The sequence below is a fragment of the Myxococcus sp. AB036A genome, from assembly GCF_006547355.1.
GTDB classification, from domain to species: Bacteria; Myxococcota; Myxococcia; order Myxococcales; family Myxococcaceae; genus Myxococcus; species Myxococcus virescens.
Map to the genome: position 1 here is coordinate 1 of NZ_VHLC01000010.1, position 57,671 is coordinate 57,671.

42 protein-coding genes (1 of these 42 running past the window's edge) are annotated in these 57,671 nt (G+C 69.7%); 12 read left to right on the forward strand and 30 right to left on the reverse strand.

The annotated features are described in order from the left end of the window. From FL344_RS06315 to FL344_RS06365, 11 genes are all read right to left on the reverse strand, one after another. Positions 1-592, reverse strand: a 592-nt coding sequence (locus tag FL344_RS06315; protein WP_194863014.1) for a glycosyltransferase family 39 protein, incomplete at its 3' end; no start/stop codon positions are given. Between the two features lie 57 nt (positions 593-649). Further along, complete coding sequence (locus FL344_RS06320) at positions 650-1,948, reverse strand: UDP-glucose/GDP-mannose dehydrogenase family protein (protein WP_141617888.1); 1,299 nt, start codon at positions 1,946-1,948, stop codon at positions 650-652. Positions 1,949-1,971: 23 nt separating this feature from the next. Continuing rightward, positions 1,972-3,039, reverse strand: a complete 1,068-nt coding sequence (locus tag FL344_RS06325) for a glycosyltransferase (RefSeq protein WP_141617949.1) — start codon at positions 3,037-3,039, stop codon at positions 1,972-1,974. Positions 3,040-3,058: 19 nt separating this feature from the next. After that, a complete protein-coding gene (locus tag FL344_RS06330; RefSeq protein WP_141617889.1) occupies positions 3,059-4,174 on the reverse strand; it encodes a glycosyltransferase in 1,116 nt (371 codons plus the stop codon). Beyond that, the gene (locus tag FL344_RS06335) at positions 4,171-5,310 is read right to left on the reverse strand and encodes a glycosyltransferase (protein ID WP_141617890.1); all 1,140 of its coding nucleotides are present in this window, start codon (positions 5,308-5,310) and stop codon (positions 4,171-4,173) included. Before FL344_RS06335 ends, FL344_RS06330 begins: the two co-directional genes overlap by 4 nt. 20 nt (positions 5,311-5,330) lie before the next feature. Continuing rightward, the gene (locus FL344_RS06340; RefSeq protein WP_368667417.1) at positions 5,331-6,476 is read right to left on the reverse strand and encodes a glycosyltransferase family 4 protein; all 1,146 of its coding nucleotides are present in this window, start codon (positions 6,474-6,476) and stop codon (positions 5,331-5,333) included. Further along, on the reverse strand, positions 6,457-7,557 hold the full coding sequence (locus tag FL344_RS06345; RefSeq protein ID WP_141617891.1) for an NAD-dependent epimerase/dehydratase family protein: 1,101 nt from the start codon (positions 7,555-7,557) through the stop codon (positions 6,457-6,459). Before FL344_RS06345 ends, FL344_RS06340 begins: the two co-directional genes overlap by 20 nt. Further along, positions 7,554-8,723, reverse strand: coding sequence for an NAD-dependent epimerase/dehydratase family protein (locus tag FL344_RS06350; RefSeq protein ID WP_305021747.1), 1,170 nt, complete (start codon positions 8,721-8,723; stop codon positions 7,554-7,556). The genes FL344_RS06345 and FL344_RS06350 overlap by 4 nt, the downstream gene beginning before the upstream one ends. A gap of 157 nt (positions 8,724-8,880) precedes the next feature. After that, positions 8,881-10,674: an ABC transporter ATP-binding protein gene (locus FL344_RS06355; protein ID WP_141590180.1), complete on the reverse strand. Its 1,794-nt coding sequence runs from the start codon at positions 10,672-10,674 to the stop codon at positions 8,881-8,883. A gap of 95 nt (positions 10,675-10,769) precedes the next feature. Next, on the reverse strand, positions 10,770-11,768 hold the full coding sequence (locus FL344_RS06360) for a Gfo/Idh/MocA family protein (RefSeq protein WP_228564823.1): 999 nt from the start codon (positions 11,766-11,768) through the stop codon (positions 10,770-10,772). Continuing rightward, on the reverse strand, positions 11,765-12,733 hold the full coding sequence (locus tag FL344_RS06365; protein WP_141590179.1) for a zinc-binding dehydrogenase: 969 nt from the start codon (positions 12,731-12,733) through the stop codon (positions 11,765-11,767). Before FL344_RS06365 ends, FL344_RS06360 begins: the two co-directional genes overlap by 4 nt. 328 nt (positions 12,734-13,061) lie before the next feature. Here FL344_RS06365 and FL344_RS06370 point away from each other — a divergent pair, with 328 nt between their 5' ends. Both FL344_RS06370 and FL344_RS06375 read left to right on the forward strand, forming a co-directional pair. Beyond that, on the forward strand, positions 13,062-13,526 hold the full coding sequence (locus FL344_RS06370; protein ID WP_228564839.1) for a dual specificity protein phosphatase family protein: 465 nt from the start codon (positions 13,062-13,064) through the stop codon (positions 13,524-13,526). 24 nt (positions 13,527-13,550) lie between these two features. Then, positions 13,551-15,293, forward strand: a complete 1,743-nt coding sequence (locus FL344_RS06375) for a hypothetical protein (protein WP_194863015.1) — start codon at positions 13,551-13,553, stop codon at positions 15,291-15,293. Positions 15,294-15,299: 6 nt separating this feature from the next. On the opposite strand, the gene FL344_RS06380 is transcribed toward FL344_RS06375, so the two are convergent. Both FL344_RS06380 and FL344_RS06385 read right to left on the reverse strand, forming a co-directional pair. Further along, positions 15,300-16,187, reverse strand: a complete 888-nt coding sequence (locus FL344_RS06380; RefSeq protein ID WP_141617893.1) for a beta-xylosidase — start codon at positions 16,185-16,187, stop codon at positions 15,300-15,302. Further along, positions 16,184-16,921, reverse strand: coding sequence for a TIGR04290 family methyltransferase (locus FL344_RS06385; RefSeq protein ID WP_141617894.1), 738 nt, complete (start codon positions 16,919-16,921; stop codon positions 16,184-16,186). The genes FL344_RS06380 and FL344_RS06385 overlap by 4 nt, the downstream gene beginning before the upstream one ends. 126 nt (positions 16,922-17,047) lie before the next feature. Between FL344_RS06385 and FL344_RS06390 the strand changes: the two genes are divergently transcribed. After that, a complete protein-coding gene (locus tag FL344_RS06390) occupies positions 17,048-19,015 on the forward strand; it encodes an APC family permease (protein WP_141617895.1) in 1,968 nt (655 codons plus the stop codon). Between the two features lie 104 nt (positions 19,016-19,119). On the opposite strand, the gene FL344_RS06395 is transcribed toward FL344_RS06390, so the two are convergent. Further along, positions 19,120-19,752 carry a GNAT family N-acetyltransferase gene (locus FL344_RS06395; RefSeq protein WP_141617896.1) on the reverse strand — a complete coding sequence of 211 codons (633 nt, stop codon included), beginning with the start codon at positions 19,750-19,752 and terminating at the stop codon, positions 19,120-19,122. A 147-nt stretch (positions 19,753-19,899) separates the two neighbouring features. After that, positions 19,900-22,500, reverse strand: coding sequence for a right-handed parallel beta-helix repeat-containing protein (locus tag FL344_RS06400; protein ID WP_228564824.1), 2,601 nt, complete (start codon positions 22,498-22,500; stop codon positions 19,900-19,902). A 520-nt stretch (positions 22,501-23,020) separates the two neighbouring features. Here FL344_RS06400 and FL344_RS06405 point away from each other — a divergent pair. From FL344_RS06405 to FL344_RS06415, 3 genes are all read left to right on the forward strand, one after another. Beyond that, positions 23,021-24,469 carry a right-handed parallel beta-helix repeat-containing protein gene (locus tag FL344_RS06405; protein ID WP_228564825.1) on the forward strand — a complete coding sequence of 483 codons (1,449 nt, stop codon included), beginning with the start codon at positions 23,021-23,023 and terminating at the stop codon, positions 24,467-24,469. Positions 24,470-24,916: 447 nt separating this feature from the next. Beyond that, the gene (locus tag FL344_RS06410) at positions 24,917-26,800 is read left to right on the forward strand and encodes a glycosyl hydrolase family 18 protein (RefSeq protein ID WP_141617899.1); all 1,884 of its coding nucleotides are present in this window, start codon (positions 24,917-24,919) and stop codon (positions 26,798-26,800) included. Between the two features lie 629 nt (positions 26,801-27,429). Then, positions 27,430-27,924 (forward strand): hypothetical protein, encoded by a 495-nt coding sequence (locus FL344_RS06415; RefSeq protein WP_141617900.1) that lies wholly within the window; start codon positions 27,430-27,432, stop codon positions 27,922-27,924. Positions 27,925-27,975: 51 nt separating this feature from the next. On the opposite strand, the gene FL344_RS06420 is transcribed toward FL344_RS06415, so the two are convergent. The 5 genes from FL344_RS06420 to FL344_RS06440 all read right to left on the reverse strand — a co-directional run bounded on the left by FL344_RS06420 (position 27,976) and on the right by FL344_RS06440 (position 32,905). Then, on the reverse strand, positions 27,976-28,524 hold the full coding sequence (locus tag FL344_RS06420) for an SMI1/KNR4 family protein (protein ID WP_141617901.1): 549 nt from the start codon (positions 28,522-28,524) through the stop codon (positions 27,976-27,978). A gap of 43 nt (positions 28,525-28,567) precedes the next feature. Further along, entirely contained in the window at positions 28,568-29,179 is a 612-nt protein-coding gene (locus FL344_RS06425) for a hypothetical protein (protein ID WP_141617902.1), read from the reverse strand. 143 nt (positions 29,180-29,322) lie between these two features. Further along, positions 29,323-30,744, reverse strand: coding sequence for a pitrilysin family protein (locus FL344_RS06430; protein ID WP_141617903.1), 1,422 nt, complete (start codon positions 30,742-30,744; stop codon positions 29,323-29,325). 12 nt (positions 30,745-30,756) lie between these two features. Further along, a complete protein-coding gene (locus FL344_RS06435; protein WP_141590165.1) occupies positions 30,757-32,193 on the reverse strand; it encodes a pitrilysin family protein in 1,437 nt (478 codons plus the stop codon). Between the two features lie 127 nt (positions 32,194-32,320). Further along, entirely contained in the window at positions 32,321-32,905 is a 585-nt protein-coding gene (locus FL344_RS06440) for a hypothetical protein (RefSeq protein ID WP_228564827.1), read from the reverse strand. Between the two features lie 317 nt (positions 32,906-33,222). Here FL344_RS06440 and FL344_RS06445 point away from each other — a divergent pair, with 317 nt between their 5' ends. Both FL344_RS06445 and FL344_RS06450 read left to right on the forward strand, forming a co-directional pair. Beyond that, on the forward strand, positions 33,223-33,441 hold the full coding sequence (locus tag FL344_RS06445; protein WP_002639318.1) for a hypothetical protein: 219 nt from the start codon (positions 33,223-33,225) through the stop codon (positions 33,439-33,441). Beyond that, positions 33,438-34,331, forward strand: a complete 894-nt coding sequence (locus FL344_RS06450; RefSeq protein WP_141617904.1) for a hypothetical protein — start codon at positions 33,438-33,440, stop codon at positions 34,329-34,331. Before FL344_RS06445 ends, FL344_RS06450 begins: the two co-directional genes overlap by 4 nt. 16 nt (positions 34,332-34,347) lie before the next feature. Here FL344_RS06450 and FL344_RS06455 read toward each other — a convergent pair whose 3' ends face one another. Further along, on the reverse strand, positions 34,348-36,762 hold the full coding sequence (locus FL344_RS06455; RefSeq protein WP_141617905.1) for a DNA polymerase domain-containing protein: 2,415 nt from the start codon (positions 36,760-36,762) through the stop codon (positions 34,348-34,350). 138 nt (positions 36,763-36,900) lie between these two features. On the opposite strand from FL344_RS06455, the gene FL344_RS06460 reads away from it, so the two are divergent. Next, a complete protein-coding gene (locus tag FL344_RS06460; protein WP_141590188.1) occupies positions 36,901-37,545 on the forward strand; it encodes a YafY family protein in 645 nt (214 codons plus the stop codon). Between the two features lie 138 nt (positions 37,546-37,683). Here the strand turns inward: FL344_RS06460 and FL344_RS06465 are convergent, their stop codons facing one another. The 4 genes from FL344_RS06465 to FL344_RS06480 form a co-directional block, all read right to left on the reverse strand. After that, positions 37,684-37,866: a hypothetical protein gene (locus FL344_RS06465; RefSeq protein ID WP_011551729.1), complete on the reverse strand. Its 183-nt coding sequence runs from the start codon at positions 37,864-37,866 to the stop codon at positions 37,684-37,686. A gap of 75 nt (positions 37,867-37,941) precedes the next feature. Then, the gene (locus FL344_RS06470; RefSeq protein ID WP_011551728.1) at positions 37,942-38,148 is read right to left on the reverse strand and encodes a cold-shock protein; all 207 of its coding nucleotides are present in this window, start codon (positions 38,146-38,148) and stop codon (positions 37,942-37,944) included. Positions 38,149-38,500: 352 nt separating this feature from the next. Then, entirely contained in the window at positions 38,501-39,145 is a 645-nt protein-coding gene (locus tag FL344_RS06475; protein WP_090484184.1) for a hypothetical protein, read from the reverse strand. Positions 39,146-39,313: 168 nt separating this feature from the next. Beyond that, positions 39,314-40,696 carry a metallopeptidase TldD-related protein gene (locus FL344_RS06480; RefSeq protein WP_228564828.1) on the reverse strand — a complete coding sequence of 461 codons (1,383 nt, stop codon included), beginning with the start codon at positions 40,694-40,696 and terminating at the stop codon, positions 39,314-39,316. 257 nt (positions 40,697-40,953) lie between these two features. Here FL344_RS06480 and FL344_RS06485 point away from each other — a divergent pair, with 257 nt between their 5' ends. After that, complete coding sequence (locus FL344_RS06485) at positions 40,954-42,231, forward strand: TldD/PmbA family protein (protein WP_228564829.1); 1,278 nt, start codon at positions 40,954-40,956, stop codon at positions 42,229-42,231. A gap of 22 nt (positions 42,232-42,253) precedes the next feature. Here FL344_RS06485 and FL344_RS06490 read toward each other — a convergent pair whose 3' ends face one another. The 5 genes from FL344_RS06490 to FL344_RS06510 all read right to left on the reverse strand — a co-directional run bounded on the left by FL344_RS06490 (position 42,254) and on the right by FL344_RS06510 (position 47,521). Then, positions 42,254-43,351 (reverse strand): hypothetical protein, encoded by a 1,098-nt coding sequence (locus tag FL344_RS06490; RefSeq protein WP_141617908.1) that lies wholly within the window; start codon positions 43,349-43,351, stop codon positions 42,254-42,256. Between the two features lie 17 nt (positions 43,352-43,368). Next, complete coding sequence (locus tag FL344_RS06495) at positions 43,369-45,252, reverse strand: hypothetical protein (RefSeq protein ID WP_228564830.1); 1,884 nt, start codon at positions 45,250-45,252, stop codon at positions 43,369-43,371. Positions 45,253-45,357: 105 nt separating this feature from the next. Beyond that, a complete protein-coding gene (locus FL344_RS06500) occupies positions 45,358-46,332 on the reverse strand; it encodes a c-type cytochrome (RefSeq protein WP_141617910.1) in 975 nt (324 codons plus the stop codon). 14 nt (positions 46,333-46,346) lie between these two features. After that, positions 46,347-47,345 carry an aromatic ring-hydroxylating dioxygenase subunit alpha gene (locus tag FL344_RS06505; RefSeq protein WP_141617911.1) on the reverse strand — a complete coding sequence of 333 codons (999 nt, stop codon included), beginning with the start codon at positions 47,343-47,345 and terminating at the stop codon, positions 46,347-46,349. Between the two features lie 5 nt (positions 47,346-47,350). Continuing rightward, the gene (locus tag FL344_RS06510) at positions 47,351-47,521 is read right to left on the reverse strand and encodes a Xan family putative trans-acting RiPP leader peptide (RefSeq protein WP_141590155.1); all 171 of its coding nucleotides are present in this window, start codon (positions 47,519-47,521) and stop codon (positions 47,351-47,353) included. A 141-nt stretch (positions 47,522-47,662) separates the two neighbouring features. Between FL344_RS06510 and FL344_RS06515 the strand changes: the two genes are divergently transcribed. Further along, positions 47,663-49,618, forward strand: coding sequence for a hypothetical protein (locus tag FL344_RS06515; protein WP_228564831.1), 1,956 nt, complete (start codon positions 47,663-47,665; stop codon positions 49,616-49,618). Positions 49,619-49,646: 28 nt separating this feature from the next. Then, a protein-coding gene (locus FL344_RS06520; protein ID WP_141617913.1) for a non-ribosomal peptide synthetase crosses the window boundary here: on the forward strand, positions 49,647-57,671 show its 5' end (the start). It continues 8,772 nt past the right edge of the window; the window shows 8,025 of its 16,797 coding nt (coding positions 1-8,025); it begins with the start codon at positions 49,647-49,649; its stop codon lies off the right edge, out of view.

A 57,671-nucleotide genomic window follows, 5' to 3' on the forward strand; every position in this document is an offset into this window, starting at 1 on the left:
CCCCTGCCGCCAGCCCCCACCGCCAGGAGCCCTGGCGCGTGGCGTGGAACAGGAGCGCCACCGCGACGGCGTTGCAGCCCGTCAGGGTGCAATCCGTCACATCGCCGAAGATGCGCCCCTGGACGAGCTGCCAACCAAAGGGCATGGCGAGGAAGCCCGCCGCGCCCAGCACGGCCCAGAAGCGCCCGGCGGGCCTGCGCGCGATGAGGTAGATGGACACCGCCGCGGCCAGGTGCCCCAGGAGCGAGGCCAGCCGCAACGCCAGCGGCGTCACGCCCACCACGTGCATCATCAGCGCGCCGAACCAGAAGGGCCCCGTGGGCTTGTGCATCCACACGTGCGCGGCCCACCAGTGGCGCGGGTCCGCGGGGAAGACCGGGTCCTTGTAGATGTGCGGCGTGAAGAAGGTGTCGTGCGTGCCGCGCGCGGCGGCCTGGTGCATCGCCTCGTCCCAGATGTAGATGGCCGGATGCGCCAGGTGGGGCGCCAGTTGGGCCAATCCCCAGACGACGAGCGCCCCGATGAGCAGTCCATCGAGACGCTTTTGAAAGACATCGGGGGGCGCGGCGACAGTCGGGGCGTCGGTGCTCATCGGGGCGATGCGTGGGGATAGCACCCCAAGCCCGCCAGAGCCACCGGGGGCCGTGCGTCAGCCGCGCCCGATGCCGATGTAGGTGAAGCCCTCGCTCCGGGCGAGCCGAGGGTCGAGCACGTTGCGTCCGTCGAAGATGATGGGGCGGCGCATCAGTGTCCGGAGCCGCTTGAGGTCCGGGCGGCGAAACTCGTTCCATTCCGTGACGAGGAAGATGCCATCCGCGCCCTCGGCGGCCTCGTAGCAGGTGGGCGCGTACGCCACCCGGTCACCGAAGTACTGCCGGGCCACGGAGCTGGCCACCGGGTCATGGCATTGCACGCGCGCGCCCTTGCCAAGCAACCCTTCGATGAGCTCCACGGAGGGCGCCTCCCGCATGTCATCCGTCTTCGGCTTGAAGGCCAGGCCCCACACGGCGAAGGTGTGGTCAGCGAGGCTGCCGTAGAGCTTCAACGCCTTGCCGAGCAGACAGCGCTTCTGCCGGGTGTTGGTGGACTCCACGGCCCGCAGCAGGTCCAGCTCCAGGCCCACTTCACGCGCGGTGGACATCAACGCCCGCACGTCCTTGGGGAAGCAACTGCCGCCATAGCCGATGCCCGGATAGAGGAACGCATAGCCGATGCGGCGGTCCGCGCCCATGCCCTTGCGCACCAGGTCCACGTTGGCGCCCACGCGCTCGCACAGCAGGGCCATGTCATTCATGAACGAGATGCGTGTGGCCAGCATGGCGTTGGCCGCGTACTTGGTGAGCTCCGCGGAGTGGGGGTCCATGAAGAGGATGGGGTTCTCCGTCCGCACGAAGGGGGCATAGAGGTCGCCCATCAGCTTCCGGGCCCGCTCGGACGTGGTGCCGATGACGACCCGGTCCGGCTTGAGGAAGTCGTCCAGCGCGGCGCCTTCCTTGAGGAACTCCGGGTTGGACACGACGTCGAAGGCCACGTCGGTGGTGCGCGCCACCGCGGACCGCACCCGGTCCGACGTCCCGACGGGAACGGTGCTCTTGTTCACGATGACGGTGTAGTGGCGCAAGGACCGGCCAATCTGTTCCGCGGCGACGAGCACATGCTGGAGGTCGGCGTCTCCCCGCTCCGACTGGGGCGTGCCCACCGCGATGAACACCACCTGGGCCGGCGACACCGCCTCCGGCAGGTGTTCGGTGAAGCGGAGGCGCTGTGCGGCGACGTTGCGCCGGACCAGCTCCTCCAGCCCTGGCTCGTAGAGCGGAATCTCCCCGCGCCGCAGCGCCTCCACCTTCCGCGCGTCCAGGTCCACGCAGGTGACGTCATGCCCTGACTCCGCGAAGCAGGTCCCCGCTACGAGCCCCACATACCCCGTTCCGATGATGGCGATCCGCATGGTGCTGTCTCTCCCAGGCTTCGCTAGCCCCCTCGCTCCGCCTCCAGGACGTAGTCCTCCAACGTTCGCGCCCGGTGCTCCGCGGTGTGCTCCGCCAGCACGCGCCGCCGCGCTCGCTGCCCCATGGCCTGTCGTTCCCGCTCGGGGACTTCCCGGAGGTAGCGCAAGGTCTCCGCGCCGGAGCGCGCAACGAAGAGCTCCCTCCCCGGCTCGAAGAAGGTCTCCAGGCCCGCCCAGTCGTCACTGATGATGGGCACGCCGCAGGCGGCGGCCTCGAAGAGGCGCACGCTGGGCGAATGGCCCGCACGCACCATGTCCGCGCGCGTGACGTTCAGGGTGTAGCGCTGGGCGTTGTAGAAGGCCGGGTGCTCGGGGGGCGCCAGGTGCTCCACGCGCGTGACGTTCGCCGGCCAGCGGAGGCCTTCGGGATACTGGGGACCCGCCACGGCGAAGCGCCCCTCGGGCCACGCCCGCGCGGCGTCCAGCATCAGCCGCTCCAGCACCGGCTGGCGGTCCTCGCTGTAGGTCCCCAGGTAGCCCAGCTCCCAGCGCGGCTCGCACGGCGCCGGGACGTGCAGCTCTGGGTCACAACTGCAGTAGAGCGGCCGCGCGGCGGGGGAACCCAGCTCCCGTTCGATGCGCTCCAGCGTGGGGCCGCCCGTGAAGGACAGGTAGAGCCGGTAGCCCGGCACCAGCTCCGGCCGCAGGTACTCACAGGCGCCTCGCGCCAGCCGCGCGAGCGTCACCGGCGTGTCGATGTCATAGAAGGCAGGGACGCCCCGCGCGGTCCGCTGTACCCACGCGCCTGCCTCCACGCCCTGCGGGACGTAGGAGCCCACCATGACCAGGTCCGCCTCACGCACGTGTGTCGTGAAGCGCTCGGCCAGGTCGTCCAGGCTGGCGTACAGCTCGGTGCGTCCGTGCGGCGGGTTCGGCAGGTCCCGGTTGGCGGCATACCAAGGGACGTCCCGTTCGAGGAACCACACGTCGTGCCCGCGCCGCACCAGCCCGCGCACCAGCCCACGATAGGTGGTCGCATGGCCGTTGCCCCAGCTGGAGGTGATGGACAGCCCGAGGATGACGACCTTCATTCGCACGCCCTCCCCCTCCTCATGCGACGCACTCCCGCGTCGTGGTGGCGGACCCGGTCCGAAGCCCCAGGGCCGCCTCCACCTGGGAGACGCGATGCAGGTACGTGTGTCCGGCCAGCACGCGCCGGAGCGCGGCCTGGCCGATGCGCCGGGCCTCCGCGTCCGTCAGCCGGCGGACGTGCTCGGCCACCTCCTCCCCGGAGCAGGCCACGAGCACCTCGCGTCCTGGCTCCAGGAAGAGCTCCACGCCCAAAAAGGCATCGGTAATGAGGCATGCCCCCGCGCCGGCCGCCTCGAAGACCCGCGTGGCGGGAGAGAAGCCGAAGCGCGCCATGCTGTCGCGGTGGATGTTGAGCACCGCGCGCGCCGAGCAGTTCAGCGCATTGTGTTCGTGCGTGTAGACGTGGCCCAGGCGCGTCACGTTGGAGGGCAAGGGGCGCGCCTCCCAGCCGCTGCCACCCAGCAGGAAGCGCGCGCCGGGCAAGTGCTCCGCGGCCTTCAGGAAGAAGGCCTCCACGCGGGCTTCGCGGTCCGGCAGCCGGTTGCCCAGGAAGGCCAGGTCCCCCGTGAAGCGGGCCTCCATCGGCGCCGGGTGGTGCGTGGAGGGGTCCAGCGCGTTGTAGATGGGGACGCACTGGCGCGCGCCCAGCGCCCGGTAGGCGGACACCACCGGCTCGCCCCCGCCGTAGGTGAAGACGTGGTCATACCGGGGCACGAGCGCGCGAAACGAGTCATCCGGATGATGCTCCAGCCGCTCCAGCGTGGCGGGCGCGTCCACGTCCCAGAACACGACCTGGGTGCCCGGGCGCTTCAGGTCGAGCACACGGGCCTCCAGCAGCGCATCGAACACGCCCACGCCGCTGGCCTTCACCACCACGTCCGCGTGGCGCGCCTCCTCCAGGCACCGCTCCACGTCGGCCGTTCCCTGCTCGGTGTAGACGACCACGCGCGCCCAGTCCGGGTCCGCCATGTCGCGGTGCTGCTGCCGCCCGAAGGCATCCGGTTCGTAGAAGGTCACCCGGTGCCCTCGCGAATGCAGCGCGCGGATGAGGCCGCGGTAGTAGGTCGCCGCGCCGTTCCAGTAGGCCGAGACGAGGCTGGAACCGAAGAATGCGATGCGAAGTCCCCTGCTCATGCGGTGACCCTCCCCCGTGACAACGCCCCCGCCTGCGTGGCCTGGGGCACCAGTGACGCGTGGATGCGCAGCAATTCGTCCACCCGGTGCGCACACGTGTGGCGGGCCAGCACCGTGCGGCGCCCCTGCTCGGCGAGCGCACGGCGCAGGTCCGCGTCCGCCAGCAGCGCTCGCAGGTGGTCGCGCATCCGCGCGCCGGTGTCCGCGACCAGGTAGTCGCTCCCCGGTGTGAAGAGGCCTTCCAAGTCGCGCCACGGCGCGCTCACCAGTGGAATGCCACAGGCGAGCGCCTCGAACGGACGGATGGTGGGGATGCCCGGCAGGGACGTGGCGTAGGGCCGCCGGGGAACGTGGACCGTCACGCGCGCCCTGGCGAAGGCCTCGGGCACCCGGTGGTTGGTCAGCCACCCCGCGTAGGTGATGCCCGCACGCGCCAGCGCCGCTCGCGCCGCGTCCGGGTAACGCACCCCGTGCACCCGCGCCTTCAAGCCCAGCGTTTGTGCCGGACCGAGCAGGAACTCATGCAGCTCCGCGGTGCGCTCCTCATCACCCCAGTTGCCAATCCAGACGACGTCGTCTTCCGGCGACACCTCGGGCCGTGGGTGGAACACACGCGTGTCCGCGGCCTCGTGCCACGTCCACGCGCGCCGAGCCCAGCCCTGCTCCAGGTAGAGCCGCTGGAGGACGCCGCCAAAGGCGAGCACGCCGTCATAGTGGGCCAGCTCGTAGCGGGCCATCTCCTCCCGAGCGCTCACGCCCCGGTGGTGCGTGTCATGGAAGAACAGGCGAAAGGCGTCGCTCACCTGGCGACGCTCGCCCAGGCGGCGCACCAACGCTGGCGGGTTCCACTCGTGGACGAGGACGAGCTGTGCCCCTTCCAGGGCCCGGTCCAGGTCCAGCGTCGCCAGGTCGTATCGCTCGGGCCGCACATGCGGGTAGACGCGTCGTACTTCCTCCAGCATCGCCGGCCCCTCTGGCTCCCGCAGGAGGTTGCGCAGGCTCCAGGCGTCCTCGGGCTCGAAGACGCGGACGTCGTGGCCGCGCAGGGCCAGCTCCGTCACCACGCCGCGCAGGAAGTGCGCATTGCCGTGGTTCCAGTCCGACAGAAGCGAGTGGCAGAAGAAGACGATGCGCATGCGCGGTGCCCCTTCCATCCTCAAGGCGCGCCCAGCGCGAGCCCGGCGGGGTGACGGACCGGCCACGCCCGGAGCGTCGCGTAGAGCCGCAGGTAGTCCTCCGCCATGCGGCGTGGGTTCCAGGTCAGCGCGCGGGCACGCGCTTTCGCGGCCATGCGCTCCCGATGGGCCCCATCCTCGAGGAGTCCTCGCAGCGCGCGGGTCAACCCATCCAGGTCCTCCGGGTGAACGAACACCGCCGCGTCCCTCCACACCTCTCGGAGGCTGGGAATGTCGCCCAGCACCAGGGCACAGCCGGAGAGCGCGGCTTCCAGCGCGGACAGGCCAAAGGGCTCGTAGCGCACCGGCATGGCGTAGATGGCGGCGCGAGCCATCCAGGCCGCGAGTGCTTCCGGCGAGAGGGGGCCCAGCGGCTCGGTGTTCCGTGCCCGCGCCACCTTCCCGCTCCCCGGATGTCGCAGCTCGCCCGCCACGCGCACGGGGCAGCCCAGCCGGGGCGCCACCGCCTCCAGCGCCGACAGGTTCTTGGCCTCGTCCCACAAGCGGCCCGCCGCGAGGACGAACAGCTCCTTGGGCGCCGCGGTGAAGGAGTCGGCCCGGCGCGCGTTCGGGATGACGCAAGTGGGCGGCAACAACGGTCCATAGTGCCGTTCGAGCGCGCCGAGCATCGCCGCGCTGGGCGCCACCACGCGGTCCACGGCGCGCAGGCCGCGCTGGACCTCCCGCCGGTAGCGCGCATATCGCGGCGGCGCGGGCTCCCGAAGGACCGCCTCCCACCAGGACAGGACGCACGAGTGGGCCACCACCACCGAAGGTGCCCGCCAGGGCAGCGCGCCATGGGCATAGCCATTGAGATGGATGACGTCGGGCGCCAACACCTCCTCCAGCGCCAGCAGCCATTCCCCAGACGCGCGCACGTCCTTCCAGGGCGCGTCCATCCACTCCAGGCGATAGGTGCTCTCGTGGAGGCGCAGCCCCGGGACGGCCGCGGCTTCACCCGCCTGCGGCACCGTCACGGGCTCGCCCAGGGTCGCCAGCTCCACCTGGACGCCCGCGTCGGCGAAGGCCCGGCAGAGCTCCAGCGCGTAGGTCCACACGCCTCCCACCGTGTCGGTGGTCATCAACACACGGCGGACGGCGCGCCCTCTAGCCTGCGTAGACTTCACGCGCCCCTCCCTGCCACGACGCCACCGGCCGCTCATGCATCAGGGTCCGCAGCCAGTCGTGGAGCCGGTCCACGCCCTCGGGGATTCCCACCTGGGGCGCCCACCCCGTGGCGGCCTGGAACTTCCGGGTGTCGGAGACGTAGTAGCGCTGGTCCCCCGTCCGCCAATCCTCGAACTGGAGCGCGGGACGCAGGCCGGTGCGCTGCGAGATGAGGCCCAGCAGCTCCAGCAGGCTCACCGTCCGCGACGGGCCGCCGCCGATGTTGAAGGCCTGCCCCTTGAGCCGTCCGATGTGCTGCTGCGCCAGGCCGAGCGCGCGCACCAGGTCGCCCACGTCGAGGATGTCCCGCACCTGCTTGCCATCCCCGTAGAGCGTGAGGGGCTGGCCTTCGAGCATGCGCAAGAGGAAGTGCGCCACCCAGCCCTGGTCCTCGGTGCCGAACTGCCGGGGGCCGTAGATGCAGCTCATCCGGAACACCACCGTCCTCAGCCCGTAGGCCCGCGCATAGTCGAGCACGTACTGGTCCGCCGCGCCCTTGGAGCAGCCATAGGGGCTCTCGAAGTCCAGCGGGCAGGCCTCCCCCACGCCGTGGCCGCGCAGGCCCACGTCCCGAGGCTCGTAGCGGCTGGGCTTCTGGACGAGTTCCACGCCCGGCATGCCGCCGTAGACCTTGTTGGTGGAGGTGAAGACGAGCGAGGCGGGCCGCTCCATGGCACGCAGCGCCTCCAGCACGTTCAGGGTGCCGCCCGCGTTGACCTCGAAGTCGGTGACGGGCGTCTCCAGGCTGGTGGTGACCGCCACCTGGGCCGCGAAGTGGAAGACATGGCTGGCGCCGATGACGGCCTGCTTCACCGCATAGGCGTCCCGTACGTCCGCCGTCATCACCTCCAGCCGGGCGCCATGCCGGGCCTGGAGCCAACGCAGGTTGTGCACCACGCCGGGGCGCGTCAGGTTGTCGACAACGCGCACGGTCCGCCCCGCGGACAGGTAGTGGTCCGCCAGGTTGGAGCCGATGAAGCCGGCCCCGCCGAAGATGACCGTCCTGTCCTCTTCCACCTCCCAAGGTTCCGCCGCGCTCATACGGTCAGCCCTCGCGCCTCGAGTTCCGCGCGCGCCTCCGCCACGCGGTCCGTCGCCACCTGGTCTTCGAGCCACGACGACAGTTCCCTGAGCCCGTCGTGGAAGGAGACCTGGGGTGCGTAACCCAGCAGGTCACGCGCCAGGGAGATGTCCGCGAAGCAGTGACGGATGTCGCCCATGCGATATCGACCCGTCACCGCGGGGCGGAGGCCGGGGCGACCCATCACCTCCGCGAGCGCCAGGGCCACTTCCTTCACGGTGATGGACTGTCCACTGCCCACGTTGATGACATGCGACTCCGCCCCCCGCGCGTCGAGCGCCAGCGCGCAGGCGTTCGCTACGTCACGCACGTTGACGAAGTCCCGCTGCTGCAGGCCATCCTCGAAGACGAGTGGCGGACTTCCATTGAGCAACCGCGCGCCGAAGATGGCGAGCACGCCGGTATAGGGATTGGAGAGCGCCTGCCGGGGCCCGTAGACGTTGAAGAACCGCAGCGCCACGGTGGGGATGCCGTAGGCGCGGCCCAGGATGAGACACAGCCGCTCCTGGTCGAATTTCGACAGCGCATACACGGAGGAGAGCTCTGGCGGCTTGGACTCCGGCGTCGGCACGGGCGTGAGGGCTTCGCCTCCGGGGCCTTCCAGCTCCCACTTCCCATCCGCCAGTTGCTCCAGTGGCCTTTGCCCGCCGGGGATGCGCCGGCCATCTGGCGCGCGCGACAGTCCCTCCCCATAGACACTCATGCTGGAGGCCACGACCAGCCGTTCAATCGGACGCTCGATGAGCGCTTCCATCAACACGGAGGTGCCCAGGTTGTTCACCGCCGTGTAGTGGGCCACCTCGTACATGCTCTGGCCCACGCCCACCGCCGCGGCGAAGTGGTAGACGGCGTCAACGCCCGCCAGGGACTGTCGGACCACCTCCCCGTCACGCACGTCGCCCACCACCAACTCCACATCGGTGGACAGGTACTCCGGGCGTCGTCGCGCTTCACCGTGGACCTGGGGCACCAGCGCATCCAGGACCCTCACGCGGTGGCCGCGCGCCAGCAGCGCGTCCGCCAGATGTGAGCCAATGAAGCCCGCGCCGCCCGTGATGAGAATCTGTCTTTGCCTCATGTCGCCCCCCGGCGCACGCAGGCAGTCGATGTTCATCACCACCGCCATGCATTGATGAAGGTAGCCACCGCACCTGTTGGTGCTAGCCATCTGCTACCGACGTTCATCCCGGTCAGGCGCCTGCACGCGCCCCAGCATCATTCGGGCTGGCGCCCAGGGGAGCGGCCCCATCACGGCCGCACAAGGGCCGCCGAGGCGACGAGCCCTACGCGGCCACGGGCGTCAGGGGTGAAGGGGGCAATTCCGGGAGCAGGCCGCGCGTCTGCTTGCGCACCAGCGACGCGTAGTAGCCGTCACGGCGCATCAGCTCCGCATGCGAGCCCTCCTCGATGATGCGGCCATCCTTGAGCACCAGGATGCGGTCCGCGTTCACCACCGTGGAGAGCCGGTGCGCGATGGCGAAGGTGGTGCGGCCCTTCATCAGCTCACCCAGTGCGTCCTGCACCAATGCCTCGCTCTCCGCGTCGAGCGCGCTGGTGGGTTCGTCGAGGATGAGGATGGGCGGGTCTGTCAGGAGCGAGCGGGCAATGGCGATGCGCTGCCGCTCGCCCGCGGACAACCGGTTGCCGCGCTCCCCCACCAGGGTGTCGTAGCCCTGAGGAAGTCCCAGGATGAATTCATGTGCGTGGGCCGCGCGCGCGGCGGCCTCGATTTCCGCGTCCGTGGCCTGGGGTCGCCCATAGGCGATGTTCCCCCGCACGCTTTCATTGAAGAGCAGCGCGTCCTGGAGCACCACGCCGATGTTGCGCCGCAGCGACAACTGCTTGAGCGTCCGGATGTCGCTTCCGTCAACGCGCACGACGCCCTGGTCCGGGTCATAGAAGCGGCACAGCAGGCTCATCAGCGTCGTCTTGCCCGCGCCGCTGGGGCCCACCAGTGCCACCGTCTCCCCACGCCGGACGTCCAGGGAGATGCCGTTGATGAGCGGCCGGCCCGCGCCGGAGGGATAGGCGAAGTGGACGTCCTCGAATGTCACGTCACCGCGCATGTGCGTGATTTCGTGCGCGTCTGGCGCGTCGCCCAGCGAGTCCTGCGCGTCGAGGATGGAGAACACCTGGCGGATGGACACCGAGGCCGTCCGCAGCGTCTTGTACACGCCGCTGAGTCCCTGCACGGGGCCGAAGAGCCCACCGATGTAGCCCAGGAAGGCCACCAGGGTACCGACGGTGAGCTGCCCCTTCATCACCAGGAGGCCGCCCATGCAGATGGACGCCACACGCGCGACGAGCACCGTGGTGTTCTGCCCCGCCGTCACCGCCGAGTCGAACGCCACACCCCGGGTGACGACGGTATTGGCGTCACGCACGCCATGCAGGAAGCGCTGCTTCTCCCGCTCCTCCATGGCGAAGCTCTTCACGGTGATGATGCCGGAGAGCACCTCGTTGAAGCGGGCGTAGATTTGCGTCCACCGCTCCAGCAGCGACTCCTCGCGCCGGGCCTGCACGGGCGCGGCGCGCCGGGCGATGAGCACCGGCAGCGGCGCGAAGGCCAGAGCCAGCAATGCCAGCCGCCAGTCGAGCTGGAGCATGACGCCCACCGCGATGCACAGGTACACCGCCGCGGGGATGACGTTGAAGGTGAGCTCGGTGATGGCGCCCACGAAGCCCTGGAGCCCGCGGTCCATCCGCGTCATCAGCGCGCCCACGCCCTCCTGCCGGTGAAAGCTCAGCGGCAGCCGGTGCAGCCGCGACACGGTGGCCTCGTTGAGGGCGAAGTGCACCTGGATGCGGGTGCGCCAGGTGAGCCAGTTGGACGCGGCGCCCAGCCCTTCACGCGCGAGCCCCATGAGCACCAGCAACCCCACGCCCATCAGCACCGGCTTCGTGGCGTCCTCGCTGCCCAGTTGGTCGAAGATGCTCTTGAGGACCAGGGGCTCCAGGGCGCTCAGGCTCGCGGAGGTCAGGACGAGGAGCAGGATGAAGACAATGGTGCGACGGTAGGGCCGCAAGTAGCCCAGCGCTCGCCACATCGCGCCGCGTGAGACGGGAGGGGTCTGCATGGTCAGGCGAGGAACGGTGTTTCAGTCCCACACCTTCCGGCGTCCAGACAGAGCCCGATGCCTCCGCATCTCGGGAGACGGGCATGCAAACGCTCTCAGGCGTAGAGTCTGTCGAGCGTCTCCGCGACCTGGATGAGCTGCTCGTTCTCCGGCGTGAAGCGCTTTCCTTGGGCCAGGCGGGTGGCCCAGTCCACGGCGGCCCGTCCGCCCCAGCCATCTGGCGGGTCGGCGAGCCGCTCACGCCCGGTACCCCGGAAGGCATCCGCCGTGAAGTCGTAGAACGAGCCATTCACGTTGCGGAACGACACGCCCCCTTCCGTCCCATAGAACGACGCTTCAATCACCGCGTCGCAGCCCGCCGACAGCTTCCAGGAGCAGGCGAGCTGGACGGCGGTGCCTCCCTCCAACTCCAGCAGGGCGGCGGCGTAGTCTTCCACGCCCTCCTCCCGGCCACGCAGCGGCCGTCCCTGGGCGAAGCGCTGGCTGCTCACCCGGCGGACGGCGGGGAAGTCGAGCACCCATAGCGCCAGGTCCACCATGTGGATGCCCAGGTCCATGACGCAGCCGCCCCCGGCGAGCGCCGCGTCGTAGAACCACGGCTTGTCCGGGCCGTAGGCATTGTGGAAGACGAGGTTCACCGCATGCACGTGCCCCAGCGCGCCCGACTGGTGGTGCGCTCGGAGCCTGCGCAGCCCTTCCGCGTAGCGGTAGCTGAAGTCCACGCCGAGCAGCACGTCCGACCTCCGGGCCGCCTCCACCACACACCGGACTTCGTGGGCCGTGCGGCCCAGCGGCTTCTGGCAGAACACGGCCACGCCGCGCTCCAACGCCTGGATGGACTGCTCCGCGTGAACAGCGCTGGGCGTGGCGATGACCACGCCGTCGGGTGAGAGCGCGAGCAGCGCGTCCAGGGAGTCCACCCGCTCACACCCCGGCGCGAGCGCCCGCGCTGCCTCGGCGGCGGCCTCCGAAGGGTCCGCCACGCCGATGACGTCCACCTGGGCCTCTTTCACCAGGGCCTGCATCCGATGGCGTCCAATCCAGCCCACGCCGAGAAAGCCCAGCCGGGGGCGCCGCATCACGGGAGCGCTCATGGCGTGACCAGGGCCTTGAGGAAACCGTCCGGCCGGGAGCGCAGGGCGTCAAAGGCGCGGTCGAGTTCCTCCAAGCGGAACTGGTGGGTGAAGAGGGGAAAGGGGTCCAGCGCGCCGGAGGCGACGGCGTCCACGGCGAGCCGGATGCCCTCCACGTAGACGCGCGGGTCGCGTTCGTGCGCGTTGATGACATCCAGGCCGCGCCAGTTCCACAACTGCATGTTCACCTGCCGGGGCCCGTCCTGGTGGTAGCCCGCGATGACGAGCCGGCCCCGCTCCCGCGTGAGTTCGCCCGCGAGGTCGAGCGGCCACTGCGAGCCCACGGCCTCGATGACGCGGTCGCAGAAGGCACCGTCGGTGAGGGCCTTCACGCGGTCGATGATGCGGCCGTGGTCATCCATGGGGATGCACTCGGCGGCGCCATAGGCCCGCGCCAACTCCAGCGAGAAGGGACGCCGGGAGATGGCGAGGACCCGCGCGCCCGCGTTCGCCGCGAGCCGTGTCACCACCGCGCCCAGGAAGCCGATGCCGATGATGGCCACCGTCTGCCCCGCCTGGATGTCGCCGCGGCGGAAGATGTTCATGGCGCAGCCCAGCGGCTCTCCCGGAAAGGGCTTGCCCGCGAGCGAGGGTGGAAGCACCACGGCCGACGACGCCTCCACCACGTCGTACTCCGCGAAGGCCGCCGAGGAGAGCGTGGCCACCCGGTCTCCCACGCGAAGGTCCGTCACCCCGTCTCCCACGGCGTCCACCACGCCCCAGCCCTCGTGTCCTGGCGTCCCGGGCTTCATCGGATAGCGGAACCAGTCACGGCCCTCCCAGGTGGGCAGGTTGGAGCCGCACACGCCACAGCCCTCCAGCCGCACGCGTATGGCACCAGGGCCAGGCTCGGGCCGGGCGATGCGGTCCACCCGTGTCCCCCCAGGGCCCGTGACCACCGCGGCCCTCATCATTCCGTCCGACATCACGTCCTCCCGTCCCTGTCCCACTCCGCGTTCTGTGCCGCCAGCGAGGCCAGGACAACCCGCCCTTTCGGCGCAGGCGGGGCGGCCGTGGCCCCGCCAACGCCCGCTTCGTTCGAGCGCCGCCAGCCTGGACACCATGTGTCGGGGGCCCGACGCGCGGAAGGGCCGCTTGCCCGGCCGCGTCGGACGTCGTCGTGGGAGCGCGACACCTATCTTCCTTCTCGAAGGCGCAGGCGAAGAGGAGGCAGCCGTGCTGGGAAGGACACCGGAGTGGGAGCTCAACCTGGACGCCGTGACACCGTCGCTCGCCGTGGGCGGGCGCTATCCCATGGAGGCCGCGGCCTACCTCGCGGGACGGCTTGGCATCCGCTCCGTGGTGGATGTGCGGGTCGAGGACTGTGACGACGAGTGGGTGCTTCGCCAGCACGGCATCACCCTGCTCCACCTGCCCACGCAGGACATGCAGGCCATCCGGTTGCCCATGATTCACGACGGCGTGGCCTGGGTCCGCGCGCGGCTGGCGCGACGGGAGAAGGTGCTCATCCACTGCGAGCACGGCATCGGGCGCAGCGCGCTGCTGGCGCTGTGCGTCCTCGTGGAGGGTGGCCTGGCCCCCTTGGAGGCGCTGTCGCTCGCCAAGGACCGACGGAACCTCGTGTCACCGAGCCCCGAGCAGCTCACGGCCTTCATCGCGTACACACAAGCGCTGCGCGCATCACGCGAGGTGCCCTGGGAGGTGCCCGGGTTCGATGCGCTCGCGGCCATCGCCTACCGCCACCTGCGCCAGGGCTGAAGGATGCTCGTCTACGGGAGCGCCGTGAAGCACGCGTCACCCCGGGAGCTCCTGTCGGCGCTCCATGCGCGCCTGCGGCAGTGGGAGGTGATGGCGCCGGGGTTGGACCGACATGCCGCGCTGGTCTCCCTGTTCATCGACTCCGGCTCGCTGGCGCAGGGCGTCCTGGACCAAGACTTCGCGGAGCGGCGGCACGACGACCCCGGGCCGCTCGGCGCGGCGTGCGTCGCGCTGCCCTTCGTGCTCGCACAGGCGCTCCAGCGCTCCTGGGAGACAGGCTTCGCGTCCGTGCCTCCCGTCCCCGCGGCCCCATTCCTAGCGCTGGGCCGGTTGCCGCTGCCGGAGCGCGTTGGCCTTTCCGTGCCCGAAGGCTACGCCTACCACGCGCTCTATCCAGAGCAGTACCTGGAGGCCGCGAAGGCGCTGCATCCTCCAGCGCCGCCCCTGGTGGTGGGCATCCGAGGCATCGGCGCGAGTCTGGCGTGCGCGGTGGCCGCCGCGATGAAGGCGCCGCCACCCCTCACCGTCCGGCCCACGGGGCACCCGTACCAGCGCGTCTGCAGCCTGGGGCCCGGACTCGAGCGAGAGCTGCTGGCGCGCGCCGCGAACACGGACGTGGCCATCGTGGACGAAGGGCCCGGCCTGTCAGGGAGCTCCTTTGGCGCGGTGGCGGACTTCCTGGAGGACCACGGCGTTTCAGCGCGGAGGCTGTGCTTCTTCCCCAGCCACGCGGGCGCCCCCGGCCCCATGGCCAGCGAGCGGCACCGGACCCGCTGGGCCCAGGCGCGGCGGCACCTGACGGAGTTCGATGCGCTGTTCCTCCAGCCGGGAGACGCCCGGTGCCTCCTGGCCCGTTGGTGCGAGGACCTCACGGGCCGGGCGCACAGCCACCTGGAGGACCTGGGCGCGGGGACATGGCGGCGCCTGCTGTTTCCAGACGCCCGTGAATGGCCCCCGGTGCACGTCCAACAGGAGCGGCGCAAATACCGGGTCACCACGCCGCGCGGCGTGTTCCTCCTCAAGTTCGCGGGCCTCGGAGGTTTCGGTGAACACCGGATGCTGCGTGCCCGGCAGCTTGCCCAGGCGGGCTTCACCCCACCGGTGGAGGGGCTTCGGCACGGCTTCCTGGTGCAACGGTGGATGGAGGACGCACGGCCGCTGTCCCGGGTGCCGGAGTACGGGCGCCACGCGATGGAGGCCCAGGTGGGAGGCTACCTCGGCTTCCGGGCCCGGCACTTTCCCGTGGACGCGCTGGAGCGAGGCGCGTCCGTGGCCGCACTGCTCGACATGGCCCGCTACAACACAGCGCGGGTCCTGGGCGAGGCGTGCTGTGCCCGCGAGTTCGATGGATGGAGCCGGCACCTGGGCACGCTCGCGCGAGAGGTCCGCCGCGTGGAGACGGACAACAAGCTCCAGACGTGGGAGTGGCTGGTGCTGGCGGACGGGCGGCTGCTCAAGGCGGACGCGGTGGACCACCACGCCGGTCATGACCTGATTGGCTGCCAGGACGTGGCCTGGGATGTGGTGGGCGCCGCGGTGGAGCTGGGGTTCGACGTCCAGGCGGAGGCGCGGCTCGCCGAGCACGTGGCGAGGGCCAGCGGCCGTCCCGTCAGCGAAGGGCTGCGGGCTTTCTACAGGCCCTGCTATCTGGCCTTCCAGTTGGGCCACCACCTGCTGGCCGCCACCGCGCTGGCGGAGACAGCCCCCGAAGAAGCCAGCCGCTTGCGGCGCGCGGCGGAGCGCTATGCCGCCCTGCTGCGCGCCTGACGAGCGTCACTGCGCATACCGGCGCGTCATCCGCGCGCAGAAGTCCGCGAACTCCTCCACCTGCTGGGGCGGACTCGTGTGGTGGTCCTTGAGGCCCCGGGAGCCGGGGGTGAAGCAGTACGTCAGCGTCACGTCGAAGCCGTCGAGCGCGCGCATCTGCCGGTCGAACCACGCCTCGGCGCCGGGCCGGTGGCTGTCCGCCCAGCTCAGGCCCGTGCGCAGCTTGCGGACGCCCATCTTCCGCAGCCAGGCCACGGCGTCATCCAGCCGGTGGTCCTCGAAATGGAACCACTGGCAGATGCCCAACCGGGGCGTGTAGTCCGCGAAGTGGCGCATGGCCCGCTTGGGCGTGCCGTCCTCGCGCAGCAGCCCCATGTAGAAGTGCCGGTAGTACGACGAGCCCTCCGCCTCGCGGTGGCGTGTCGTCGCGGGCCAGGCCCTGGGCAGGTCGTAGAGGCTGTACCAGTGCACGCGGTCCACCTGGTCCAGCAGGAGCTCGGCGGTGCGACGCAGGCCGAACTCCTGCACCTCCTCCGCGCCGAAGGTGGACACCCCCACCTCCGTCACCCAGACAGGGTGACGAGACACGGCGCGAATCTCCGCCAGGCGTTCGGGCCATTCGTCGAGCTGCCAGTGGTTCCAGTCGAGCGGGAAGCCATGCACCGCGACGACGTCCACCTCATCCAAGGCGCCCTGCGCTTCCATGCGGCGCAGGAAGGACATGTCGATGGGCGCCATCCCCCCCAGCACGCGCGGCAGCCGGGGGTTCTCCGCGCGCACCGCGGCGCCCGCCAGCCGCACCATCCGGGAGAAGATGGCCCAGTCGGCATCCAGCCCGAAGTCCCAGTGCGACATGTTGTTGGGTTCATTCCACAGCTTCACCGCCTCAATCATTGGAGCACCTCCGGGCGCGTGCTGCGTCGGCACAGGTAGATTTCCCGGGCGGGCCGCTCGAGCAATTCGAAGCCGGCGGAGCGGAGCATGGCCTCCGTGCATGCCGCATTGGGCACCCACCAGTTGGTGGGGTCTCCGGCATAACGGCGTTCAATGAAGTGCAGCTTCGGGAAGTCCGGCCGGTCGAAGATGGCGTGCTCGGAGATGGGGTAGTCCGCCGCCACTGGCCCCACCTGGGTGCTGCCCCGCTCCAACGTCTGGAAGATGAGCAGGTCCCTCACGACGTGCTCATGGAGCAGGTCCAGCGCGAGCAAGGGATGGCGCAGGTGGTAGAGCACGCCCATGAAGAGCACGACATCGAACTTCTCGCCCAGCGCGCCCGCTTCGTACACGTCCAGCTGATGCAACTCCACGTCCACCCCCAGCACCTGGGTGGCGAAACGAGCCTGGGCCAGGTAGCGCGCGTCGCTGTCGATGCCCACCACGCGGGCCGCGCCCCGCCGCTTCATCTCGATGCTGTAGAAGCCCCCGTTGCAGCCGATGTCGAGCACGGACTTGCCCTTCAAATCCCTGGGGAAGGCTCGCTGGAAGGTCCGCCAGAACACGGCGGGGAAGTCTCCCAGGGGATGCCGGGGCGCCGTCTGCACGCCATGCAGGTCCAGGTTGTGGAACCAGTCACCCAGCGAATGCACCTGGTGTTGAAGCTGCTCGGCCGTCAACTCGGACGGGGTCATGGCGCCTCCGTCATGCAGGGGAATCCATGACGAGGGTGCGCAGCACGCAGGAACTTTCCAAGTAAGGCCGGGCGCAAGGCCCGTCGCCTGTCGAAGCCCCCGGAGACGCGGCACTACCTTTCAGGCATGTCCTTGTGGCGGGTCCTGTTCGGCAGGCCCATTCCGAACGAGCGAGCGGAAGAGGAGAGGATTGGTCCGCTGACAGGTATCCCCGTGCTCGGGCTGGACGCGCTGGCCTCCGCGGCCTACGGGCCCGAGGCTGCGCTCACCGCCATGCTCGTGCTGGGCAGCGCCGGGCCGCGGTACATCGGCCTGCTCACCGGAATCATCGTTGCGCTGCTGCTCGTGGTGCAGTTCTCCTACCGGCAGACCATCGCCGCGTATCCCGACGGCGGCGGCTCGTTCTCCGTGGCCCGCGCCAACCTGGGCGTGAAGCCCGCGCTGCTCGCGGCCTCCGCGCTGGCGTTGGATTACGTGCTCAACGTCGCGGTGGCCATTTCCGCCGGGGTGGGCGCGCTCGTCTCCGCCATCCCCAGCCTGTTCCCCCACACCCTGCTCCTGTGCCTGGCGCTGCTCGGCTTCATCATGGTGGTGAACCTGCGAGGCGTCCGTACCGCGGGCTCGGCCTTCCTGCTGCCCACCTACCTGTTCGTCGGCTGCCTGGGCATCACCCTGCTCATCGGCATCTGGAAGGTGCTCACGTCCGGTGGCAGCCCCGTGCCCGTCGTCGCCCCGCCCCGGCTCCCGGAGAGCACGGCCATGGCGAGCCTCTGGCTGTTGATGCATGCCTTCGCGAACGGCTGCACGGCGATGACGGGCATCGAGGCCGTCAGCAACGGCGTGCCCATCTTCCGCGAACCCCGCGTGCGCAACGCGCGCCGGACGTTGCTGGGCATCGTGAGCATCCTGGTGATGCTGCTCTGCGGCGTGGCGTGGATGAGCCACGCCTATGACATTGGCGCGACGGCGCCGGGCCAGGCCGGCTACCAGAGCGTGCTGTCCCAGGTCGTGGCCGCCGTCACCGGGCGCGGCGTCTTCTACTACGTGACGCTGGCGGCCATCGTCTGCGTGCTCTGCCTGTCCGCCAACACGAGCTTCGCGGACTTCCCCCGCCTGTGCCGCGCGCTGGCGCTCGACAGCAACCTGCCTCCGGCCTTCGCCCACGTGGGCCAGCGCCTCGTGTATTCCACGGGCATCATCACCCTGTCCCTGCTGGCCGCCGCGCTGCTGGTGGTGTTCAACGGCGTGACGGACCACCTCATCCCGCTGTTCGCGGTGGGGGCGCTGTCCGCCTTCACCCTGTCCCAGTTCGGCATGGTCATGCACTGGCGGCGCATGAGCGGACGCGGCACGCGGCGGTTCCAGTGGGTGAATGGCGTGGGCGCGGCCTGCACCGCCCTGGCGCTGGCCGTGGTGGCGACGGCCAAGTTCGAAGAGGGCGCCTGGATGACCGTCGTCTTCATTCCCCTGACCTACGTGCTGCTCCGAACCTCCCGGCGCCACGCCGAGCGCATCCACGCCGCCACCGAGACGCCCCACCCCATCCCCGTGCAGCCGCTCGCCGCGCCCGTGGTGGTGGTACCCCTCCGGCGCCTGGACCGGGTGGCGCAGAAGGGCCTGCGGCTGGCCCTGTCCATGTCCCCGGATGTGTATGCCGTGCAGGTCCGAGGACAACCGGACGCCCAGGAGCAGTTGGTGCAGCGCTGGGAGTGGCAGGTGGCCGCTCCCCTTCGGAAGGCCGGACGGCCGGTGCCACGACTGGACGTGCTCGTGCCGACCTACCGCCAGGTCGTGGACCCGCTGCTGGGCTACGTCCGGAAGCTCGCCGCAGAGCATCCGGGCCGGTTCATCGCGGTGCTGGTGCCAGAGCTCGTCGAGCGCCGCTGGCACCACTTCATCATCCCCAGTCACACCGCCACGCTGTTGAAGATGATGCTCCTGGTTCGCGGAGGGCCCCACATCGTCGTCATCAACACGCCCTGGTACCTGCGCGAGCCGTCGAGCCGGAAGAGACGCCTCAGACGAGGTTCTTCATGCGGACGACCAGATTCGGGGCGCTGCTCCCCAGCGTGCTCGCATCATCCGTGGGAATGACGTAGCCCCCTCCCCTCGGCCCTGGAATCCGACACGCGGCACGCGGTTGAATGGCGCTGGATGGCGAGCCGGAGCGCGAGGACCAGGCCCCCTGAGCAGAGGGTCTACAGCAGCTTCTGCCCCAGCACGTCGAACGCTTCCAGGTCGCTCGCGGCGGCGGGGCTGGCCCGGTAGTCCTCCGCCAGGAGGGTCCAGATCATGACGTCGCGCCACGAGCCGTCAGCGGCCAGGAGGCGCTGTCGCAAGGTGCCTTCGTGGGTGAAGCCCAGCTTGCGGGCCACCGCGACGCTCGGCACGTTGAGCGGGTCGCAGTGAATCTCCACCCGGCGCAGGCCATCCAGCTCGAACGCGACCCGGACGAGCGCCGCCGCCACTTCGGTCGCGAGCCCCTGACCGGTGTGCTGGGCGGAAATCCAATACCCAATCTCCCGGCCCCCCTCGCCCACACCACGAGGATGCAGCCCGCAGCCGCCCAGGACCTCCGTCCCACCCCTGTCGAACACGGCATAGGTGAAGTCCTGTCCCAGGTCGAAGGTTCCGCGAAAGCGCCGCAGGACGGCGGCCTGCTGCTCCACGCTGATGGGGTAGTGCCGCGCCCAGTCCAACCAGGGGCGCAGGTGGTCGAGGCTGGCGTCGATGGCGCGGAGCGCACGCGCGGCGTCAGCGGGTGACCAGCAGCGGAGCAGCGTTCGTGCTGTCTGGAGGGTGTACGCAGGCCCAAAGGGAGTCGGAGTCATGACGAACCAGTGGAAGTAGAAGTGACTTTGGCCCCTTCCATCCCACGGAGTCTACGACAGAGACCGAAGCAAGACAGACCCAGAGCCACGGACGACGCGACGGCCATGGCAATGGCTCATTCAATGCCTCGACGCACTCCGCCCCGTCTAACGCACCACGTGCATCTGGGAGGCACTCACCCCGTCGCCTCGCACCCGCACCTCCAGGGCCCCTGCCTGTTCCGCGCGGAAATAGAACACCGCTTCCTGCTGCGGTCCCTCCAGGGCCATGGCGCCGCTGCCATTCAGAGGCACCAGGGCCTGCGTACACGCCGCGTCCCGGAAGAAGGTCACCCCGCCAACGTTCCCTTGCGCCTCCACCACCAGCAGGGACGAAGCCAGGGCGGACAGATTGCCCATGGCGTCCTGGCTCTGCACCACCAACGCCTCGGAGCACGCGCCCGCCGCCACGTCTTGCGGGGGCGTCAGGAAGGCCACCTGCGCCGCCGCGTCCGCCACCACGTCCACGTCGAAGGTGGAGCCCGGCAGGGTCTCCCTGGCATAGCCCGCGCCGCTGATGCGGTTGCGGCTGATGACGTTGGCCCCGCCCAGGTCCGAGATGGCCGCCTGGTACGGCATGCCGTTCGCCACCACGTCGTGGCTCAACGTGTTCTCCACCACGAGCAACCGGGAGGATTGCGCCAGCGGCCCGCCGTCCGCCTCCGCTTGCGACAGGTCGATGCCAATGTCGTTCGCCTCCAGCGTGTTGCCCTGGATGAGGACGTCCTCGCACACCGGACCGCCGTAGTAGGCCCCACCCGCGACGAGGATTCCGGCCGCCACATAGCCGGTCCCCGTATAGATGTTGCCGGTGACGCGGTTGCCCAGCACCTGTCCCGTGGCACCGAAGCTCAACTGGATGCCATTCCGGGCGATGACGGCCGACGGACCGCCGCCCTCCACCACGTTGTCCTCCACGGCCACGTCCACCCGGCCCGAGGCCACGATGCCCCCCTTCTGGTAGCCCACGGCGTGGTTGCGCAGGACCTCCACCTGGACCACGCGGGACGCGTCCTGGGCGTTTCGTACCTCGATGGCCACGCCCTCCTGGCAGCCGCCCTCGCCCGCGCCCTGGTGCAGCGCGCGCACCTCGCTATCGGTGATGGAACCACTCGCCCCGGTGAAGCGGATGCCACTCAAGCCGGCCTCGCCCGCATCACATGGCAGGTCCGACAGGCCACGCGCCGCCACCGTCACGTCGTGGACGTGGGCCGTGTCTCCCCGGTTCCGGAGCACGGCGCCCTGGAAGTGGCCGCCCTCGGGGTCCACCGCGGTCACCACGTGCCCGGCGCCATCGAAGGTGACTCCGTCCGGGATGTACAGCGTACCCTCCGTCGTGCAGTCCGCCGTCAACGTCACGCGGCCGTTCTCCCACCGGGCGGAGCAGGGAGGAAACGCCCCACAGCGCCGGTCATCCCAACGAATCCGGAACACGTGCGCCGCGCTCATCCCCGAGACATTCGTGACGGTGAGCCGCACGGAGGGCTCCACTCCCGCTGGGACACAGGACAGCTCGGACCAGGGCACCTCGCTCCGCGTCCCGTCCTGGGTGGCGGTTCCCAGGAGGCCGGTGTTCGCGGACCACTGGAAGGTGAGCGCCTCGCCGCGCGGGTCCTCCGCCACCGCCTGGAGCAGGACGGGCTCCGCGCTCACGGCCTCCGTCCGCGACTGGGCCGTGGAGACGATGATGGGCGGCAGCCGCTGCACCACGCACACGGCGACCGAGCCCACGTGCTCACCGCCTCGGCCATCCCGCATCGTGACGTGGAACTGGCATGCGCCACAGGCCCCCGAGGGCGGCGTGGACGGCGTGAAGCGAGGCGACCGCGCGCTCGCGTCATCGAAGGTGCCTTCGCAACTGGCCGTCCATGCGTAGGTGAGCGTGTCTCCGTCTTCGTCCCAGCCTTCCGCCTGGAGTTGCAGGGAGTCGCCATACGGGACCTCGCTAGAAGGAAGGGAGCCCAGCTCCACCATCAACGGCCAGCGGTTGAAGGCGGCCACGCTGTCCGCTCCGAAGCCATGGTCCCGGGCCACTCGCACGGGGAAGTCCAGCGTGGCCCCCTGCCCCACTGCGTTCGTCACCTGGAGCGTCAAGGTCACGAAGCCGGACGCCTCTGGCGCCGTCCAGACGGGCGCCACGGCGCTGGCGTCGCTGAAGCTTCCAGCCGAGGCCCGCCAGGCATACGTGAGCGCCCCATCCGCGGACGCGGCCTCCGCCACCGCGCGCAGCGCCACCTGCCCTTCGGGCCGGACCTCCGCCAACGAGCCCACCACCGCGTCGATGAAAGGCGCTCCGGGCACGCCGGAACTGGGGGCTCGCGGGACCAGGACGACCAGCGCCGTCCGGTGCGCGCCTATCACCACGTTCGGGACGTCGATATGCGCCAGGACCTCACCGCCATCGCCTCGGACGGTCGCACTCACCTCAGCCGCTCGTCCGGAGGCAATCCGCCGCACCAGCCCCTGCCACAGGCCGTCGCCGCCGGAGAGCACCGCGCCCGCTTCTTCTCCTTCCACGGGCGTGAGCGCGGCACGGACCTCCGTGACGGGCCCGGGCGTCAGCGTGCGCGGCAGCACCACCATCACCCGCGCCGACGCGGAGGGCTCCAGTTGGAGGGGCTGCGGGTCCTCCAGGTGACACCCCGCGGTGACGAGCAGCAACAACACGCCCGCGAGGCGCCAGGGGTTCTGCGTGTCCAAGAACGTCATGACGGCATCCTCCGGCGGGAAAGGAATTCGAAACGTTACCGGGAGCCTCCCGGCGGCGCGAGGCCCCTGCCTCCCATGCAACGCGTCAGCCGACCTTCCGGGGAGCCCCCCTGCGGGGCACCCTCCCGTCAACTGCGCGACGTGGACACGGACGCCGCCGCGTCAAGCGTTGCCAGGGCCTGTCTCCCATGCTCGATCGGCCCGTCCGCAGGCCCCGCTTCCAACGCCACGCCCTGGCCCGGAGTGTGGTTCCCGGGGCGCCATCCTACCTTTGCCCCTCCCGCGTTCCGTCGCGCGCCAATCACATCCACCCCCTTCTGGACATCTCACCTGGACCCGAGCAGCGGCGACTGTCCACATCCAGCGCCATCACCATCCGTGGAGTCCATATGACGCTGCACGACTTCACACTATCGAGTCCCTCTCACTGAGCAGCCGCTCAGAGAGAGGAGCGTTCATGAGTCGAAATCGATGGAGATGTTTCGGAAGCCTTCTGGTTGGAACCCTGTCACTGCCAGTCGTGGGGTGCTCGGGCGAGGAACCCAGTCACGAAGAGCTCCACAGCAGCCCCAGTGAAGACCTCCACACGGCAGCGCTGAGCACGGAGTCCCCCCTAGAGGGCTTCCAGGACCTCACCTGCGGGTACATTCCCTGCCCTGTCTTCCAGAACGGAAACGTTCTGACGCTGGCGGGCAACTGCGCCACCTACTCCACCCTCCTCATTCCGGATGGCTACGTCCTGGATGGGGCAGGGCACTTCATCATCGCGCTGGACCCCCCTGGAGACCATTTCAAGGGCGCCATCGCGCGCAACTGCGGCGGCAGCGCGTTCTACATGAACCTCAGGCTCATGTTGAATGGGCTCTCGAACGTCTGCGACACGGGGGAGGACGCGCTCGTCGGCATCCGGTTCGACAATGCGACGGGCTCCGTCATCAACACCCAGATTTTCAACATCCGCCAGGGAGACGGAACCGGAGGCTGCCAGGAGGGCACTGGCATCATGATTCGCAACCAGGCCCCGTTGAGCCCGACGCAACACGTCGGTGTCCAGAACAACCTCCTGCTGGGATACCAGAAGGCCGGCGTCGTGGCGGTTGGCAATGTCTTTGTGGACATCACCAACAACCGGCTGGTGGGCGCCGGTCCCATCGGCAACGTCGCCCAGTCCGGAATCCAGGTCGGGCTCGGGGCCACCGGACACATCGTCAACAACCTCATCTCCGGGCACTCCTACACCGGAGAGGGCGTCGCCAGCGGCATCCTCGTCTACGGAGGGCCGATGTATGGGGGCCCGTTTTCCACGGACGTCCTCATCCATGACAACCAACTTTTCAACAACGACATCGGCGTCTACCTGTCCCAGGGCAATGCAGATCAAAGCCCTCCGGCGGTGCTGACGAACATCCAGGTCGTGGACAACGATATCCACTTCGACGAGGTGACGAATGGCTACGTCTACCAGGCCGGAATCTCCGACCTGGGAACGGGCAATGTCATTCACTCCAACGTCATCACCGGCGCGGGGTATGATCCAGCCACCATCCCCGGCTCCACCTTCGCCGTGGATGTGCTCGCGGGTCCGGTAGCAAGCCTCGCCTTCCTCAATCCGCCTCGGCAGGTCCCCGTGGGCCTCTGCTCCGGCCCGATCATCGTCCAGACCCAGGACGTGAGCGGGAACCTGGCCGTTCCCACCACGACGGGCTTCAACATCACCTCAGCGGGTCCGGCCTCCCCCGGCATCCAGTTCTACGCCGACCCCGCCTGCGCGGGCCCCGCGGTGACGACGCTCGACCTGGGGAACCCCCAGGCCCAGGGCCGATTCTACTTCCGAGCCACCACGCCGGGCAGCGTCACCGTCTTCGTCTGGAATTCGAACTGGACACAAGGCCAGACGCAGCAGGTCTTCATCCCCCTGGACTCGGCGGCACCGCCCGCCGGCGCCCTCCGGCTGGAGCCGCAACACTGACGTGATGCCCGGGTGGCCAGATGGCGTGCCCACGCGCTGGCCACCCGGGCCGCTGGCAGCAATAGACATACAAATACAACTCACCATCAATACATCCCGGAACGAGGCGACCGCGCCTGGCCCTGTTCGAAAGCAGTGGCTGCGCTGGGCCAACTGAGGGAATGTCACCGCATCCCTGGTCCCGCGAGGCGCCTGTCCGGCGCCCGGATGCGAAGTCCGAGACACCCCCCAGATAAATAAATCCCCACTGTCGCATTGACAGTGATTGAGGCGACCTTGGGGAGGGCTTTGCCATGAAGGGCTCCTCCCCCAGGTTGCTCAAGGCCCGTCAATCTCAGTCAGGCAGCGAGACCGTGTAGCACGGCTCACCGCGAGTGAGCGTGGAATTCCGACGGGCCTCGACAGGAGAAGCGAATGAACCGGTTGGTCGTATGGTTGGTTTCATGGATGGCCATGGTCCTGGCTTCTGGCGGCAGCGCGGCGTGGGCCACCCAGGCGGAAGCAAGGCCTCCCGCGGCAGTGGTTGACGGGAACGAAGGCGAGCCCCCCGAGCTGGTCCCCGTCACGACGAGTTGGATCTACCGCGATGCCATGGAAGCACCGTGGCAGGACTACTCCTGGGCCCCCCACTCGCTCACCAACACCTCCCCTGTCGCGGCGGGGCGCTACTCCATCTCCGTGACGATGCGCGCCTGGGAGGCGCTGTATTTCAATACATCGCCAATCACCTCGAACGCGGGCATGACGCTCACCCTGCGCGTGCATGGCGGGACGGGCGGCAACAACGCGGTGGTGCTGGCCCGGGCAGTGGTGAATGGCGCCTTCACGCCTGGCACCGAGCTGGGGCCGTACTGCACCGGAGGCCGCATCCGCGCCAACACCTGGGTGACGTGCACCGTTCCCATCTCCCTCCTGGCGCCGCAAGGGGCTCGGCTGACGGGCCTGGCGCTCCAGGAAGGCCGGGGACTGAGCCTGCCCACGCTCTACTTCGACGAGCTGGGCGTGCGTGGCATGGCCGCGCCGCCTCCGCCCGTGGAGGTGGCCATCACCCCCACCTCCGCCACGGTTCCAGCCGGGGGGACGCAGGCCTTCACGGCCACGGTGACGGGCAGCGCCAACACGGCGGTGACGTGGTCCGTACAGGAAGGCGCGGCGGGAGGCACCATCACCCAGGCGGGCCTGTACACCGCTCCGGCCATCGCGGGCACCTACCACGTGGTCGCGACGAGCCAGGCCGACCCCACGAAGTCGGCGGTGGCCACCGTCACCGTCCCGAACACGCCCCCGCCGAGCGGCACGTGGGTGTCGGGCTACTACACCGGCTGGAACGCCGACATGTACCCGCCGGAGAAGGTGGACTTCTCCGCGCTCACGCACATCCTCGTCGGCCGCGTCACTCCCAATCCGGATGGGACGGTGAACACCCAGTTCGACAACTCGAATGGCCCGGCCATCGCGCGGACGCTGTCCACGCGGGCGCACGCGGCCGGACGCAAGGCCATCATCATGGTGGGCGGCGCGGGTGAGCACGACGGCTGGGTGGGTGCGGCGTCCAACGCGAACCGCGCCCTGTTCGTCCAGAACCTGCTCAACGCGATGGATACCTTTGGCTATGACGGCCTGGATATCGACTGGGAGCCGGTGGAACAGGCGGACAAGCCGGCGTTGCTCGCGCTGATACAGGCGCTGCGCGCGGCCCGGCCGCAGATGCTGCTCACCATGCCCATCGGCTGGGTCAACAGCAACTTCCCCGAGGATGCGGACCCGTGGTTCACCAACCTGGTCCCCTACCTGGACCAGATGAACGTGATGACCTACGAGATGACGGGCCCCTGGGGTGGCTGGCTGTCCTGGTACACCTCCGCGCTCACGGGCGAGGCGGGCAACCACCCCACCTCCGTATCCTCCAGCCTCAGCGCCTGGGCCAACGCGGGCATCCCCAAGAGCAAGCTGGGCATGGGCATCCCGTTCTATGGCATGGCGTGGCGGAACATCACGGGCCCGTATCAGCCGTACACGGACTGGTCCGACTACGTGGGCAGCGACAATTCCTTCACATACAGCAAGATTCTCCAGCTGTCGGCGACGGGCGTCTACCACTGGGACGAGGCGGCGAAGGCCAGCTACGTCACCTTCGACGTCCCCGTGGAGGACGGCACGGTGCGGTGGATTTCGTATGACTCACCGCAAACCATTGCCGCCAAGGGCGCCTTCGCCCATGACAACGGATACGGTGGCACCATCATCTGGACCATCAACCAGGGATGCACCGACCCACAGACTGGCGCCAATCCGCTGCTCGACGCGGTGAAGAACGCCTTCCTGCCATGACCCGGAGAGGGCAAGGGACCGCGCTGTGCACGCAGCGCGACCCATGACTCCGCAAGAAATGCCCTCCCTGGGGTGTCAAAACGCCCCCCGTGTGAAGCAACGGCCACTGCCGACACGCGCGGGCATTGACGAGACACCATCACACCTGTTCCCGGGGGCGCGAGCGCCGTGCTCGTCTGCCCCCGGGACGGGGACACGAATCTTCCCACCGACACCCTTGGAACGGCACCCCGATTGCTCATGGCTGCCCACGATGGAGGCGTGACTGTCTACAGCGGGCATCGCGAGCACCAGGGCAGCACATGGGGGCAGAAAGAGCGCGGTGGCGGAATCGCTGAGGGGCTTGGGCAACGACATGAATGACGGCGTTCGCACGCGGGTGAGCGGCAAGAAGGCGCTCGACGTCGGCACCGCGAACCCGATGAATCTCCATCCGGACGGCGGCTGGGAGCTCCTCCAGCTGAAGAAGGACTGAGGCGGCCCTCCCCCGGCCGAGGCCCAGGCCCACAAAGCCTGGGCCTCGGCCGGGGTGCCAGGAATGGAGAATTCCTATCGGAGTGCAGTCAAAACTCCGTGTCAGCCCATGGGGGGTGGATTCGCAAACGTGGAGGACGGACTAAATAGGCCGCATGACCCTCTCCTCCCCGCTTTCCATTGCCGCCCTGAGTCTGTCTTTTCTTGCGCCGATGTCTGCCCTGGCATCCGGGAACACGGTCACCAGCCAGTATGTGGACGTCTCCTCCTACCTGACATCGGAGGCGGACATCGAGGCGTGGTACCAACTCCGGGCCTCGCTGAAGCAGAACTTCGATGACATCTGCGGCGACACGTTCTGCGAGGGCGAATACAGCAACATCGAGTCACTGCGCTTCCGCTGCTCCGTGAATGCCCTGACGGGTCGGCTGGGCCAGTGCGTCTGGGTCTTCGCCGCCAGCAACGAGGAAGTCGACCCGGCGACGGGCGCGGTGACGGTGGATGCGCGGACCTGGGCCTGTCAGGCGCCTGTCGCCCCGCGCACCACGATTCAGGAGTTCCTGACGGCGCTCGCGGGCACGTCTCCGCTCTACGCCACGCTGCCGCGCACCCAGACCACCCTCTACGAAGGTCTGGGCAACTGCCTCTGAGTCACGAAGCCTCGACGAAGCCCGTGCAGCAGCACGGGCTTCCGCCGTGCCTTACGCTTCCGCGAAGTTCTCGATGAGCGCGTCGATGACCCTGACGATGTGCGCCGAGAAGTCCCGGAAGTGCTCGGCGTCCTCCGTTCCCAGGCGCGGGGAAAGGTCGAAGGCCTCGTCGTGGTAGTAGCCGACGACGCCCAGCTCGCCTTCCGGCGTGACGTCGCGCGGGTTGAAGCACCAGAAGTTGTCCACCGCGTCGTCATCCGCGCGCTGGAAGAACAGGGCCTGGTTGATGGCCCCCTCCACCTCCGGGTCGTCACCGTTGACCGCGTCCGACGGGTCCGGCGCCGCCGCGCGCAGGAAGCCCGGCTCCTCCATGCCGATGAGCTCCCGCCCACCATGCAGCACCTTGAAGGTGCCGTAGGTGCTGATGAAGTGCACGTAGCTGGGAGGCAGCTTCAGCTTGAACTTCTTCTCCAGCTGCGCCACCTCGTCGGCAGTCACGGGCGTGGAGAACTCGATGCTCATGTCCTCGATCTCCTCCGCCAGGGACTTGAGCCGCTTCACTGCTTCCGCCACCGCATTCTCATTCGACGTATTGGCCATGATGCGCGCACGCTAGCGAATCCGTGTGCCCCGCCAAGCCCCTTCAGCGAAGCAGGGCTCGCCCGCGAAGAAGGTGCTTCGCGATTTCTTCGTAGGACCAGTCGCCGTCGGCGTCCACCACGTCCGCGCTCAGCTGCTTCGCCAGCGCCTCACGAATGTCACTGGGGTGTCCATTGAAGTGGTGGTCCGCCTGCACGTCATCCACCGCGTCGAAGCGGTCAGCCGCCACGACGATTCTCGCCTTCAGAGAATCCGCGTAGGTCGAGTAGTCGTTGTAGTAGGTCCACGCCACCTGCTGCACGGTGATGGGGCCCAGCGACACCAGTTCGCCGTGAAAGAGCAGGTTCTTCGCGGAGAGCGCGCCGCCCGTGAAGAGCAGCGCGTAGTCGAAGCCCTCGTGGATGATGCTGCCCTCCACCACCAGGTCACCCGCGACGAGCAGCCGGGACTGGTCCTCCAGGACCAGGTTCCCCTTCACCACGACGCGTGACGCTTCCAGGACGCGGTCATCACCCTCGGAGAGCTTCAAGTCTCTGGACACCACCTCCGTGGCGCCGGAGTTCGTCAGCTTCGCCTTGAGCGCGGCCCGCCGCGCCGCCGTGCCGCAGGGCGTGTGGAGCGAGCCTTTCTTGAGCAAGTCATTGAGCAGGGCCATGGACGCGCATCAAGGCACGGTGGACCTGGACGCTCAATGCTCCAGACAGGGTTGGCGGCCCGGGCGCTCGCAGGGGATGCAGCTCCGTGACCAGGAATGTATGAAGGGCGGAGGCCCAGGTGTGGCCTCCGCCCTCCCACGACTTACTTCAGCGCGGGGGACACGACCTTCAGCTGCGGCGCCACCACCTTCTGGTCGCCCACGACGATGAAGGTCATCGCCTCACGCGTCAGCATCTTCGCGGCCAGCTGCTGCACCTGCTCCGGCGTGACGGCCATCACCGACTGCACGTAGTTCTGCGAGTACGAATCCGGCAGGCCGTGCAGGTCCACGAAGCGGAGCTGGTAGATGATGCCGTTGCGCGACGCGTTCTGGAGCAGGAAGGAGCCCGCCAGGTAGCTCTGGACAGCGCGCAGCTCGTCCGCGGGCGGCGGCGTCTTTCGCAGGGTGGCCACCTCCTTGAGGATCTCCTTCAACGACTCGCCGGTGACCGCCGTCGTCACGTCCGCGTTCTGCACCCAGTAGGCGTCCTCCAGGTGCGTGGACACCTCGCTGTAGGGCGAATACGTGTAGCCCTTCGCCTCGCGGATGTTCGCGGTGATGCGCGAGCTGAAGTAGCCCCCGAGCAGCGTGTTCATCACCGTCTGCTTGACGTAGTCCGGGCTGGAGGGCGGCAGGCCCTTCACCGCCACGCGCACCGTGGACTGCACCGAGCCGGGGCGGTCGATGAACTGGACCGCCTTCGCCACCTTCTGCTTGGGCACGTTCTTGAGCCGCGCCGCGCCGGCCTTCCAGCCGGTGAACGCGTCCCGGATGGCCTTCTCCACCGGCGCCGGCTCGAACCGGCCGACGACGTACAGCCGCGCCCGGGCCGCGCCGATGTTGGCGTCGTAGTGCGCGCGGACGGCCTCCGGCGTGTAGCCTTTGAGCTGGGCCTCCGGCGGGAAGTAGCGGCCATACGGGTGGTCACCGTAGAGCGACTGGAGCAGCCGCTCGTCGGCGAGCGTGCCCGGCCGGCTCTTGTAGATGGCCATCTCCCGCACGAGGTCGCCCTTGACGCGCTCGACCTCCGCCGGCGGGAAGGCCGGGTTCTGGATGACGTCCGCGATGAGGGCCACGGCGTCCGGCGCCGACTCGGAGAGTACCTCCAGACCGACATAGGTCTGGTCCATCGTCGTGCCGATGTTGAGCGAACCACCGAGCTGCGCGGCCGCCTGGGCAATCTGCTCCGCGGAACGGGTCGTGGTGCCCTCCGACAGCAGCTTGCCGGTCAGGTCCGCCAGCCACGTCTCCGTGGCCTTCTCGTGGATGTTGCCGGTGTCGATGGCCAACTGGATGGCGACCTTCGGCATGTCGCCATAGGGCAGCAGCGAGACTTCCAGCCCGTTGTCGAGCTTGAACTGCGTGCGGACGGGGACCTTGAAGGGCTTGGGCGCGGCGGCGGCCGGAGGCGCTTCCCTGGTGGACGCTGGGGCGGGAGCGGCCGCGAAGGCAGGCGCGGACAGCATCCCGAGCACCATCAGCGCGGGCGCGACAAGGCGGGTGCGAATTGAGTGCGTGGTCATGGGTGCGTGTCCTCAGGGGGCCTGCGTCTGGGTGGCGGTCGCCGCGGCGGGCGTCACCGTCAGCACGGTGCGGTTCTCACGGCGCAGATACTCCTTCGCCGTCTTCTGGATGAGCTCCGGCGTCACCTTCATCAGCTCCGACTCCAGCCGGTTGATGCGCGCCGGGTCGTCGAAGAAGAGCGCGAAGGACGCCAGCAGGTCCGCGCGGCCGAAGCCGAAGAGGCCCTCCAGCTGGCCATACAGCCGCGAGCGCGCCTTCACCCGCGCCCGCTCCAGCGTCGCCGCGTCGATGGGCTGATTCTGCAACTGCGCCACCACGCCGTCGAACTCCGCGAGGATGGTTTCCGTGGTCGTGTCCGCGTCATGGAACAGGTACGCGGTCCACTGCATGGGGCCGTTGTAGTTCCAGTGGTTGCCCAACTGGTTCACCCCGCCGGAGACCTCGCCCGTCAGGCCCTTCTTCTGCACGAGCTGCTGATAGAGCGCGCTGTCGTTGCCTCGCAGGAGGACCTCGTCGACCAGCGCCATGGCGAAGTACTCGGGCGTCCCCACGTCGGGCATGTGGTAGCCCACCGCGAGCGCCGGACGCTGCGCCAGCTTGTCCTGCTTGTCGTGGCGCTTCTCCTTCGTCTGGCGAGGCTCGGAGATGTCCGGCTTCGACGGCTGCGCCACGGTGGGCAGCGGCCCGAAGTACTTTTGAATCCAGCCCTTCACCTGGTCCGGTTCGAAGTCACCGACGATGACCAGCGCCGCGTTGCTGGGCGCGTAGTACGTCTTGAAGAAGGCGCGCACGTCCTCCAGCGAGGCGGCCTCCAGGTCCTTCAAGTCGCCGTAGAAGTTATGGGCGTTGTACCAGTTGGTGTTCGCCACCTGCGGCATGTCCAGCCACGGGAAGCCGCCATAAGGCTGGTTGAGGACGTTGACCTTCACCTCGTTCGTCACCACGCCCTGCTGGTTCTTCAGGTTCTCCTCCGTCACGTCGAGCCCGCGCATGCGGTCGGCCTCGGCCCAGAGGATGGGCTCCAGCGCGTTGGAGGGGATGACTTCAAAGTAGTTGGTGAAGTCGAAGCGGGTGGAGCCGTTGAGCACGCCGCCGTTCTTCTGGATGAGGCGGATGAACTCCATCTTCCCGAGGTTCGTCGAGCCCTGGAACATCATGTGCTCGAACAGGTGCGCGAACCCGGTGCGGTCCTTCGGCTCGATGCGGAAGCCGATGTTGTAATACACGGCGACGACAGCCTTGGGCGCCGAGCTGTCGCGCGAGAGGACCACCTTCAAGCCGTTGTCGAGCTTGTAGTAGTCCACGGGGACCTGAAGCTTCGGCTGTTCCGCGGGAGCTTCCACCTTCGCCGTTTCGACGGCGGGCGGTGTCTCCGGCTTCTGGGCTTCCTGCGTGGTCGCGCAGCCGGTGAACGCGGCCAGTGCTACCGCTCCGAATACTTTCCTCATCGGACCTCCCCTGGATGACCTGGCATCTCGTCGAATGACGGAGCCACTACGGCGCTGTGCGCCTTCCGATTGCCAAAGATTCAGTGTCCCGGCAACCCGAACGCACCACAAGGGAAGGTCTGTTGTCCTACGTCACGAGGAAGGGCGTGGAGCAGTAGGAGCAAACCACCTTGTCCCCTGGCTGGACGGCCTCCGCGCTCACGGGGGCATCACACGAAGGACAACGCCGGGCGACATTCTTCCCCCGCTCCAAAGCTTCGCGGTGGAGGTAAACGCGCGAGTCGGCGAGGTAGACGAGGTCCACCTCGTGACGGGCGATGAGCGTGGTGAGTATCGCCGCGACCTCCTCCTCCGGGAACCGGAGCTGCGAGGCCACGTCACTGACGCGGATGCGCGTCTGCGCTCGGATGAAGCCCAGCAACTGCTCGCGGCGGCGCGCGGCCCGGAAGGGAGACAGCCCCTTCTTCCACGCGAAGCGGCCCACGGCGACGAACACCGCCGCTACCAGCAGGATGCCCACGCCATCCGAGGTCGTCCTCCCCTCGTCCGGAGAGACGCTTTGCACAGCGCCCACCATCACGCCCAGCGCGCCGACGAAGACGAGGTTCGCCCCCCACAGGGCCACCAGGGCCCCCAGCCCCATCTTGAGCCAGTCCCAGTACCTCCGCGGCGCGGGTGCTCGAACGGCATGCGGACGGGGGACGGCTGTCACGGAGGGCGGCGGGGCATCACGAAGATGTGGGGCGTTCATGGGTTCTCGCGGAACGAGCCGGCGCATTCTAGGGGGCGCCCCCGGCGCGTCACCTCCGGGAAAAACAGTCAGCACCGCAGCTCCCGCCCGCCGGGGCCGGCTCAGTTCCATGTTCTCAAAGAAAAACCTGCATAACGAGAGGGATTCCGCATGGCCAGACAGGGTGTGCCCCTCGTGTGCGGGCTGGAATCTGCCTACGCTCCAGGTTTCCACCAGGAGGTGGCGCGATTCTCCCTTCGACCTCCCAGACCTCCCCCGCCGGCTGGCACGACACGCTCGTGCGACACCTGGAACCGCTCCTCGGCGGGTTCACCGCGAAGATGGCCATCCAGACCGCCGCCCTTCGGACCCTCAAGCGGCCCCCCGAGCAGCTCAAGCGAGAAGACCTCCCGCAGTTGCTCGAAGGCCTCAAACCCATGCTGAACACCTTCATCGGCGCCCTGCACGCGAAGGTCATCCTGGCGGAGATTTCCGCCTCCTTGGAGAAGCTGCGATGAGCACTCAGTCGACGGGCCGCGCGGCCGGAAGCATCGTGCCCTGGTTCGGCGCGGTGCTCGTGCTCCAGTTGGCGCACGCCTTCGCGGCGGCCTCCGCGCTGGACGCGCCGCGTTCGCTCTCGCTCGTGCATGACGTCGCCGGTTGGGGCAGCGGCGTGCTGGCCGTACTCGGGACGCTGGCGGCGGCCCGTTCGTTCGCCCAGGGCGACTACCTGCGCAAGGTGTGGGGCGGCCTGGCCGCGGGCGCGCTCCTGTCGCTGGTCAGCACCGCGCTGCGCAGCTACTGGCTCCACGCGGTGCCGGACGTGCCCTTCACCCAGTCACCGCTGCTGCCCGTCCGCATGCTCGTCGTCGTGCTCGCGAACATCAGCACGACGTACGCGCTCATCCTGCTGGCGATGACGTACCGGCAGTCCGGACTCCAGCCGCCGTCCAGCGTCCGCTCCAACGCGCTGTGGGTGGGAACGGCCGTGGCCGCGCTGGCCGTGGGCGTGCCCGTGCTGGCCACCGAGGTCCGCCACCTGGGCACGGACGCCATCAGCACCATGTCCGCCGTCATCAGCCTGGCGTCGACGCTGGCCGACATGACGACCATCCTGCTGGTGGCCCCCATCCTGGGCGTCGCGTACATGCTTCGCGGCGGACGGCTGGCCTGGGTGTGGTGGGCCATGGGCATCTCCGGCGCCATGTGGCTCTTCTACGACGCCCGCGCGTGGCTGGGGCCCCTGCTGCCCGGAGACGCGGCGCAGAACGCGGAGCTGCTCCGTACGCTGCGCACGTCGGGCCTGGTGCTCCTGGGACTCGCGGGCTGGCTGCAGCGCACCGCCCTGGCGCCGCAGCAGGTCCCCGCGGCCGAATCCTCCGCCCAGACGCACGCCGGGGTGTCCTGAGCCGTCCCGCGCGCGGCTACGCCTCCTCCAGCGCGGCCGCCGGCTCCGTCAGCACCGTGAGAATGGGCTTCGCGTCCTCGAGCGAGGGCGCGAAGAGGGAGGGTTGGCCAGGGTCGTCGAACACCGTCCGGAAGTCCTCCGGTGTCAGCGCGCGCACCAGCCGCGCGGCGAACGTCTCGCGCAGGAGCCGCACGTAGTACTCCACGTCGTAGTCGCGCGGGTCCTCCTCGCGTGACAGGGGCCGCGCCGTGCCCGGGTCATCCGCCTCCGGAATGGGGAGCAGGCCCGCCCGGCCTCCCACGGCACGGTAGACGCGGACCTGCTCACCCAAAGGCCATTCCTTCCGGCCGCTGGCCAGCATGGCCTCGTAGGGGAGCTCGCGCCGGCGGGGCCGGAGGGCGAGGTACTGGGCGCCCGTCTTCGTCAGGCGGACGTGCGCGCAGACCTCCGGCGTGGGCAGCTCCCGGCGGCGCAGGGCCATCACCGTCGCGACGTACACCTCACGCACGCCCGGGATGTCTCCCGCCAGGAGACAGCGCAGCGCGCGGCGCAGAAAGGCCTCGCCGAAGGGCTCCGCGCGGCTGGAGCGGAAGGCCACGCCCCGAAGCACCAGCGGTCCGTCATACGGCTGGAGCGCGTAGTTCTTCGGTTCGTGCGACAGCATGGCGGCGTAGCGCCCGTCGAACTCCAATTGCACCCGGGGCGGGAGCAGCGCGGCGACCTCCGAGACGACCCGGCGCTCGTCGGCCTCCCGCCAGTCCTCCGGGACGGCGAAGTACACGCCGTCCGTGTCCGCCTCCAGCAGCGTGACGCCCCGGCGAGCCAACTCCCGGCAGAGGAGGCCCAGCACCTCGCGGCCCTGGCGCGTCACCTCGTTGGCCGCGTGCACGTCCGAGAAGCGCGTGAGCCCCACCGCGCCCAGATAGCCGTAGGCGGAGTTGACGACGATTTTCATCGCCGCCGACAGCGCCTCGTTCGTGAAGCGCTCCTGCGAGCCAGGCGCCGCGGCACGCGCCCTGCCCTTCGCCGCCAGCCGCTGGTCCACCAGGCGGTCCACCAACGCCAGCAGCACGCCCAGCCTGTCCCGCTTGGGGCCAATCCGGTACTGGCGCATCAGGGAGGGATAGAGGCTGGCGACGTCCGCCTTCACGATGCGCCGGGCCACGCCCGTGGCGAACAGGTGGAGCGCCGCGCCACTGTGGGACGTGCCGTCCCCCTCCTGGTGCGCGGGCAGCGCCGCGCCCTCCCGGAGATAGGCCCGGACGAGCAGCGGGTCCAACACGCCGGTGGCCGGCCCCGCGTCCGCCAGCCGCTCGTAGCGGCGGGGCGCCATGCGCGCGAGCGCGAAGGCCGCGCCCCCGAGCATCCTCGCGAGGCCGCCCGCCTCCGTCACGTCATCACGCGCATAGCGCCGCACGCGCGCCGGGTCCGTGCGGAAGACGTCATACACGCGGGCACCGGGGATGTGCTCGCGCTCGGGCCCCGCCAGGCCCAGGTGCTTCGCGACGGCCTTGAGGCCATGGCCCGGCAAATCCCTCGTGGAGAAGTCATGCCGCAGCACCGCGTCCAGCGTGTCGATGAACTCACGGCCGGGCACGGTGTAGCGCGCGCGGCGCATCGCATCCGGAGGCGCTCCGGGCACGGGGCGTCCCAGCGCGGCCCCCCTGGCCGACGGACGGTGCCGCAAGCCCGGTGCCCCCGCGCGGCCCAGCGCCAAGGACACCCCCAGGTGTCTGGCTCGCCGCGCGAGGAACGGCAGGTCGAAGCCGTGCAGGTTGTGGTTCTCGATGACGTCGGGGTCCCAGGCGCGCACGCGCTCCGCCAGGTGGTAGAGCAGGTCCGCCTCCGCCGAGTCGTCATCCCCCTGGGCTTCGAGTGTCTCCGTCGTGCCGTCCGGGCCTCGCAGCGCCACCAGGAAGACGCGGTGGTGCGCCGGGTCCAACCCGGTGGTCTCCAGGTCGAACTGCATGCGGCGCAGCGCATCGAAGGGGAGGTCGCGGAAATACGTGCGGCCCGACAGCGTGAGGTACTGCTCCTCCGGAGGCAGCGCGAGCACCGTGTTCGCGCCCAGCTCCTTCAGGTGACTCACCGGCTGGCCCAGGCGGCGTGACGCGCCTTCCAGCACCGCGCTGGTGAGCGCGCGGCTGTCATCTCCGCGGACCAGGTAGCGCAACGCCCCGGGCCCTTCGAGCTCCTGCCACGTCACCCGGTAGCGCGCGGGGCCATCCGACTCCGGACGCAGCCGAGGCCCCAGGTGCGCCAGGTCCTCCAGGGACGCGAGCAGCAGCCACGGACGGAAGCGCACGTCTTCGCGAAGCAGCTCCCCCGTCTTCGGGACGCGGCGCCAGACGAAGGCGCGGCCGTCGGGCTCCGCCCACACGGAGACGATGCCCAGCGTGGGGTCCCAGCCCCAGAGCCACTCGTCCTCCATGGAGTCCCTCCGGGCGGAAGTGCCGTGAACGCGCGCGATGCAAGCCGCTCGCGGCGTGGGATGCAAGGCACGTTGCTCCAGGGACATCACGTCAGCTTGAGGGAGGGGTGTGACAGTGGTATGTCAGGTTTCCTCTCCATGCAGCGCACCGAGCGTCTCTTCGCCCTCGCCGAATACCTCCGGGGCCGCCGTACCGGTGTCACGGCGGAAGTGCTCGCCGAGCGGTTCGGCGTCACGGTGCGAACCATCTACCGGGACCTGGATTCGCTGCGCGCCTCGTCGATGCCGGTGTCCGCCGAGCGCGGCCGTGGCGGTGGCTACGCGTTGGATCGCAGCTACAGCCTGCCGCCGGTGAACTTCACCGCGCGCGAGGCGGCGCTCGTCGTCGCGCTGGGGCGCTTCGCCATCGACATGCGGCTGATGCCCTTCGCGGGCACGCTGGAGTCGGCGCTGGACAAGGTGCGCGCGGCGCTCTCCACCTCCGCCCAGCGCGAGCTGCTCACCCGGCTGAGGGAGCTGGCGTTCATCGGCGTGCCCTCACTGCCGAGCAAGAAGCCCGTCCGGGAAGCATTGGAGCGGGCGTGGTTCGAGCAGCAGCCGTTGCGCATCACCTACGTCGACAGCAACTTCCTGGAGACGGTCCGCGACATACGGGTGATGTCCGTCATCATGAACCGGCATGAGACACGCGTCGACGGGGAGGACCTCACCACCGGGGAGCGCCGCCACTTCCGCCTGGACCACATCACCCGCGCCGAGGTGCTGCGCGCCGCCGGACCGTGAAGGCCGCCCAGGAGCGCTGGCTGCGTTGACGTGAGGGGAAGTGGCTACTGCGTCCTTCCGGGGGCGGAGGCGCCGTCCCGGAAGGTTGCCCTGGGCACCACGGACTGCGTGGCAAGCCCAGGCGGCACGATACTGGGCTCAAATCTCCAGCGGCGGCTGGGGACCGGGGATGATGTCCGCGATATCGGGGTCGACCTCACCCGGCTGACGCGGCCCGCGCTCGGACTTGACCTTCTTGCGCTCCTCGCGCTTCGCGTTCTTCTCCTGCTGGTGCTGCTTGCGCGCCTGCTCTTTCTGGCGCTTCGTGGATCTGCCTTGCATTGAGCCTCCCTCGCTGAAAACAAAAGCCCGGCCTCGCAGTGAGGAGACCGGGCTGATGGTGCTGAGCCTGAGCTCTCAGCCGACGACGCGGACGTTCTCGGCCTGGAGGCCCTTGGGGCCCTTCCGGGTCTCGAACTCCACCTTCTGGCCTTCGGCCAGGGTACGGAAGCCATCCGTCTGGATGGCGGTGTGGTGGCAGAACACGTCGGCCCCACCGTCGTCCTGGGCGATAAAGCCAAAGCCCTTCGCGTCGTTGAACCATTTCACGGTGCCAGTTGCCATGTTTCTTCTTCTTTCTGCGTGCGGCGCGAGACCGCAGCCCGTCCCATAGAGCGAGACAGGCAGCCTCTAGCCTGTCGAGGGGCCAATGTCGAATGTGGAAGGCCCCGAATCTCCACCGGCTGTTCGCCGCGTGAAGGAAACGTGGCGTAGAACCGAAGAATTCCAGCCCCTTGACTCGTGGCACCACGCCCCGAAAATCGTCTGGCGCCCCTTCATCGCCGGACGTTCCTTCAATGTGGGGGCGCCCGCGGCCCCTGGGGAGCGCCCTGGAGGGCACATTCCTGGACACCACTGGCCTCCCGCCCTCCCGGAACGAGGAGCAGGCAGGCGCTGGCTTCCTGGCCTGGCCCCCCTAGGCGCCGGGGGGCGTGCGCGGAAGTTCCGTGCCAAACACCACCTGGAGCAGGTCCATGAGCCCGGGCCAGGCCTCGGCGGCCAGCCACAGGCCCTCGGACTGATGCTCGGCGGTCATGGCCAGGGAGGCCGAGTCGAACAGCCGGGCGGGCAGCACGCCCTCTTCGGGCAACGGCCCTTCCACCTGTAACACCTGACCGTCCCAACGAATGCCGGGAGGCAGCAGCCGCTCCGCCAACACCCGCATCGCGGCCCGGCCCGCCCCCGCGCGAAGCACGCCCATCATCAGCGACGAAGCCGTGCGGGACTCCTCCAGCTCCACCACGCCCGGCGTCTTCAACCACAGCCGGTAGCGCCCGGAGGCCAGCTCCACGCGCTCCAGCGCCGTCTCCACGCGCAGCTTCCAGCCGTGCACGGAGAAGCGGATGTCATAGACGTTCTCCCGCGAGGACCACTCCCGCAGCTCGAAGTTCTTCAGCCGGGCCAGCAGCTGGCTCACCACGGTCTCCACGCGCGCATGCGACAGGCGCACCCGCCTGCGGCTCACGTCCACCGCCATGTCGTTGGAGAGCGCATTCGGCAATCGCTTCGCCCACTCCCTCGCCCCTTCCAGCATCTTCGCCGCCAGCGACTGACCCGACATCCGTGTCCTCCCGTGACGCCGCCTCCCTGGGCCTGGGGGCCTCGTACCGGCAGCCCAGCGTCGTGCGCGCAGCATGCACCGGATTCAGAGCCAGCGCGCGTCCTGCTCGCAGGGCAGGCGGGCTCGCGTCGCCTGGCTGGCCCCGCGCCGTCCCCAGGGACGTGGACATCACCTGGCCGCCTGCCCTCCCCGGGCACCCGACAGCAGGGGCGGGAAGACGAGCGTCGGCGTGCCACAGCCCTCGGCGGTGGGGAAGAAGGTCAGGTCCGTCCCCACGCCGCGCAGCGCGCGGAAGGTCTCCAACACGGGGAGCTCCAGTTCCACCGGAGCGATGCGGCGCACACGACGGCCGTCGCGTACCTCCCAGCCGCCCGCCACCAACGTGACGGTGCCGGGACGTGGCATGGTGGTGAAGGTCTCCACGCGCGCGACGAGTTCCGTGTAGTGCGCGGGGAGCACGGCGGTCGCACCGGGCACGAGGAAGGGATTCACGGCTTCGGGCGTGGGTGGTGACATGCTGGTGCGGAAGCCGCGCCCGTTGAGCGGCGCGCCGAGCCGCGATGCGGTGTCGGAGGCGTGAAGGAAGCCTCGCAGCACGCCCCCTTCGACCAGCGACAGCGTGTCTGTAGAGAGTCCTTCGTCATCCATGGATACGCGCCGCGTGCCCGTGGGGAGGTTCGGGTCGTCCACCACGCTCAGGACCGAGGGGAACACCTTGCGCCCCACGGCCCGGGCCAGCGCGGGCGTGGCCGCGGCCACGTCGCCCCGTAGCAACCAGATGAGCCCCGCCGCGAGAGGCGCGGCCACCGCCGGCCGCAGCACCAGGGGGAGGTCGCGGTCCAGCGACTCCGCGGGGCCAGTGAGGGCCTCTACAGCCTCCGCGAGTCGATGGCGCAGCGGAGTGATGACCGTGTCGTCCGCCGACGTTTCGGGAAACGCCACCGCATCCACCACGGCGCCGCGCGGCGTCTCACAGCGCACGAACAGTTCCTCGCGCCATTCCGTGCGAGCACGGCGCGCGCCACATGCGCGCACCAGGGCGCGCCACGTGGACACCTGGGTGAGCAGCGCCGCCTGCACGACGCTGCCAGGGGGCACGGCGGTCTCGATGAAGTGTTTCATCCGGCGCGCCGCGCGCTCCGGATGGAGCGGAGGAGGACTCGGGACACTCGGGGAATCGCTCTGAGCTGGCAGCGCTGGCAGTGGACTCGCACGTCCTGAAGTGGCGTGTCGCGCGGTGCGCTCCAGGAGCAGCGGCAGCGCGCCTGCCTCCCCCACTGGCGCGGTCAGCAGGCCCTGCCGCGCGTCCCAGCTCACGCGCGCCATGGCATCCAGGGTCTCCCCCTGGTTGACGATGGAGCGCCCCGTCCCGGCGTCGTATTCGAACGACAGCCTGCGATCCGCGGCGAGGAACAGCTCGGCCTGCGAAGGTGCGTGGTGCCGCGTGAAGCCCTCCAGCGCTTCGCCAGCGGACGTCAGCCATTCGCGAGGCTGAAGGCCCGCGCATGCCGCCACCCCACTGTCCTCCTCGGAACCGGAACCGCCCCGCATCCACTGCCTCCGCCGACACACGCTGGGACTGCGCGCGAGGATACCGGTCTCCGTCCTCGCGTGGGGACGCTCCGCGTCGTCACGCGGAATCCGTATCGGTGGTTCAACCGTCCGTCTGTGCGTGCACGCAATCCAGGCGCGTGCATGGGTCCGCCTCGCCGTCTGGCGTATGCTCCTGAACCTGTGCCCGCCATTTCACGGTGGGCGTCACCGCCGCCACGGCCAGCCCGCGTGGTGCCCGGCCGGAGGACACTCGCTTGGATTGGTTCGTGGAGCGGCGCGAAGTCACCGAGGTCCTCCACCAGCGTTCCGGGCTCCGCGTCATCCCCCCCGTGCTCGACCAGGGCTGGTCCATGGGACAGCCCACCCCGGACAGCATGACCTGGCAATGGGCCCAGGTGGCCGGCGCCCGATGGAAGCACGGCCACATGCCGGAGGCGCTGGCACACCAGGCCCGCCCCCTGCTCGACGCCGAGCCCCGGCTCGCGAGCGACACGGAGGCCATGGTGTCGCTCGTCCGCCAACTGGAGGCGACAGCGCGGGCCGCGGGCGCCCAGCACCTGGACGTGCTGCTGCGCGAAGTGGAGCGGCGCACGCTGTCCGCCAGCGACACGCACCAGAGAGAAGACCACCAGCGCCATGCCCTGCTCGAAGTGAAGGCCTTCCACGACACCGGCGCGGGCATGGCTGAGCTGTGGCGCTGCGCCGCCTGGCCGGACATCACCGGGGCACGCACCGCGCTGCCCTCGTTGGAAGCGCTCGTGGAGCGCATGGCGCGGGAGCTGCGGGACACGACCCCCATGGTGCCCTGCCCCCGCGACGTGCTGCCCATCGTCTTTCCACCGGGCGCCGCCTCCGGCTGCTTCTTCCACGAGGTGTGCGGACATCCCCTGGAGGGAGACGTCGTCGCGCGCGGCGGCTCATACCTGGCGCGGCGGCTGGGGCAGCAGGTGGCCGGTGCGCACCTCAGCGTCTCGGACGACCCGACGGATGGCCACGGCGCGCTCGGCTTCGCCTGGGACGATGAAGGCCACGCCGCGCTCCCGGTGACACTCATCCGCGAGGGCCGGGTGGACGCGCCCCTGCTGGATGCTCGCAGCGCCGCCGCGCTGGGCCGCGTGCCCAACGGACACGGGCGGCGCGTCAGCTACCGGCACCCGCCCCTGCCTCGCATGGCCCACACGCGCGTGGACGCGCACCAGGGCCACCTGGAGGCGCTGATGGCGGACATTCCGCACGGGCTGCTGGTGCAGCACCTCACGCCCCGGCAGATGGACCTGCTGTCGGGCGACTTCAGCTTCTACATCGTGGAGGCGCGGGAGATTCGAAACGGACGGCCTGGGCGCCGCGTGGGCCCCGGCATCCTCCGGGGCAACGGGCTGGAGGCGCTGGCCGCCATCGACGCGGTGGGCGAGGACACGAAGAACCTCTTCGCCACGCGCGGCTGCCGGAAGCTGGACCATGGCCCGCTTCCGGTGTCCTTCGGGCAGCCCACGGTGCGCTTCCGCGGGCTCGCGGTGGAGCCCTCGCGGTGAGCGCCGTGGGCGCCTGGGTGCGTCACCCCTCCGGGTAGCAGAGGAAGCCGAAGTCCGGCGGCGGCGCGGGCTCCTCGTAGGGGTTCTCCTCCACGGGCGGCGAGGCCTCCATTGCGAACAGGCGCGTGAAGGACACGCCCGGCGGCAGGCCCTCGACGAAGAAGGGAGGCACCTCCCAGGGCCGGCCCTCCTCCTCGTCCTCCAGGGTGTCCACGAAGCTCACCGTCAGCGCGCTCGGGGCGCCCGGCTGCACCACCAGGGCGTAGTAGCCCAGACTGCTCATGCCGGCGGGGATGGCGTAGTAGCCCATCTCCGTCTGGCCCGGGAACGAGCCCGGCGGCGCCCAGTCAATGGCGTACAGCGTGCCCGCCGTCGTCTCCGCCGCGATGTCACCGCTGGGGAACAGGAACGCGTCCAGCACCGGGCTGGGCGAGTAGACCCACAGCAGCGCCACCGAGCGGCCCGACGAGGCATCCGCCAGGCTGGCTGGGGAGACGGACGTCCCCGTCTCCTCGGAAATCACCTGCGCCAGCGCGCCGAGCGCACCCGCCTCGCCCACGATGGCCGGCGACTGGATGAGGCACTGCGTCCCGGTGGCCGCGATGGGCCGCAGGCTGGTGGTGGCGTAGTACGGCACCGCGGGGATGGGCGCGTGGCCCTCCTCCTCCGGGAACATGTCGGCGGCCCCCACGGAGAGCCCGGGCGCGGGCTCGGCGCGGATGAGGTACGGCACCGTCGGGTCGGAGGGAATGCCCTCCGTCTGGAAGTTGCCCCAGGGCGGCATCGCGGGGCCGCTGGTGTCGACCACCTCGCCGGTGGGCCCCACCATGCTGACCTGCGCGCCCCACACGGACGCGCGCATCACCGTGGGCATGCCATACAGCAGCGCCGGCAGCGGCGGCCCGGCATCCGGGTCCTCCGGGTCGGGCGGCCACATGACGAAGGTATAGAACATCGCCTCCGGATCGAAGATGACGCCGGAGACGGGCACCCGCCGTTCGGGCAGGTCGGTGTAGGGCGCCTCGGCGTCCAGCTTGGGCGGAGGCGGTGCGCTGCTATCAGCGCACGCGCTCAGCACGGCGGCGGACAGGGTCGAGGCAATGAGAGAGCGAACCTTCATGGCGTTCCTCTGAGGGCTCAGCGAGGCGGGAGGATGTGCTCGGCCGGCGGCGTGGTGACGTGGCACGATTCGGCGCAGTTGCCGTAGCCGTTGGGCGTGTTCTGCATGGGCTCGAAGCGCAGGTCGAAGTACTCCGTGCCGTGCGACGCCACGTGGCAGCCATTGCAGCTCATCAGGCTGGGCCACAGCGTGCTCTCCCGCGTCAGGTGACACATGGTGCAGTCACCCTTGTTCTGGTTGTACTTGCGCGAGCTGTTGTGGATGCGGTGGATGATGTCCGGCAGGTAGCCGTAGCCCTCCTCGATGTGGCACGTCTTGCATGCCTCCACGTGGTCCACGGACATGCCGTGGTGCACGTTGGAGAGCGAGTTCACCCCGTTGTGGCACACCTGGCAGTTGCCCACGCGGCCCGGGTACGTGGTGGGCTGGGCCTGGCCCACCTGGAAGAAGAAGGGGTCCAGCCGGTTGAGGCGCTCGCCCATGAAGGTGCGGTGCCCCTTGAGGATGATGGCGTAGGTGCCCGCCTTCGCGTTCGGCGGCAGCGTCACCGAGTAGTGCGTGGGCGGCTGGGCATCACCGCCGCCCGCGAGCAGGTTGGAGCCGGGCGGCAGGTAGAAGTGCGGCTCGCTGAACAGCGGGAAGGAGAAGTACGGCAGCGTGTAGGAACCGCGCGACACCTGCAGGTCCTGCAGCGGGCCCACCACCTTGAAGCCGGACTCCGAGGAGCTGGCCTCGCGGTAGGTCAGCAGCATCTCCTCGTTGAAGTACGCGAGGCCGTTGGAGGACTCGCCCATGTACTCGTTGTAGCTGGGCATCCGGTTGCGCGGATGCAGGCCGTTGCCGTCCCCGTCGCGCAGCGACACCATGAAGTCCACCGAGTCACCGGGCATGAAGTAGCTGCCGTTGGCCGGGCGGTTGACGCGCACCGCCTGCGTCAGGCCGAAGCCACAAGGCACCTGTTCGTCGGTGGCCAGCCCGCTTTCATCCAGCCGGTAGCAGGTGGCCGGACGCTCCGCCTCGGGGGTGAAGACGATGGGGAAGAGGAAGGGCTTGAGGGGCAGCTGGCTCCAGGTGACGCGGATGAGTCCCTCGCCGGAGAGCTGCGGCATGGTCAGCGTCTTGAACGGGTTGGTGGCGCCAGCGAAGGACGCCTTCACCATCGTCTTGTAGGTGGGCTCGGTGCCGTCCGGCAGCAGGCTCACCTCCGGGTCTCCCGGGAAGCGAGGCCGCGCCAGGTCCGTCACCAGCCAGCTGGCGCGCGTGCGGCCCGTGGTGGCGCTCTCACCCATGAAGTCACGGCGGCTGTAGTTGATGGAGGTGCGCACGGCGCCGTCCGCGTCGAGCACCTCGATGAGGAAGGTGTCGTCCAGCGAGCGCATCCACGCGGCGTTCTCGTAGTACGTCTCGCGCTGGAAGGTGGAGTCGAAGTCGTTCGTCCACTCGTCCCGGCCCACCGTCACGCCCGACCAGTCCAGGTCCTTGAAGCGCGACTCCTTGCGCATCCAGAAGGACGGGGCGTGCTGGTTCTTGAAGTCGGTGTGGACGTCGGTGACGGCGTCCACCGCGGTGAACTCGCGGATGAAGTAGCTGACGCCCGGCGTCACCTCGAACCGCGCCGAGGGCGGCACCTGCTGGCCCATCCTGTTCATGGCCTCGCAGGTCGCCGGATAGTCCGGCAGGTCCAGCGAGCCGGCCGACACCGGCTCACCGGTGGGCAGGATGGCGCAGCCATTGAAGTACAGCAGGGACAGGGAGATGGCGCCGGAGGCCGAGCTCGAATACGGGTCGAACGCCCTCGCGCCGCGGCCACGGGTCCCTTCGGCGTCGCCGATGTTGAAGACGTCGCAGCCGGCGGAGCACGCCAGCACGGACAGGAGCAGTCGCTTGAAAAGAGATTTCATGGGGGCACGCGTCACGCGCGACCCTGGGGGAAGGGCGCGCAACGATGGGCTTTCAGGGGACGCGCTGGGAGTCTACCGGACGCTCCCAGGTGGCGCCAGAATGGGTCATTTGCCAGACGCGGACGGCGCGGCGGGAGCCACGGCGGGCACTGTGCGCAGGTAACGGTAGAGGGCCTTGAGGTCCGCCTCCGCCAGTCCGGCGAAGAAGCCCCAGGGCATGGTGAGCTTGTTCACCTGGCCCTCCCGCGCGGGCGCGGGTGCCAGGTCCTTGAAGGCGGTGAAGCGGGCGACGAAGGCCGCTTCGTCCACGGCGCCCAGTCCGCGTGTATGCGGCGTGAGATTGGATACGACTTCCGGGCCGTGCGGCGTGGGCAGCGGGCGGCCTCCCGCGAAGGGCGTGCCCGCCTCGTCCATGCCCGCGTGACACGCGGCGCACTGCGCCATGGTGGCCAGGTAGCGACCACGAGAGATGTCATCCGCGGCGGGCTCCGGCACGGCCGTCTTCATGGGCGCGGCCATGTCCTTGTACTGCGCGTACACCTCGTCCGGGATGACCGAGCGGGCCGAAGCGCGCGGGGTGGCCGGGGCCTGACGCAGCCAGGCAATCACGGCATGGGCGTCCGCGTCCGACAGCTCGCGGTAGAGGAGGAACGGCATGAGCGGGAAGAGCGTCTTCCCATCGCGCCCGGTGCCATCGCGCAGCGCGCGCATCAGCTCCTCATCCGTCCAGCGGCCGATGCCGTGCTCGGGATCGGAGGTGATGTTGGGCGCGCAGACGCGACCGGGCAGCTCCCAGGCCGCGTCGTCCCAGCAGGCGCCGGAGAGCGCGGGCCCGGAGGCGGGGCCTCCATACCGAGCCCAGTCGCGCGGCGTGTGGCAGGAGCCACAGGCGAGCACGTTCTCCACGAGGTACCGGCCCCGCTCCAGCTTCGCCGCGTCCGCGGACGCGGTGACGGGCGGGGCGGCGGGAGCACGAGGTGCCGGCGCGGATGCGGCCGGAGCCTTCGCGGGTGGCGGCGGCGATTCGTTGCGCTGACAGGCGCTCAGCGCCAGCAGCAGGAACAGAAGATGGGAGCGCATGGGGGTGTGGGTCCTCATTCCGGGGCGGGTCCGTCCACGGGCTTGCCCAGCCGCAGGGCGATGACACCCCGGCGGTATTCGATGGGCAGGCGGTCCGCGGGCATGTGGACCTCACTGGCGAAGTCCAGGGGCTGGGCCCGGGGACGCACGCCTTCCAGCGTGCGCCGGTCCTGCTCCAGGATGGCCAGCTCACTCTTCACGAACATGTCCGGGAAGTGGTTGCGCAACCGGGGGTGGTACGAGGCGAAGTAGAAGCACCGCATCTTCTCCTCGGAGAGCGGAGAGGCGATGGCGTAGACGGTGTGGACGTAGAAGAGCGTGGGCTTGAAGGCCAGCTTCGCGGCGAAGGGCAGCGTCACGTCGTAGGTGAGCGTGGTGCGATCCACCCGGGGCGGCATGCCATCCGTCGCCGGAGCCAGCGCCGGATAGACGATGCGCGCGCCGACGCCGGTGGCGCGCCGCTCCACCTCATAGGGAGGCACTTCCGGCTGCTCCGGGTTGCCGAAGGTGCCTTCGTGCACGAAGGACAGGTGCGCCACGTCCAGGACGACCTCAATCATCCGGCCCGCGGCGACGTCCCAATCCAGCACCGGCAATGTCACGGTGGCCAGGGTACCGTCCTCCAACTCCGGCCACTCCGGCAGCGGCGCGGCGGGCTCCGGGGACAGGCAGACCCAGACGAGGCCGTACCGCTCCGTGGCGTGGAAGGCGGAGACGCGTGCCCGGGCGGGAATGGGCGCGGCGGGCTGTGATGGCACCCGCACACAGCGTCCGTCCGTGCCATAGGTCCAGCCATGGAAGCCGCAGCGCAGCCCCTCCGGGGTGACGACGCCCAGGCTGAGGTCGGCGCCCCGGTGTGCACATCGCCGGTGCGTCACGGCCACGCCCGAGCCCGTCCGCCACAGCACCAGCTCCGTCCCCAGCAGATGCACGGGGAGTGGAACGGCCGTCAGCTCGCTGGAGAAGGCGACCGGGTGCCAGTACGGAGCGAAGGCGTCAACGTAGGAACGCACGACCCTCAAGCCAGCGCGAGCGGAGCAATCTTGCTCTCGATCTCCTCGAGCAGGAAGTCGATCTCCTCGATCTCATCCAGCTTCTCGGGCGCGGCGGAGACCTCGTTGTGCGCCGCCTCGGAAGTGGCGGGCTCGGAGTGGGCGGGCGCTGCGGACAGGGTCTCTTCCGGAGCCATGAGGCCTCCTGAGTCGGGGGGTGGGGGCGCGATTGTGTCCGGCTGTCTGGGGGGCCTGTCAATCCGGAGTCCCCTTTCTTAAGAAATTTTCGACACATGTATCGCTGATTGAGACTCGTATACGCTCAGGGGGCCCCCGTGATGATGCCCCCCTTGCCCGTTCGAGCCCTGGCCGCGGCCATCCTGCTCTGGAGTCTTGACGCGTCCGCCGAGCCCTGGAACGGCACGGAACCGGGCACGACGACGCTCCAACAGGTCCTGCTCTCCTTTGGCCCGCCCACCCGGCAGGTCCATGAGGACGGCGCGGTGGTGCTGACGTACCAGCGCAAGGCCGCGCCGGGAGGCACCCGGAGCACGCGCTTCCACTTCGACGCCCGGCAGGGCGTGCTGCGCCGCGTCGAGGTGGTGCCCACGAAGCCGCCGACGCTGACGGGGCTCGTCGCGCTGTACGGCCCCGCGTGTGGCGCGGCGAAAACCTCTGAGGGAGGCCCGGACTGTCACGAGGAGGAAGCCGCGCCCGCGCGCCAGCGCTGGTGGCACTACCGCGCGCGCGGGCTGAGCGTGCTCCTCGACAAGCAGCGGCGCGTGAAGTCGATGCGCTACAGCGAGCCCCTGGCCTCCGCGAGCCCAACCCCGGCACGAGGCGCCATGGCTTCGGCCGGGAGTGAAGGCGCCACCGTGCCGGCCGCGGCGGCGGCGCTCGATGTCCCGAAGGTGGCGCCCGCCACGGGGACGCTGCCGCCTGACACGGACTCCGCCTCCGGGCTCGCCACCGCCGCCGTGGACCCGGGCGGGGCCGGTGCGCCCGACGGTTTCGAGGACCTGCTGGACGCTCCCGCTCCAACTCCCGCACCTCGGCCGGCCGGTCCATCGGGCGCCATCGTGGAGGGCTGGCAGGGCCCGGAAGGCGAGGCCGCGGACCCCTGGCATGAGACGGCGCAGGAGCGTCAGCAGGACGTGCTCGCGGTGGGCGGCATCTACTTCCAGCGCGCGGAGCTGACGGGGCTGCGCTCCCAGGGGAAGACGACGTACCAGCCCGTCCTGCCCGCGCTCGCGGACATCTACCTGGACGCGACGCCGTCGAAGCACGTGCGCGGCTTCATGATGGGCCGGCTGGCGTATGACCCGCTGTCCACGGAGGCGAACGGACCCGCCGCCGTGCTGGGCCAGATGTGGCTGAAGTTCGACGTCGCCCAGCGGCTGTTCGTCACCGCCGGGCGCCAGGAGATTCGCTGGGGCAGCTCGCAAATCTGGAACCCGACCGACTTCCTGCAGGCGCCCAACCCGGATCCGCTCAACATCTTCGACCTGCGCACGGGCGTCGACATGGTCCGCCTCACGGTGCCGTGGGAGGCCATGGCCGCCAACCTGTCGCTCCTGGGTACCGCCAACGTGGAGGACGTCAGCGAGGACCTCCGGCGGGTGCGCTACGGCGGTGGCGTGCGCGCGGAGATGGCGGTGGGCACGGGCGAAATCGCCGCGACGGCGGTGTTCGACCAATCGCGCCGGCCCCGGTACGGCCTGGACGCGACGATGGCGCTGGGCCTGCTGGACTTCAACGCCGAGGTGGCCTGGGTGGGCGACGGCAACACGCGGCTCTGGGCCCGCGATGGCGACAGCTTCGTGGAGCGCACGCTGGAGGGACGCAAGCTGCTGGTCAGCGCGGGCGTTTCGGCCACGTTCAACTTCGCCGAGCTCTACCGCGCCGTCATCCGGGTGGAGGGCTTCCACAACCCGCTGGGCTACGACGACCGCGCCTTCCTGCCCTGGCTGAGTTCGCAGGGAGACTTCCGGCCGCTCTTCCATGGCCGCTACTACGCCCTGGGGCAGGTCAACATCGGCCGGCGCGGCGTGTCCCAACTGTCGCTCATCTTCACCACCATCGCCAACGTGCAGGATGCGTCGTACCTGTCACGGCTGGCCTTCAACTCCTCGCCCTTCGACATCCGGGACATCTTCGTCCAGACCTTCGTCGAGGTGCCCTACGGCGAGCGTGGCAGCGAGTTCCGCTTCGAGAGCATCCCCGCGGACCCCACCGCTCCCGGTTCGGGGCTGGGCGTCTTCCGCGCGGGCGTGAGCCTCTACGTTCGCATCTAGCCCACCGGGCCTTCCGGAATCCGACTTCATGACCTCGCGATCCGACTCCGACTCCCTCGCCGCCGCGAAGCGCGAGCAATTGCGCAAGTTGCTGGAGCAGCGCAAGAACCCCAGCGCGGGGAGCGCCGCGCCCTCCTCGCCACAGCGGAACGTGGTGGGCCCCTCGCGCCGCCCGGCGGGGACGGCCGACGTGCTGTCGCCCGCGCAGGAGCGCATGTGGTTCCTGCACCAGCTCCGACCGGACACCGCGACCTACGTGGTGCCGTGGGCCGCGATGCTGGAGTCGCCCGTGGACGCGGGCGCGCTCGACGCGGCGCTGCGAGCCCTGCTGTCGCGCCATCCCCTGCTGCGAGCCCGCTTCCCCGCCGAGGGCGGCCGTCCCCAGGTGCGCTACCTGGACCTGCCCGAGCGCGTCCTCGACGTGGAGGATGCGACGAGCGCGAGCGAAGCCCAACTGTCGCGCAGGCTGCGCGAAGAAGCCTCCCGGCCGTTCGACCTGGAGCAGGGGCCGCTGTACCGCTTCCGGCTGCTGAACCTCTCCAGCCAGCGGCAGGTGCTGGTCCTGGTGTTCCACCACCTGGTCACCGACGGCGCGTCCATCAACGTGTTGATGCGCGAGCTGGGTGTGCTTCATGCCGCGCACGCCCGGGGTGAAGTCCCCGCGCTGACGGCGCTCCCGCTGGAGTACGCGGATGCCGCCGCCTGGCAGCACACGCCCGACGCCGCCGCGAATGAACCGGAGCTGATGGCCTTCTGGAAGCGGCAGCTCGAAGGCGCCGTGCAGGGGCTGGAGCTGCCCACCGACAAGCCTCGGCCCGTGCGGCGGTCGGACCGGGGGGCGCTGACGGAGCGCATCGCCCTCCCCTCCTCGCTCACGGGCGCGCTGCGCGCCTTCAGCCGGGAACGGCAGGTGTCGCCGTTCATGACGCTGTACGCGGCCTTCGCGGCGCTGCTGTACCGGTACTCGCGGCAGGACGACTTCTGCGTCGGCACGCCCGTCTCCGGGCGCACGCACCCGTCCCTGGAGGGGCTGGTCGGCCTGTTCGTCAACACGGTGGTGCTGCGCACGCGCGTCACCGCGGCGGATGCCTTCACCGCGCTGCTCGACCAGGTTCGCGCCACCACGCTGGATGCGCTGGGCCACCAGGCCCTTCCCTTCGAGCGGTTGGTGCAGGCCCTGGGCGTGGAGCGGAGCCTCAGCCACTCCCCGCTGTTCCAGGTGATGTTCGACCTGTACCGCGTGGAGCATTCCCTGGCGGGCGCCTTCCCGGAGGCCCGCGACCTCCCCATGGACACGGGCGCGTGCGAGTTCGACCTGCACGTCACGCTCTTCGAGAGCGCATCCGGCTTCGAGCTGTTCGCCCGCTACAGCACCGACCTCTTCGAGGCCGCCACGGTGCGGCGGATGCTGGGCCACTATCTCCAGCTCCTCACGCATGCGCTGCGCGCGCCGGACACGCGCGTGGATGCGCTGTCGCTGCTGCCTGATGCGGAGCGCGCCCGCGTGCTGGCGGATTCGAACCCGCCGCGCCGGCCCTTCCCGCTGGAAGCCGCCTTCCCCGAGCACTTCTCCGCCCAGGCCGCGCGCACGCCGAACCAGGTGGCCCTGGCGTCCTCCAGCGCTCGGTGGACCTATGCGGAGCTGGAAGCCCACACCAACCGCGCCGCGCGACAATTGGTGGCCCAGGGTGTCGGGATGGAGTCCGTGGTGGCCGTGCTCGGGCGCCGCAGCGAAGCCACCGTGCGCGCGCTGCTGTCGATTCACAAGGCGGGCGGCGCGTACCTCCCGCTGGACGCACAGCTCCCCGCGGCTCGGCTGGCCCGACTCCTGGAGGAGAGCCGCGCGCCGTTCGTGCTTCCGCTCGGCACGGACGAGGCCTTGCTGTCGGAGGTGCTCGCGGGCGTGCCCGAAGCCCGGCGGCCTCGGGTGCTGTCGCTGGAGGGGCTCGAGTCACAGAGCGCGGAGCGGCTTCCGCCGCGTGCCACGCCGGACTCGCTGGCCTACGTCCTCTTCACCTCCGGCTCCACCGGAACGCCCAAGGGCGTCATGGTGGACCACCGCGGCATGCTCAACCACCTGCTGGGCATGCGCGAGGCGCTGGGCCTGGACGGGTATGACGTCGTGGCCCAGATTGCCGCGCTCAGCTTCGACATCTCCATCTGGCAGATGTTGGGCGCGCTGCCCGGTGGCGGCACCACGTACCTCATCGAAGACGACGTGATGAGGGATCCGCCCCGGCTCGCCGACGCGCTGGAGCAGGGCCGCGCCACCGTCATGGAGATGGTGCCCTCCGTCCTCCAGGCCATCCTGGAGGGCGCTCGTCCAGAGCAGGACTTCCCGGACATGCGCTGGGTGGTGCTCGGCGGCGAGCCCGTTCCGCCCGCGCTGTGCCGGACCTGGCTGGAGCGCTGCCCGGGCTGCCGGATGGCGGACGCCTACGGCCCGACGGAGAGCTCGGACGTCGCCAGCCTCCACTTCATCAACGAGGCCCCTGAAGGCAGCTTCACCCCCATTGGCACGCCCAAGGCCAACATGGAGGTGTACGTCCTGGACGACGCCCTCCAGCCTGTTCCGGTCGGCGTCGTGGGCGAGCTGTACCTGGGCGGCCTGGGCGTGGCCCGCGGCTACGTGGGACGCGCGGACCTCACCGCCGAGCGCTTCGTTCCGCATCCCTTCAGCGCCACGCCGGGCGCGCGCCTCTACCGCTCGGGAGACCTGGGGCGCTGGTTGCCGGACGGCGTGCTCCAGTTCGTCTCTCGCGCCGACCTCCAGGTGAAGGTTCGCGGCATGCGCATCGAGCTGGGCGAGGTCGAAGCCGCCCTCGCCTCGCTCCCTGGTGTGCGCTCCGCCGCTGTCACCGTCCAGCGGCGTGGGCCCTCCGACTCCTGGCTCGCCGCCTGGGTCGTCCCCGCTTCTCCCGACACCGACGTCCACTCCCTTCAGGCCGCCCTCGCTCGTCTCCTGCCGGCCTTCATGCTTCCCTCTCGCTGGGTCCTTCGCGCCCAGCTTCCGCTCACCTCCACCGGAAAGCTCGACCGCAAGGCCCTCGCCGCGATTCCTCTCGACGACGCCCCGGCCCTCTCCGAAGGTGGGCCTCCTCGCGGCCCCCTGGAGGAGCTGCTTGCTCAGCTCTTCTGCCAGGTCCTCGGGCTCGAGCGCATCGAGCGGGAGGCCAGCTTCTTCCACCTCGGTGGCCATTCGCTCTCCGCCACCCGGCTGGTGGCCCGCGTACGCCACGCCCTGGGCGTTCAGCTCCCCCTTTCATCCCTCTTCACCTCCCCTTCCGTCGCGGGCCTCGCGCTGGAAGTCGCTTCGCTTCAGCGCTCCTCGTCCTCGCTTCCGCCTCCGACGCCTTCTGACTCGGTGCCTTCGCTCTCCCAGGCCCAGGAGCGCCTCTGGTTCATCCATCAGCTCCAGCCGGGCTCGGGCGCCTACCACATCCCCCAGGCCGTCGAGCTTCGCGGCACGGTGAGCGCCGACGCGCTGGATGCGGCGGTGCGGTGGCTGCTGGAACGCCATCCCGTGCTTCGCACCACCGTGGTGTCACAGCAGGGACAGGCGCGCGTCGAGGTGTCCTCCATTCCCGCGCGTGTGATTCAAGTGGAAGCCCTGCGCGCGGCCCCCGAGGCACTGGAGCTTCGGCTTCAGCAGGAGTCGTGGCGGCCCTTCTCGCTGGAGCAGGGACCGCTGTACCGCTTTCTGCTGCTCGACGTAGGAGAGGACCGGCACGTGCTGCTGGCCGTGTTCCATCACCTGGTGGTGGACGGCCTCTCGCTGGACATCCTGCTGCGCGAGCTGGGTGAAGCATATGCCGCCTTCCAGCAGGGTCATGCGCCCACGCTGGCCCCGGTGGTGCTGCACTACGCGGACGTGGCCAGTTGGCAGCGCTCCGAGCCTGTCCATGCGCGCGACACGGCCCAGCTCGACTACTGGAAGCAGCGGCTCTCCGGTACGCCGGAACTGCTCCAGCTGCCCACCGACAAGCCGCGCCCCGCCGTCCTCACTCACCAGGGCGCCTCCACGGGGACCCAGGCACTGCCTGCCGCGCTGACGGACACCGTGCAGCGCGCTTGCCGTGAACACGAAGCCACGCCGTTCATGGTGCTGTACGCCGCGTTCGCCGCGCTGCTGTACCGCTACTCTCAACAGGACGACTTCTGCGTCGGCACGCCCGTCTCGGGCCGCACCCACCCTTCACTCGAAGGTGTCGTGGGTCTGCTCGCCAACACCGTGCCTCTGCGCACGCAGGTGGATGCGTCCACCTCCTTCGCTTCGCTCCTTGCCCAGGTCCGCGCCACCACGCTCGATGCGCTCTCGCATCAGGACGTGCCCTTCGAGCAACTGGTCCATGCGCTCGGCGTGGAGCGCAGCCTCAGTCATGCGCCCCTGTACCAGGTGATGTTCGACCTGCACCGGGTGCAGGGTTCGCTCGCGGATGCATTCGCGGGGCTGGATGCCCGCCCGGTTCCCGTCGACATTCGCGCCAGCCCGTTCGACCTCGCGTTGAGTGTCATCGAGCAGGCAGGGAGCTTCGAGCTCTTCCTCCGCTACAGCGGCGAGCTGTTCGAGCCGGAGACCGCTCGACGGATGATGGAGCACTATCAGCGTCTACTCACCCAGGCGCTGGCCGAACCGCATCTGCCGCTGTCGCGGCTGTCCTTGCTGTCGTCCGACGAGCAGGCGCTGGTGCTTCGCCACGCCCGTCCCGCGCCGCTGGCTTTCGACCTGGACACCTGCCTGCCTGAGCGCATCAGCGCCCATGCACGCAACACGCCCGAACGGCTGGCGCTTGCCTCCGCCGACGCGCAGTGGACCTACGCGCAACTGGAGGCTCTGAGTCTTCGCGCCGCGCGCACGCTGCGCGCCCAGGGCGTTGGGCATGAATCCGTGGTGGCTGTCCTCGGCCGCCGCTCCGAGGCCACCGTTCGCGCGCTGCTGTCGCTGCACAAGGCCGGTGCCGCCTACCTCCCGCTGGACGCGCAACTGCCCGCGGCGCGCCTCGCACGGCTGCTGCTGGAGAGCCGCGCGCCCTTCGTCCTTCCCCTGGGCCCTGTCGAGGCGCTGCTCACCGAGGTGCTCGCGGAGATACCGCCCGAGCATCGGCCGCGCGTGCTGACGCTCCAGAACCTGGACGCCGAGCCTGACGCGCCGCTGCCTTCCTTCACGACGCCGGACTCGCTGGCCTACGTCCTCTTCACCTCCGGCTCCACCGGCACGCCCAAGGGCGTCATGGTGGACCACCGCGGCATGCTCAACCACCTGCTGGGCATGCAGCACTCGCTGCAACTTGGCGCGTCCGACGTGCTCGCGCAGACGGCGCCGCTCTCCTTTGACATCTCCATCTGGCAGATGTTGGGAGCGCTGGCCGCCGGAGGGACGACCTACGTCGTGGATGACGACGTGGTGCGTGAGCCCGCCCGGCTCATCGCGGCCTTGCAACAAGCGGGGGCGACCACCGTGGAGCTGGTGCCCTCGCTGCTCCAGGCCCTGCTGGAGGAGCCTGGAGAGGCGCCGCTGCCCGCCCTTCGCCAGATGCTCACCATTGGCGAAGCCCTTCCGCCTTCGACCTGCCGTGCGTGGTTCGAGCGCCACCCCGGCCTGCCACTGGTCAACGCCTACGGTCCCGCCGAGTGCGCGGACACCGCCACCCTCTGGCGCATGCACGCACCGCCCGCGAGCGCCAGCACGCCCATCGGCACGCCCAAGGCCAACATGGAGGTGTACGTCCTGGACGACGCGCTCCAGCCGCTGCCTCCGGGTGTTCCGGGTGAGCTCTACATCGGCGGTACGGGCGTCGGTCGCGGCTACGTGGGACGCGCGGACCTCACCGCCGAGCGCTTCATCCCGCATCCCTTCAGCACCATGCCGGGCGCCCGCCTCTACCGGACGGGAGACCGGGGCCGCTGGAATGCCGACGGAACACTGGGCTTCCTGGGCCGCGTCGACTTCCAGGTGAAGGTGCGCGGCATGCGCATCGAGCTGGGCGAGGTCGAAGCCGCTCTCGCCTCGCTCCCTGGTGTGCGCTCCGCCGCCGTCACCGTCCAGCGGCGTGGGCCCTCCGACTCCTGGCTCGCCGCCTGGGTCGTCCCCGCTTCTCCCGACACCGACGTCCACTCTCTTCAGGCCGCCCTCGCTCGTCTCCTCCCGGCCTTCATGCTCCCCTCTCGCTGGGTCCTTCGGGCCCAGCTTCCGCTCACCTCCACCGGCAAGCTCGACCGCAAGGCCCTCGCCGCGATTCCTCTCGACGACGCCCCGGCCCTCTCCGAAGGTGGGCCTCCTCGCGGGCCCATGGAGGAGCTGCTTGCTCAGCTCTTCTGCCAGGTCCTCGGCCTCGAGCGCATCGAGCGGGAGGCCAGCTTCTTCCACCTCGGTGGCCATTCGCTCTCCGCCACCCGGCTGGTGGCCCGCGTCCGCCACGCCCTGGGCGTCCAGCTTCCCCTCTCCTCCCTCTTCACCTCCCCTTCTGTCGCGGGCCTCGCGCTGGAAGTCGCTTCGCTTCAGCGCGACGCCTCCTCGCTTCCTCCTCCGACGCCTTCTGACTCGGCGCCTTCGCTCTCCCAGGCTCAGGAGCGCCTCTGGTTCATCCATCAGCTCCAGCCGGACTCCGGAGCGCATGTCGTCGGACAGGCCGCGGAGTGGACGGGCTCGGTGGACGTGGCCGCGCTGGATGCGGCGGCGCGGTGGCTGCTGGAGCGCCATCCGGTGCTGCGCACCACCGTGTCCTCACGACAGGGTCAGCCGCAGGCGAGCGTGTCTCCGGTCCCCGCCAGCGTGCTCCAGGTGGAGCCCCTGGCGCCGGGTGCGGACGCCCAGGCCCGTCAGGCGCGGCGCCTGACGGAAGAAGGCAATCGGCCGTTCGATGTGGAGCACGGCCCGCTGTATCGATTCCTGCTGCTCGAAGCCGAGCAAGCGCGGCATGTGCTGGTCGTCGTGTTCCACCATCTGGTGAGCGACGCGCTGTCCGCGGGCCTGCTCATGCGCGAACTGGGCGAGGCGTATGCCGCCTTCCAGCAGGGCCATGCGCCCACGCTGGCCCCGGTGGCGCTGCACTACGCGGACGTGGCCAGTTGGCAGCGCTCCGAGCCTGTCCGCGCTCGCGACACGGCTCAGCTCGACTACTGGAAGCAGCGGCTCTCCGATGCGCCGGAGCTGCTTCAGCTTCCCACCGACAAGCCGCGTCCCGCCGTCCTCACGCACCGGGGCGACAACACCGGCTACCACCCGCTGCCGCCGTCTCTCTCCGAGAGCCTGCGAGCGTTGTGCCGGCAACAGCAGGTCACGCCGTTCATGGTGCTGTACGCCGCGTTCGCCGCGCTGCTGTACCGGTACTCCCAGCAGGACGAATTCTGCGTCGGCACGCCCGTCTCCGGCCGCACCCATCCTTCCCTCGAAGGCGTCGTGGGTCTGCTCGCCAACACCGTGCCTCTGCGCACGCAGGTGGATGCGTCCACCTCCTTCGCCTCGCTCCTTGCCCAGGTCCGCGCCACCACGCTGGACGCGCTCTCTCATCAGGACGTGCCCTTCGAGCAACTGGTGCGCGCCGTGGGCGTGGAGCGCAGCCCGGGGCACGCGCCGCTCGTGCAGGTGATGTTCGACCTGCACCGCACCGAGCTGTCCGCCGCCAGTGGCTTCCATGCCCTGGGTGCACGGCGCGTCCCCATCGAGACGTGGACGTGCGAGGTCGACCTCTTCCTCACCGCCATCGAGGTGGGCGAGGGCTTCGAGGTCTACTTCCAGTACAGCACCGACCTGTTCGAGCCCGGCACCGTGGAGCGGCTGCGCAACCACTACGTGCAGCTCCTGGCCCACGCGGTGGCCGCGCCTCGCACGTCCGTGGGTGAGTTGTCCCTGCTCTCCGCCACGGAACGCGAGCAGGTGCTCCAAGGCTTCAACGCCACCGAGCGTCCCTTCGACTCGGAGGGGACCATCGTGTCCCTCATCGAGGCCCAGGTGGCTCGCACGCCGGACGCGCCAGCAGTGGTGGCGCCGGAAGGTACGCTCACGTTCCGAGAGCTGTACACCCGGGCGTCGAGGCTCGCGGCACACCTGACC

Excerpts from the sequence above, each read along its gene's own strand:
- FL344_RS06320 (WP_141617888.1), bottom strand. The coding sequence starts at position 1,948 with ATGCGGATCGCCATCATCGGAACGGGGTATGTGGGGCTCGTAGCGGGG.
- FL344_RS06325 (WP_141617949.1), bottom strand. The coding sequence starts at position 3,039 with ATGAAGGTCGTCATCCTCGGGCTGTCCATCACCTCCAGCTGGGGCAAC.
- FL344_RS06330 (WP_141617889.1), bottom strand. The coding sequence starts at position 4,174 with ATGAGCAGGGGACTTCGCATCGCATTCTTCGGTTCCAGCCTCGTCTCG.
- FL344_RS06335 (WP_141617890.1), bottom strand. The coding sequence starts at position 5,310 with ATGCGCATCGTCTTCTTCTGCCACTCGCTTCTGTCGGACTGGAACCAC.
- FL344_RS06345 (WP_141617891.1), bottom strand. The coding sequence starts at position 7,557 with ATGAGCGCGGCGGAACCTTGGGAGGTGGAAGAGGACAGGACGGTCATC.
- FL344_RS06350 (WP_305021747.1), bottom strand. The coding sequence starts at position 8,723 with ATGGCGGTGGTGATGAACATCGACTGCCTGCGTGCGCCGGGGGGCGAC.
- FL344_RS06355 (WP_141590180.1), bottom strand. The coding sequence starts at position 10,674 with ATGCAGACCCCTCCCGTCTCACGCGGCGCGATGTGGCGAGCGCTGGGC.
- FL344_RS06360 (WP_228564823.1), bottom strand. The coding sequence starts at position 11,768 with ATGAGCGCTCCCGTGATGCGGCGCCCCCGGCTGGGCTTTCTCGGCGTG.
- FL344_RS06365 (WP_141590179.1), bottom strand. The coding sequence starts at position 12,733 with ATGTCGGACGGAATGATGAGGGCCGCGGTGGTCACGGGCCCTGGGGGG.
- FL344_RS06370 (WP_228564839.1), top strand. The coding sequence starts at position 13,062 with ATGGAGGCCGCGGCCTACCTCGCGGGACGGCTTGGCATCCGCTCCGTG.
- FL344_RS06380 (WP_141617893.1), bottom strand. The coding sequence starts at position 16,187 with ATGATTGAGGCGGTGAAGCTGTGGAATGAACCCAACAACATGTCGCAC.
- FL344_RS06385 (WP_141617894.1), bottom strand. The coding sequence starts at position 16,921 with ATGACCCCGTCCGAGTTGACGGCCGAGCAGCTTCAACACCAGGTGCAT.
- FL344_RS06390 (WP_141617895.1), top strand. The coding sequence starts at position 17,048 with ATGTCCTTGTGGCGGGTCCTGTTCGGCAGGCCCATTCCGAACGAGCGA.
- FL344_RS06395 (WP_141617896.1), bottom strand. The coding sequence starts at position 19,752 with ATGACTCCGACTCCCTTTGGGCCTGCGTACACCCTCCAGACAGCACGA.
- FL344_RS06400 (WP_228564824.1), bottom strand. The coding sequence starts at position 22,500 with ATGACGTTCTTGGACACGCAGAACCCCTGGCGCCTCGCGGGCGTGTTG.
- FL344_RS06410 (WP_141617899.1), top strand. The coding sequence starts at position 24,917 with ATGGCCATGGTCCTGGCTTCTGGCGGCAGCGCGGCGTGGGCCACCCAG.
- FL344_RS06415 (WP_141617900.1), top strand. The coding sequence starts at position 27,430 with ATGACCCTCTCCTCCCCGCTTTCCATTGCCGCCCTGAGTCTGTCTTTT.
- FL344_RS06420 (WP_141617901.1), bottom strand. The coding sequence starts at position 28,524 with ATGGCCAATACGTCGAATGAGAATGCGGTGGCGGAAGCAGTGAAGCGG.
- FL344_RS06425 (WP_141617902.1), bottom strand. The coding sequence starts at position 29,179 with ATGGCCCTGCTCAATGACTTGCTCAAGAAAGGCTCGCTCCACACGCCC.
- FL344_RS06430 (WP_141617903.1), bottom strand. The coding sequence starts at position 30,744 with ATGACCACGCACTCAATTCGCACCCGCCTTGTCGCGCCCGCGCTGATG.
- FL344_RS06435 (WP_141590165.1), bottom strand. The coding sequence starts at position 32,193 with ATGAGGAAAGTATTCGGAGCGGTAGCACTGGCCGCGTTCACCGGCTGC.
- FL344_RS06450 (WP_141617904.1), top strand. The coding sequence starts at position 33,438 with ATGAGCACTCAGTCGACGGGCCGCGCGGCCGGAAGCATCGTGCCCTGG.
- FL344_RS06455 (WP_141617905.1), bottom strand. The coding sequence starts at position 36,762 with ATGGAGGACGAGTGGCTCTGGGGCTGGGACCCCACGCTGGGCATCGTC.
- FL344_RS06460 (WP_141590188.1), top strand. The coding sequence starts at position 36,901 with ATGCAGCGCACCGAGCGTCTCTTCGCCCTCGCCGAATACCTCCGGGGC.
- FL344_RS06465 (WP_011551729.1), bottom strand. The coding sequence starts at position 37,866 with ATGCAAGGCAGATCCACGAAGCGCCAGAAAGAGCAGGCGCGCAAGCAG.
- FL344_RS06470 (WP_011551728.1), bottom strand. The coding sequence starts at position 38,148 with ATGGCAACTGGCACCGTGAAATGGTTCAACGACGCGAAGGGCTTTGGC.
- FL344_RS06475 (WP_090484184.1), bottom strand. The coding sequence starts at position 39,145 with ATGTCGGGTCAGTCGCTGGCGGCGAAGATGCTGGAAGGGGCGAGGGAG.
- FL344_RS06480 (WP_228564828.1), bottom strand. The coding sequence starts at position 40,696 with ATGCGGGGCGGTTCCGGTTCCGAGGAGGACAGTGGGGTGGCGGCATGC.
- FL344_RS06490 (WP_141617908.1), bottom strand. The coding sequence starts at position 43,351 with ATGAAGGTTCGCTCTCTCATTGCCTCGACCCTGTCCGCCGCCGTGCTG.
- FL344_RS06495 (WP_228564830.1), bottom strand. The coding sequence starts at position 45,252 with ATGAAATCTCTTTTCAAGCGACTGCTCCTGTCCGTGCTGGCGTGCTCC.
- FL344_RS06500 (WP_141617910.1), bottom strand. The coding sequence starts at position 46,332 with ATGCGCTCCCATCTTCTGTTCCTGCTGCTGGCGCTGAGCGCCTGTCAG.
- FL344_RS06510 (WP_141590155.1), bottom strand. The coding sequence starts at position 47,521 with ATGGCTCCGGAAGAGACCCTGTCCGCAGCGCCCGCCCACTCCGAGCCC.
- FL344_RS06515 (WP_228564831.1), top strand. The coding sequence starts at position 47,663 with ATGATGCCCCCCTTGCCCGTTCGAGCCCTGGCCGCGGCCATCCTGCTC.